This is a genomic window from Micromonospora endolithica, assembly GCF_003626595.1.
Lineage (GTDB): Bacteria > Actinomycetota > Actinomycetes > Mycobacteriales > Micromonosporaceae > Micromonospora > Micromonospora endolithica.
In genome coordinates, this window is the sequence record NZ_RBAK01000023.1 from 1 (window position 1) to 50,552 (window position 50,552).

The 50,552-nt window shown below is 72.4% G+C and carries 45 protein-coding genes and 1 pseudogene; 19 read left to right on the top strand and 27 right to left on the bottom strand.

Going from position 1 to position 50,552, the window contains the following annotated elements:
* The first annotated feature begins 241 nt into the window (after window positions 1-241).
* Entirely contained in the window at window positions 242-1,360 is a 1,119-nt protein-coding gene (locus D7223_RS31505; protein WP_120733197.1) for a hypothetical protein, read from the top strand.
* 10 nt (window positions 1,361-1,370) lie between these two features.
* Here D7223_RS31505 and D7223_RS31510 read toward each other — a convergent pair whose 3' ends face one another.
* On the bottom strand, window positions 1,371-1,880 hold the full coding sequence (locus D7223_RS31510) for a DUF6912 family protein (RefSeq protein ID WP_120733199.1): 510 nt from the start codon (window positions 1,878-1,880) through the stop codon (window positions 1,371-1,373).
* Between the two features lie 195 nt (window positions 1,881-2,075).
* Here D7223_RS31510 and D7223_RS31515 point away from each other — a divergent pair, with 195 nt between their 5' ends.
* Both D7223_RS31515 and D7223_RS31520 read left to right on the top strand, forming a co-directional pair.
* The gene (locus D7223_RS31515; RefSeq protein WP_186832270.1) at window positions 2,076-2,324 is read left to right on the top strand and encodes a helix-turn-helix domain-containing protein; all 249 of its coding nucleotides are present in this window, start codon (window positions 2,076-2,078) and stop codon (window positions 2,322-2,324) included.
* Between the two features lie 106 nt (window positions 2,325-2,430).
* The gene (locus tag D7223_RS31520) at window positions 2,431-3,024 is read left to right on the top strand and encodes an Rv3235 family protein (protein ID WP_120733203.1); all 594 of its coding nucleotides are present in this window, start codon (window positions 2,431-2,433) and stop codon (window positions 3,022-3,024) included.
* Window positions 3,025-3,250: 226 nt separating this feature from the next.
* Here D7223_RS31520 and secA read toward each other — a convergent pair whose 3' ends face one another.
* Window positions 3,251-6,172: a preprotein translocase subunit SecA gene (gene secA / locus D7223_RS31525; RefSeq protein ID WP_120733205.1), complete on the bottom strand. Its 2,922-nt coding sequence runs from the start codon at window positions 6,170-6,172 to the stop codon at window positions 3,251-3,253.
* Between the two features lie 168 nt (window positions 6,173-6,340).
* Here secA and D7223_RS31530 point away from each other — a divergent pair, with 168 nt between their 5' ends.
* Both D7223_RS31530 and D7223_RS31535 read left to right on the top strand, forming a co-directional pair.
* Window positions 6,341-7,483: a GNAT family N-acetyltransferase gene (locus D7223_RS31530; protein ID WP_120733207.1), complete on the top strand. Its 1,143-nt coding sequence runs from the start codon at window positions 6,341-6,343 to the stop codon at window positions 7,481-7,483.
* Window positions 7,480-8,592, top strand: a complete 1,113-nt coding sequence (locus D7223_RS31535; protein ID WP_120733209.1) for a GNAT family N-acetyltransferase — start codon at window positions 7,480-7,482, stop codon at window positions 8,590-8,592. The genes D7223_RS31530 and D7223_RS31535 overlap by 4 nt, the downstream gene beginning before the upstream one ends.
* A 70-nt stretch (window positions 8,593-8,662) precedes the next feature.
* Here D7223_RS31535 and hpf read toward each other — a convergent pair whose 3' ends face one another.
* The 5 genes from hpf to mtrA all read right to left on the bottom strand — a co-directional run bounded on the left by hpf (window position 8,663) and on the right by mtrA (window position 14,504).
* Window positions 8,663-9,301 carry a ribosome hibernation-promoting factor, HPF/YfiA family gene (hpf, locus tag D7223_RS31540; protein ID WP_120733211.1) on the bottom strand — a complete coding sequence of 213 codons (639 nt, stop codon included), beginning with the start codon at window positions 9,299-9,301 and terminating at the stop codon, window positions 8,663-8,665.
* Window positions 9,302-9,550: 249 nt separating this feature from the next.
* Window positions 9,551-10,216, bottom strand: a complete 666-nt coding sequence (locus D7223_RS31545; RefSeq protein ID WP_120733270.1) for a ComF family protein — start codon at window positions 10,214-10,216, stop codon at window positions 9,551-9,553.
* A 46-nt stretch (window positions 10,217-10,262) separates the two neighbouring features.
* Window positions 10,263-12,050: an LpqB family beta-propeller domain-containing protein gene (locus D7223_RS31550; RefSeq protein WP_120733213.1), complete on the bottom strand. Its 1,788-nt coding sequence runs from the start codon at window positions 12,048-12,050 to the stop codon at window positions 10,263-10,265.
* Window positions 12,047-13,801: an MtrAB system histidine kinase MtrB gene (gene mtrB / locus D7223_RS31555; protein ID WP_120733215.1), complete on the bottom strand. Its 1,755-nt coding sequence runs from the start codon at window positions 13,799-13,801 to the stop codon at window positions 12,047-12,049. Before mtrB ends, D7223_RS31550 begins: the two co-directional genes overlap by 4 nt.
* Before the next feature lie 13 nt (window positions 13,802-13,814).
* Window positions 13,815-14,504, bottom strand: coding sequence for an MtrAB system response regulator MtrA (gene mtrA, locus D7223_RS31560; protein WP_120733217.1), 690 nt, complete (start codon window positions 14,502-14,504; stop codon window positions 13,815-13,817).
* Between the two features lie 218 nt (window positions 14,505-14,722).
* Between mtrA and D7223_RS31565 the strand changes: the two genes are divergently transcribed.
* Genes D7223_RS31565 through D7223_RS31585 form a run of 5 tightly spaced genes read left to right on the top strand, consistent with a single transcriptional unit; the run spans window position 14,723 to window position 19,953 of the window.
* Complete coding sequence (locus tag D7223_RS31565) at window positions 14,723-15,565, top strand: hypothetical protein (RefSeq protein ID WP_120733219.1); 843 nt, start codon at window positions 14,723-14,725, stop codon at window positions 15,563-15,565.
* A complete protein-coding gene (locus D7223_RS31570; RefSeq protein WP_120733221.1) occupies window positions 15,562-16,152 on the top strand; it encodes a DUF4129 domain-containing protein in 591 nt (196 codons plus the stop codon). The genes D7223_RS31565 and D7223_RS31570 overlap by 4 nt, the downstream gene beginning before the upstream one ends.
* Complete coding sequence (locus D7223_RS31575) at window positions 16,149-17,591, top strand: DUF4350 domain-containing protein (protein ID WP_120733223.1); 1,443 nt, start codon at window positions 16,149-16,151, stop codon at window positions 17,589-17,591. The genes D7223_RS31570 and D7223_RS31575 overlap by 4 nt, the downstream gene beginning before the upstream one ends.
* Before the next feature lie 11 nt (window positions 17,592-17,602).
* The gene (locus tag D7223_RS31580; protein ID WP_120733272.1) at window positions 17,603-18,595 is read left to right on the top strand and encodes an AAA family ATPase; all 993 of its coding nucleotides are present in this window, start codon (window positions 17,603-17,605) and stop codon (window positions 18,593-18,595) included.
* Complete coding sequence (locus tag D7223_RS31585) at window positions 18,592-19,953, top strand: DUF58 domain-containing protein (RefSeq protein WP_120733225.1); 1,362 nt, start codon at window positions 18,592-18,594, stop codon at window positions 19,951-19,953. The genes D7223_RS31580 and D7223_RS31585 overlap by 4 nt, the downstream gene beginning before the upstream one ends.
* Here D7223_RS31585 and D7223_RS31590 read toward each other — a convergent pair.
* Window positions 19,931-20,923: a stage II sporulation protein M gene (locus D7223_RS31590; RefSeq protein WP_238162310.1), complete on the bottom strand. Its 993-nt coding sequence runs from the start codon at window positions 20,921-20,923 to the stop codon at window positions 19,931-19,933. The genes D7223_RS31585 and D7223_RS31590 overlap by 23 nt on opposite strands.
* A 16-nt stretch (window positions 20,924-20,939) precedes the next feature.
* On the opposite strand from D7223_RS31590, the gene D7223_RS31595 reads away from it, so the two are divergent.
* Window positions 20,940-21,968: an RDD family protein gene (locus D7223_RS31595; protein ID WP_238162311.1), complete on the top strand. Its 1,029-nt coding sequence runs from the start codon at window positions 20,940-20,942 to the stop codon at window positions 21,966-21,968.
* On the top strand, window positions 21,965-22,120 hold the full coding sequence (locus D7223_RS33135) for a hypothetical protein (protein WP_186832271.1): 156 nt from the start codon (window positions 21,965-21,967) through the stop codon (window positions 22,118-22,120). Before D7223_RS31595 ends, D7223_RS33135 begins: the two co-directional genes overlap by 4 nt.
* A gap of 83 nt (window positions 22,121-22,203) precedes the next feature.
* On the opposite strand, the gene ahcY is transcribed toward D7223_RS33135, so the two are convergent.
* The 8 genes from ahcY to D7223_RS31635 all read right to left on the bottom strand — a co-directional run bounded on the left by ahcY (window position 22,204) and on the right by D7223_RS31635 (window position 31,267).
* Window positions 22,204-23,694, bottom strand: coding sequence for an adenosylhomocysteinase (gene ahcY / locus D7223_RS31600; protein WP_120733229.1), 1,491 nt, complete (start codon window positions 23,692-23,694; stop codon window positions 22,204-22,206).
* Window positions 23,695-23,995: 301 nt separating this feature from the next.
* Window positions 23,996-25,153 (bottom strand): mannose-6-phosphate isomerase, class I, encoded by a 1,158-nt coding sequence (gene manA, locus D7223_RS31605; protein WP_120733231.1) that lies wholly within the window; start codon window positions 25,151-25,153, stop codon window positions 23,996-23,998.
* 3 nt (window positions 25,154-25,156) lie between these two features.
* Window positions 25,157-26,152: a cation diffusion facilitator family transporter gene (locus tag D7223_RS31610; RefSeq protein WP_120733233.1), complete on the bottom strand. Its 996-nt coding sequence runs from the start codon at window positions 26,150-26,152 to the stop codon at window positions 25,157-25,159.
* Window positions 26,149-27,345, bottom strand: a complete 1,197-nt coding sequence (locus D7223_RS31615) for an SIS domain-containing protein (protein ID WP_120733235.1) — start codon at window positions 27,343-27,345, stop codon at window positions 26,149-26,151. Before D7223_RS31615 ends, D7223_RS31610 begins: the two co-directional genes overlap by 4 nt.
* Complete coding sequence (locus tag D7223_RS31620; protein WP_120733237.1) at window positions 27,342-27,527, bottom strand: Trm112 family protein; 186 nt, start codon at window positions 27,525-27,527, stop codon at window positions 27,342-27,344. The genes D7223_RS31615 and D7223_RS31620 overlap by 4 nt, the downstream gene beginning before the upstream one ends.
* A gap of 63 nt (window positions 27,528-27,590) precedes the next feature.
* The gene (locus tag D7223_RS31625; RefSeq protein ID WP_120733239.1) at window positions 27,591-28,976 is read right to left on the bottom strand and encodes a phosphomannomutase/phosphoglucomutase; all 1,386 of its coding nucleotides are present in this window, start codon (window positions 28,974-28,976) and stop codon (window positions 27,591-27,593) included.
* A 69-nt stretch (window positions 28,977-29,045) separates the two neighbouring features.
* Window positions 29,046-30,422, bottom strand: a complete 1,377-nt coding sequence (locus D7223_RS31630) for a hypothetical protein (RefSeq protein ID WP_238162312.1) — start codon at window positions 30,420-30,422, stop codon at window positions 29,046-29,048.
* A gap of 182 nt (window positions 30,423-30,604) precedes the next feature.
* Window positions 30,605-31,267, bottom strand: coding sequence for an endonuclease V (locus D7223_RS31635; RefSeq protein WP_202864729.1), 663 nt, complete (start codon window positions 31,265-31,267; stop codon window positions 30,605-30,607).
* 166 nt (window positions 31,268-31,433) lie between these two features.
* On the opposite strand from D7223_RS31635, the gene D7223_RS31640 reads away from it, so the two are divergent.
* Window positions 31,434-32,075, top strand: coding sequence for an HD domain-containing protein (locus tag D7223_RS31640; RefSeq protein WP_238162313.1), 642 nt, complete (start codon window positions 31,434-31,436; stop codon window positions 32,073-32,075).
* 432 nt (window positions 32,076-32,507) lie between these two features.
* Here the strand turns inward: D7223_RS31640 and D7223_RS31645 are convergent, their stop codons facing one another.
* Genes D7223_RS31645 through D7223_RS31660 form a run of 4 tightly spaced genes read right to left on the bottom strand, consistent with a single transcriptional unit; the run spans window position 32,508 to window position 38,114 of the window.
* Window positions 32,508-32,993 (bottom strand): hypothetical protein, encoded by a 486-nt coding sequence (locus D7223_RS31645; protein ID WP_238162314.1) that lies wholly within the window; start codon window positions 32,991-32,993, stop codon window positions 32,508-32,510.
* 1 nt (window position 32,994) lies between these two features.
* Entirely contained in the window at window positions 32,995-37,338 is a 4,344-nt protein-coding gene (locus D7223_RS31650; protein WP_120733243.1) for a toxin glutamine deamidase domain-containing protein, read from the bottom strand.
* A gap of 18 nt (window positions 37,339-37,356) precedes the next feature.
* The gene (locus D7223_RS31655) at window positions 37,357-37,695 is read right to left on the bottom strand and encodes a hypothetical protein (RefSeq protein ID WP_238162315.1); all 339 of its coding nucleotides are present in this window, start codon (window positions 37,693-37,695) and stop codon (window positions 37,357-37,359) included.
* Window positions 37,695-38,114, bottom strand: a complete 420-nt coding sequence (locus tag D7223_RS31660) for a YbaB/EbfC family nucleoid-associated protein (RefSeq protein WP_238162316.1) — start codon at window positions 38,112-38,114, stop codon at window positions 37,695-37,697. The genes D7223_RS31655 and D7223_RS31660 overlap by 1 nt, the downstream gene beginning before the upstream one ends.
* A 73-nt stretch (window positions 38,115-38,187) precedes the next feature.
* On the opposite strand from D7223_RS31660, the gene D7223_RS31665 reads away from it, so the two are divergent.
* Window positions 38,188-39,420 carry an SUKH-3 domain-containing protein gene (locus D7223_RS31665; RefSeq protein WP_120733247.1) on the top strand — a complete coding sequence of 411 codons (1,233 nt, stop codon included), beginning with the start codon at window positions 38,188-38,190 and terminating at the stop codon, window positions 39,418-39,420.
* Window positions 39,421-39,499: 79 nt separating this feature from the next.
* Here the strand turns inward: D7223_RS31665 and D7223_RS31670 are convergent, their stop codons facing one another.
* A complete protein-coding gene (locus D7223_RS31670; protein ID WP_120733249.1) occupies window positions 39,500-40,939 on the bottom strand; it encodes an aldehyde dehydrogenase family protein in 1,440 nt (479 codons plus the stop codon).
* A gap of 143 nt (window positions 40,940-41,082) precedes the next feature.
* Here D7223_RS31670 and D7223_RS31675 point away from each other — a divergent pair, with 143 nt between their 5' ends.
* Together D7223_RS31675 and gabT are read left to right on the top strand one after the other, a co-directional pair.
* Window positions 41,083-42,519, top strand: coding sequence for a gamma-aminobutyraldehyde dehydrogenase (locus tag D7223_RS31675; protein WP_120733251.1), 1,437 nt, complete (start codon window positions 41,083-41,085; stop codon window positions 42,517-42,519).
* 5 nt (window positions 42,520-42,524) lie between these two features.
* On the top strand, window positions 42,525-43,796 hold the full coding sequence (gene gabT / locus D7223_RS31680) for a 4-aminobutyrate--2-oxoglutarate transaminase (RefSeq protein ID WP_120733253.1): 1,272 nt from the start codon (window positions 42,525-42,527) through the stop codon (window positions 43,794-43,796).
* Window positions 43,797-43,864: 68 nt separating this feature from the next.
* Here the strand turns inward: gabT and D7223_RS31685 are convergent, their stop codons facing one another.
* Complete coding sequence (locus tag D7223_RS31685; RefSeq protein WP_120733255.1) at window positions 43,865-44,548, bottom strand: RlpA-like double-psi beta-barrel domain-containing protein; 684 nt, start codon at window positions 44,546-44,548, stop codon at window positions 43,865-43,867.
* Window positions 44,549-44,693: 145 nt separating this feature from the next.
* Window positions 44,694-45,296: a hypothetical protein gene (locus tag D7223_RS31690; protein WP_147252597.1), complete on the bottom strand. Its 603-nt coding sequence runs from the start codon at window positions 45,294-45,296 to the stop codon at window positions 44,694-44,696.
* Window positions 45,297-45,413: 117 nt separating this feature from the next.
* Between D7223_RS31690 and D7223_RS31695 the strand changes: the two are divergent.
* The 3 genes and pseudogenes from D7223_RS31695 to D7223_RS31705 all read left to right on the top strand — a co-directional run.
* Window positions 45,414-45,887, top strand: a pseudogene (locus D7223_RS31695) (transcriptional regulator); the annotation flags it as partial.
* A 5-nt stretch (window positions 45,888-45,892) separates the two neighbouring features.
* The gene (gene adh, locus D7223_RS31700; protein ID WP_120733259.1) at window positions 45,893-47,398 is read left to right on the top strand and encodes an aldehyde dehydrogenase; all 1,506 of its coding nucleotides are present in this window, start codon (window positions 45,893-45,895) and stop codon (window positions 47,396-47,398) included.
* Window positions 47,398-47,745, top strand: coding sequence for a DUF779 domain-containing protein (locus D7223_RS31705; RefSeq protein WP_120733261.1), 348 nt, complete (start codon window positions 47,398-47,400; stop codon window positions 47,743-47,745). The genes adh and D7223_RS31705 overlap by 1 nt, the downstream gene beginning before the upstream one ends.
* A 6-nt stretch (window positions 47,746-47,751) precedes the next feature.
* Here the strand turns inward: D7223_RS31705 and D7223_RS31710 are convergent, their stop codons facing one another.
* From D7223_RS31710 to D7223_RS31725, 4 genes are all read right to left on the bottom strand, one after another.
* Window positions 47,752-48,114 (bottom strand): hypothetical protein, encoded by a 363-nt coding sequence (locus D7223_RS31710; protein WP_120733263.1) that lies wholly within the window; start codon window positions 48,112-48,114, stop codon window positions 47,752-47,754.
* Window positions 48,111-48,473, bottom strand: a complete 363-nt coding sequence (locus D7223_RS31715; protein WP_120733265.1) for a hypothetical protein — start codon at window positions 48,471-48,473, stop codon at window positions 48,111-48,113. Before D7223_RS31715 ends, D7223_RS31710 begins: the two co-directional genes overlap by 4 nt.
* Window positions 48,474-48,522: 49 nt before the next feature.
* Window positions 48,523-49,233 carry a G5 domain-containing protein gene (locus tag D7223_RS31720; protein WP_238162317.1) on the bottom strand — a complete coding sequence of 237 codons (711 nt, stop codon included), beginning with the start codon at window positions 49,231-49,233 and terminating at the stop codon, window positions 48,523-48,525.
* A gap of 154 nt (window positions 49,234-49,387) precedes the next feature.
* Complete coding sequence (locus D7223_RS31725; RefSeq protein ID WP_238162318.1) at window positions 49,388-50,239, bottom strand: hypothetical protein; 852 nt, start codon at window positions 50,237-50,239, stop codon at window positions 49,388-49,390.
* Window positions 50,240-50,552 lie beyond the last annotated feature (313 nt).

Genomic DNA, 50,552 nt, shown 5'->3' on the forward strand with positions numbered 1-50,552 from the left:
CACCCCACCCGGCGGAACGCACCCACCCCATCCCTGATCGATCAAGAGGTTCACGTCAGCTCCGGCGCGATTCCTGACGCAAACCTCTTGATCAACGGCCTGGTCGGGGCGGGTGGGTGGGTGGGTGGGGTGGGGGGTGGGTGGGCGGGGTGGGTGGGGCTCGGGGGGTGGCCGCGTACGCTGGGTGGCTGGTGAAACCGCCGGCCGCGCCGTGCGCCGGGCGTCCGTCGAAGGGGAGACGATGACCAAGCAGCCGGGCGGCTCCGCCGCTGCGGAGTCGGAGCGGTCGGCGGCGACCGACGGCGGCGACGCGGGGACCGACCGGCCCGCGACCGGCGACGCGGGGAACGACGAGGCCGGGACCGACCGGCCCGCGACCGGCGACGCGGGGAACGACCAGGCCGTGACCGGCGACGAGGCGTCGGCGGACCGGCCGGCGGCCGGTGGCCCACCGCTCGCGCCCGGTACGCCGGTGCTCGCGCTGCTGGCGCTCGGCTGGCTGGCCGCGATGCTCTGGTCGACCCGCGAGGCGATCAACTCCGCCGCCGCCGGCATCACCGCCGTGAGTCTCTCCGCCTTCGCGCTGCCCGGTGTGATCTCGGCCGCACTGGTCGCCGGCGGGGCGTTCGCGCTCTTCGGGGTCGACCTGCTCGCCCGGCGGGGAAGCGAGCGGCTCACCCTGCGCTTCGTCGCCGCGATCGGCACCGGGTTGCTGGTCGGGCTCGCCGCCGCCTTCGCGATCAACCTGACCTACGCCGACAACGCCACCACCAATGTGATCGCCGGCACCACCGCCGCTGCCGCGATCATCGGCGGGGCGGTGGCCGGTGCGCGTACCGCTCCGGTCGTCGGCGCCGTGCTGACCGCCGCGCTGGGGACCCTGGTGTTCGTGGTGGCGTTCAGCCGGGCCCGGGACCCGCTGTTCGACCTCTTCGGCGCCGGCGACACCCAGGAGTCGCTGCTGACCGCGGCGAAGTGGGTGTCCCGCACCGAGTCGCTGCTCGCCGGGCTGCTCGCCGGGCTGCTCGCGTTCGGCTACCTCGCCTGGGCCCGCCGCCGGGCCGTCCGCGTCGACGCCGGTACGCCCGCGCCGCGCTGGCCCGCGTACCTGCTCGCCGGCGCCGGGCCCGGCCTGCTCCTGCTGGTGGCCGAGGTGATCCTCCGGGTCGGCGGACGGGACCTGCTCGACCTGGCCAGCACGCTGAGCGAGGCCGACGCGGTCGCGCAGACGGCGCTGGGCACGTCCCGCATCGACAACGGGATCTGGGTGCTGTTCGTCGGCGCGCTGACCGCGATGATCGCCTTCGGCCGGACGCTCGGCCCCGCACCCACCGACGACGAGCCGGCCGAGAAGGTCTGACCGACCGCGCTCAGGAGCCGGGGCGCAGCAGCAGGTCCAGCTCGGTCACGTCGTACCACTCCAGCTCGTGGTCCTCGGCGCTGTCGACGGTGAACTGGGCGTCCGGGTCCCCGGCCAGCGCCTCGGTGACCACGTCGGCGGCGGCCGCCACGTCCTCGGCCGCGTCGGTGCCGTCCACGTGGACCGCGGCCACCGCCGCCAACGGCACCGCCCCGACCACCTCGACCAGGCTGGAACCCAACTCACCGTCGCCCCGGCCGACCGCCGAGGCGGGCAGGTCCACCGACACGACGACCCGCCGGCGGGGAGCGGCCCGATCGGCCCGCAGCAGTTGCAGCGCGTCCTGGGCGGCCCGGGTGAAGGCGACGTACTCCAACTCCTCCTCGTCGCCCTCCGCGTACCACTCACGCAGGTGGGGCGTGACCGCGTGCGCCGACGCCGCGGGCATCCCCTGGTCGCGGAGCAGCGTCAGCATCGGGACGGTCGCCGGTACGTACACCCGGACAAGCTCGTCGGTCACCGGTGGTCTCCCCTGCTCAGTCCCGCCCCGGCGGCCGCCGGTCCCGGGCGCCGATCATGCCGTACGCCGTGACCGTCATACACCCCGCACCTGCGCCACGGAAGTTCCGTGCCGGTGTGTCCGCCCGGCTCCTCGACCTGGGGCGTGCCGGGGACCTGTCCGGTGTCGCCCGGTGGTGGCAAACTCAAGCAAACGATGTCAACCCCGGGAGTTTTCGTGGAACCGAGGTTCCTGCTGCTCTCCGACGTGGCCGCCGAGCTGAACGTGTCGGACTCGCAGGTCTACCACATGGTGCGCAGCGGGGAACTGCCCGCGATCAAGATCGGCGGGCGTGGCCAGTGGCGGGTGGAGCGCGCCCGGCTGGAGGAGTACATCGAACGCAAGTATGCCGAGACCGCCGAGTGGGTGCGGGGCAACCCGCTGAGCGAGCGGGACCCGGAGTGACCGGTCACCCGTCGGAGGCCCATTGACCATCACCGCTTGAATAGCCGAGAATCGAGCTTATCCGAAAGCAAACGTAGGCAAACGCAAGATCATGGAGAGCTCCCGGATGTCCGACTCGCGCCGCCCCGGGCCGACCCGCCCTCCGATCCGGCTCCGCCCCGCGCCCTCGTCCGAGCCGCCGCTGACCGACGACGACGCTTTCCGCTGGCCGACGCCGGGACAGCTCGCCCTCGACCTGTTCGAGGAGGCGCGCAGAGGTGCCGGCCGGCCTCCGGACCGCCGTCAGCGACTCGCCCCGACCCCCGCCGGGCCGGGACGCCACGCCCTCCGCCCCCTTCCGGCCGGCGCCCTGGTCTCCGCGACGCCCGAGGCGACCCGGGCCGCACACCGCTTCGTCGGCACCTGCCTGGAGGTGCTCAACGGCTACCGCCCACCCGGGCAGCTCCGCCCCATGCTCGACCCGACGAGAGCCGCCGACCTGCTCCCGGAGCTGTCCCGGGCCAACGCCCGGTCCGGTCCAACCCGCCGTCGCTCCACCCGCCCGGGAATACACCTGCGCCGGCTACGGGTGTGCGAGCCACGACCGGCGGCCGTCGAGGCCGCCGCGATACTCACCTCCGCCGGTCGCACCTGGGCGATGGCACTGCGCCTGGAACACCGGCGCGGCACCTGGCTCTGCACCGCCCTCCAGGTCCTCTGACACCCCACCGAGGAACCCCGCGGCGGCCACGGCCCGAAGATCGACTCGGGCTCGCTGCCATCGGGGTGTCGCACGGAGAAACACCGATGTCAGTGAAGTCGAGTCGATCAAGACACCGATGCCCTCGGGCGGCGGGACGACGCGACGAGCCGCGGCCCTCCGGGGAGGGCCGCGGCTCGTGTCGTACGCCTGCGGTGTGGCCGGACCTGAAGGGCCGACCGAGGGGTCAGTTGCCGCCGTTGGGCGAGCCGTGGCAGCGCTTGTACTTGCGGCCGGAGCCGCACGGGCACGGGGCGTTGCGGGACGGCCCGTTGCCGGCGTCCGCCTGACCGGGCGACGGGCGACGGGCCGCGTTCCCCGAGACCACCGGGCCACGCACCCCGGCCGCGGGGCGCTGCGGCGCGTTGGGAGCCGTACGGCCCGGGGACGCCGGCGCCGCCGGGGTGGCCTGTCCCAGGCCGAGCGCCGGGGCGGACTCCGCGGGCCGCTCGACGGCCACCGCGCCGGCTCCGGCCTCGCCGTCGATGGTCGGCGCGGAGTATTGCAGGCCCTGCTGCTGCGGCGCCCGGTTGAGCCCCTTGGCCCGGATCTCGACCGGCTTGTCGAGCAGCTGGACCTCCTCGGCCTCCGGCTCGGGCTCCTCGACCTTGACGTCCAGGTTGTAGAGGAACCCGACGGTCTCCTCCTTGATGCCGTCCATCATGGTGGCGAACATGTCGAAGCCCTCGCGCTGGTATTCCACCACCGGGTCACGCTGCGCGTAGGCCCGCAGGCTGATGCCCTCCTGGAGGTAGTCCATCTCGTAGAGGTGCTCACGCCACTTGCGGTCGATGACCTGGAGCAGGACCATCCGCTCCAGCTGCCGGGTGCCCTCCGTGCCGAGCTGCTCCTCGCGCCGGTCGTACGCGGCGTGCGCGTCCTCCTTGAGGCGGGACAGCAGGAAGTCGGCGTCGATGCTGGAGCGGGAGCCGCCGGCCTCCTCCTCCAACTCCTCGATGGTCATGCCGACCGGGTAGAGCTGCTTGAGGCTGGACCAGAGCTGCTCCAGGTCCCAGTCCTCGGCGTAGCCCTCCGAGGTGGCGCCCTGCACGTAGGCGCCGACGGTGTCGTCGATCATGTTGCGGACCTGGTCGGACAGGTCCTCGCCGTTGAGCACCCGCAGCCGCTCGGCGTAGACCACCTGGCGCTGCTTGTTCATGACCTCGTCGTACTTGAGGACGTTCTTCCGGATCTCGGCGTTCTGGCCCTCGATCTGGGCCTGCGCGCTCTTGATCTGCTTGGTGACCATCTTCGACTCGATGGGCACGTCCTCCGGGATGTTGAAGCGCTCCATCACCGCCTCGACCGCGCCGGAGCGGAACCGCTTCATCAGCTCGTCCTGGAGGGAGAGGTAGAACCGGGACTCGCCCGGGTCACCCTGCCGGCCGGACCGACCGCGCAGCTGGTTGTCGATGCGACGCGACTCGTGCCGCTCGGTGCCCAGCACGTAGAGGCCACCGGCGGCGGCCACCTCCTCCGCCTCGACGTCGCAGGCCTGCTTCCACTGGGGCAGGACCTCCTCCATCGCCTTGGCGTACTCCTCCTCGTTCTCGATCGGGTCGAGGCCGCGCTGGCGCAGCTCGCTCGCCGCGAGGAACTCGGGGTTGCCGCCGAGCAGGATGTCGGTGCCGCGGCCGGCCATGTTGGTGGCGACGGTGACCGCGCCCTTGCGGCCGGCCTGCGCCACGATCTCGGCCTCCCGCGCGTGGAACTTGGCGTTGAGCACCGAGTGCGGGATGCCGCGGCGACGCAGCAGCTGGGAGAGGATCTCGGAGTTCTCCACCGAGACGGTGCCGACCAGAACCGGCTGGCCCGCCTGGTGCCGCTCGGCGATGTCCTCGACGACCGCGTTGAACTTGGCCTTCTCGGTCTTGTAGATCACGTCCGGGCGGTCCATCCGGACCATCGGGCGGTGCGTCGGGATGGTCACCACGCCGACCTTGTAGACCTTGTTGAACTCGCCGGCCTCGGTCTGGGCGGTACCGGTCATGCCGGACAGCTTCTCGTAGAGGCGGAAGTAGTTCTGGAGGGTGATCGTGGCCAGGGTCTGGTTCTCCTGCTTGATCTCCACCCCCTCCTTGGCCTCGATCGCCTGGTGCATGCCCTCGTTGTAGCGGCGTCCGTGCAGGATGCGGCCGGTGAACTCGTCGACGATCAGGACCTCGCCGTCGCTGACGATGTAGTCCTTGTCGCGCTTGTAGAGCTCCTTGGCCTTGATCGCGTTGTTGAGGTAGCCGACCAGCGGCGTGTTCACCGACTCGTAGAGGTTGTCGATGCCGAGCCGGTCCTCGACCTTGGCCACGCCGCGCTCGGTGACCGCGATGGTGCGCTTGGAGTAGTCGACCTCGTAGTCGCCCTCGCCGTCCTTGCCGGACTGGAGGCGGGCGACCACCCCGGCGAACTCGCCGTACCAGCGGGCGGAGTGCTCGGCCGGGCCGGAGATGATCAGCGGGGTGCGGGCCTCGTCGATGAGGATCGAGTCGACCTCGTCGACCACGGCGAAGTTGTGACCGCGCTGGACCAGCTCGTCCTTCGACCAGGCCATGTTGTCGCGCAGGTAGTCGAAGCCGAACTCGTTGTTGGTGCCGTAGGTGATGTCGCACTCGTACGCGGCCCGGTGCTCGGTGGACGGCCGGTTGGGCAGCACCACGCCGACGGTCAGGCCGAGGAACTCGTGCACCCGGCCCATCCAGGCCGCGTCACGCTGGGCCAGGTAGTCGTTGACCGTGATCACGTGCACGCCCTTGCCGGACAGCGCGTTGAGGTAGACCGGCATGACCGAGGTCAGCGTCTTGCCCTCACCGGTCTTCATCTCCGCGATGTTGCCGAAGTGCAGCGCCGCGCCACCCATCACCTGGACGTCGTACGGGCGCTGGCCGAGCACCCGGGCGGCCGCCTCGCGGCACACCGCGAACGCCTCCGGCAGCAGGTCGTCGAGGGTCTCCCCGTCGGCGAGCCGCTCCTTGAACTGCTCGGTCATGCCGGCCAACTCGTCATCGGTGAGGTTGACGTAGTCGTCCTCGATCGAGTTGACGGCAGCCGCGATGGCCTTGAGCCGGCGCACCATGCGGCCCTCGCCGGCGCGAAGGACCTTTTCCAGAATCGACACGGATCAACGCTCCCCTAGACAGTCTCGAACCATCGTAGGCGCTCCATCGGCGCGATGGTCACTGGTGGCGGGGGTCCGGCTTAACCAACCCGACATAAAACTCGTTCCGCACGCTGGCGGGCGCAAATCCGGTTACGCCGTCGGCGAACGTTCCGGCACCATGCTCGGATGGAGCCTGTGGAGATCGTCGAGGACGGCCTGCTACTGCGTCGTTGGCGGGCGACCGACGCCGACGCGGTGCACCGGGCCGGCCAGGATCCGGACATCCAGCGCTGGACCAACGTACCGCGCCCGTACCTGCCGGAACACGCCAGGGGCTTCGTCGCCGCCTCCTCCGACCAGCTCCGGGCGGAGGGCGGCGCCGCGCCGTTCGCGGTCTGTGACGCGGCCACCGGCGACGTGCTCGGCTCCTGCGGCCTGGTCACGCTCGACCGGGCCGGCCGTACCGGCGAGATCGGCTACTGGACGGCGCCGTGGGCGCGGGGGCGCGGCGTGGCCGTCCGGGCGACCCGGGCGGTCACCCGCTGGGCGTTCGACGCGCTGGGCCTCCGCCAGGTGATCTGGCGGGCCGAGACCGGTAACCACGCCGCCCGGCTGGTCGCGCTGCGCGCCGGCTTCCGGGTGGAGGGCCGCCTCCGGCTCGGCGACGAGGGCCGGGACGGCTGGATCGGCTCACTGCGCCCCGGTGAGGTCCCCGCGCCGGGCGAGACCGGCCCGGCCGGGCCGGGCACGCTGGACGCCCGCCGCGCCGCGGTCTTCGGCCGCCCGCAGCCCACCCTCTTCGCCACCGTGCAGGCCGGGGAGCTGCGGCTGCGGCCCCTGGAGGAACGGGACCTGGACGACGTGGTGGACGCCTGCCGGGACCCGGAGACCACCCGCTGGACCACCGTGCCGGACCCGTACCAGCGCGCGGACGCCGAGTGGTACCTGGGCTACGGGCGGAGCACCTGGGCCGGCGGCACCAACGCCTGTTTCGCCATCGCGGATCCGGGCGACCGGTTCGCCGGCACGGTGGACCTGCGGCTCTCCCCCACCGACCCGCTCCTGGCCGACGTCGGCTACTTCACCGCCGCGCGGGCACGCGGGCGGGGCTTCATGCCGGCCGCGCTGACCGCGCTGGGCACCTGGGGCTTCGCCACGCTGGGGCTGGCCCGGATCGAGTGGCGCGCCCACGTGGGCAACACCGCCAGCAGGCGGGCCGCCGAGAAGGCCGGCTTCACCGTGGAGGGCACCGTCCGGGGCGGCGTGCCGCACCGGGGCGAGCGGGTCGACGCGTGGATCGGTGGGCTGCTCGCGGAGGACGTCGCATGAGCATGGAGATCATCGAGACGCACGGTGTGCGACTGCGGCCGTACCTGATCACCGACGCCGCGGACGCCGCCGCCGGCTGCGACGATCCGCTGACGTCCCGCTTCCTCCCGGGGCTGCCCTCGCCGTACACCGAGGCGGACGCCCGGTGGTGGATCACCGAGGGCGCGCCGGCCGTCTGGGCCGGCGGCGGCGCCGCGTACGCGATCGCCGACCCGGACACCGACCGGCTGCTCGGCGGTGCGGGGTTGAGCCAGGTCGTGCCGTTCCGGTCGCAGGCCGAGGTCGGCTACTGGGTCGCGCCGTGGGCGCGCGGGCGGGGCGTGGCGACGGCCGCGACCCGGGCGCTCGCCGGGCACGCGTTCGCCACCGGCACCGCCCGGCTGGAGCTGCTCACCCACCCGGAGAACACCGCCAGCCAGCGGGTGGCGCTCGCCGCCGGCTTCCGTCACGAGGGCGTACGGCGGGCGGCGGGCCCGACCCGCACGGGCGAACGGGCCGACCTGATCGCCTGGGTACGGCTGGCCGACGACCCGCCCGGACCGGCCCGGCGGGTGCTGCCCGACCTGCCCGACGGCCGGCTCACCGACGGCGTGGTGACCCTGCGTCCGCTGCGGGGCGACGACGCGGGGACGATGTTCCGGCTGCACACCCGGCCGGAGGTGGTGGCGAACCAGCCGCCCCCGGTGCCGCCGACCAGGGAGGCGATCACGCGGCGGTGCGCGCTGTCCGGCAGCGCGTGGCTGACCGGGAGCATCGCCCGCCTGCTGATCCTGGACACGGCGACCGGCGAGCCGGCCGGAAGCTGTGGACTGTCCGTGACCGAGCCGGCCGCCTTCGGCGAGGGCATGGTCGGTTATGCCCTGTTGCCCGACTGGCGTGGTCGCGGGTACGCGACCCGCGCGCTCCGGCTGCTCGCCGGCTGGGCGTTCGGTCCGGTGGGGATGGCCCGGCTGGTCGCCGGCACCCTGCCCGGCAACGTCGCGTCGCACCGGGTGCTGGAGAACGTCGGCTTCCGCCGGGAGGGGCTGCTGACCGGTCGGCTGCCCGGCCTCGACGGGACCCGGACCGACGACCTGGCCTTCGGGCTCGTCCCCGGTGAGCTGCGCTGACGCGGCAGCACGCGGGAGCACGCGGGAGCGGCCGTGGTGGCGGCGGTGGCCGCCACCACGGCCGGCCGGGTCAGACCGCGAGCGAGATGATGCCGTAGTCGTAGGCGTGGCGGCGGTAGACGACGCTCGGCCGCCCCGACTCCTTGTCCTGGAACAGGTAGAAGTCGTGGCCCACCAGTTCCATCTGGAACAGCGCCTCGTCGATCGTCATCGGTTCGGCGGGGTGCACCTTCTCCCGCGCGATGTGCCACGGCTGATCGTCGTACTCCTCCTCCTCGACCCGGTCCGCGACGGCGGTGGCCGCACGGGCGGACGAGCCGTTGACGGAGGTGACGACGGGGGGAAGGTCGTCGACCGGCAGGCCGGCGGTGGCGGCGGCGACGGAGAGGGGGGCGTGCCGGCCCCGGTGCACGCGGCGGCGGTCGGCGGCCCGGCGGAACCGGGTGTCCAACTTCGCGATGGCAGCGTCGAGCGCGCTGTAGAAGTCGTTCGTGCACGCCTCGGCCCGGATCACCGGACCACGGGACACACAGGTGATCTCCACCCGCTGGCAGTGGTCCGCCTGGCGCGGATTCCGTTCGTGGAACAGTTCGACGTCGACTCGGATGAGCTTGTGATCGTAACGTTCGATCTTGGCGAGCTTCTCCGCCACGTGCACTCGGTAATGGTCCGGCACTTCGACGTTACGGCCCTTGACCACGATGTCCATCTGACCTCCTCGTTCGGGTGGTCGTTCGATCCGGCTTCCCGGTCGCGCGCCCGGCAGGAGGGGCCTGGTCGGCGTCGACCGGTGAGATAACGGCTACGCCTCCTTTCACCGCCGGGGTGGGGGAACGGACCCTCGACCCCGACGAGAAAACGCTAACCCCTGTTCGCCCGGCCGTCACCCCAGGTTGCCGGAACGGCCCAGGAATTTTCACAGGTCATACACCAAGGGGTGAAACGGAAACACGAACGGTTACGAAGGACGACGTTTCCGGGTCGCGGCCAGCACGGCGGCGACCGTCGGTGAGCGGTCGGTGGCCCGCAGTGCGCCGGCCACCGCCGCCAGCGTCGCCCCGGTGGTCACGATGTCGTCCAGGAGCACCACCGCCGCCGACCCGGCCGGCGGTGCGGCACGACGGGGGCGCACCCGGAACGCCGCCTGCGCCGCGGCCGCCCGGCCGGCGCTGTCCAGCGTCACCGAGTCCGCCCGGGGGCGGGCCACCAACGGCCGGTGCACCCGCACCGCCCAACCCGCCGTCCGCAGCCGCCGGGCGCAGTGCCCCGCCAACCGGCCCAGATGGTCGCCGTAACGGGCCCGGGCGGCCGCCGCGGTGTCCGGCACCGGCACCAGCAGCACCGGCCGCGCCGGGTCGACCGCCGCCGCCACGACCTCGGCGAGCAGGGCGCCGAGCGGCCGGGCCAACCCGTGCCGGCCGTGGTCCTTGTACGCGAGCAGCACCTCGCGCAGCGGGCCGGCGTACGGGCCGAGGGCCACGCAGGGCGGCAGGCCGGGCGGAGCCGGATCCGGGCGCACCGGACCCGGCCGCAGGTCGTGGAGGATGGCGACGCACCTCGGGCAGACCCCGTGCCGCAGTCCCGGCCGGCGTTCCCGGCAACCGGCGCACTCCACCGGCAGCACCAGGTCGGTGAGGTCCGCCCAGATCCCGCCGAGGTCCCGCACCGGCTCAGTACACGAAGAAGGGGGCGGTCGGGTTGCCCGGACGCGCGCCGTCCACGTCCTGCACCAGGTCCTGCGGGATCCGGTCGAACGGGCTGGTGCGGTAGGCCACCTCGTTCGCCTCGACCATCGCCAGGCCGAAGGAGCTGAACGGGTTGGCCGGGTAGGAGGTCAGGTGGGTCGCCGGAGCGCCGAGATCCTGTTCCAGTGGAAGCTCCAGCGCCCCGTCCACGCTCATCTCGTACAGGCCAGGACGGCCGGCGGCGGAACCGGCCACGATGAGGTGGTTCTCGCCGTACCAGTCGACGGCGGTGAGCTGGGCCAGCGACACCGGCAGCCGCCGGGCCGGCCCCACCGCGAGCACGCCGCCGTCGAGGTTGACCGCGACGACGTACGGCACGCCGGCGACGACGACGGCCAGCCGGTGACCGTCGAGCGAGGCGGCGACGGCGGTCACCGGACCGGTGAGGCCGAGGGTGACCGGGGCGGGCTGGGCGCCGCCGTCGAAGCGGAGGAGCCTGCCGTCCGCGACGACCAGCCCGACCGGCTCCCGCTGGTCGGCCGAGCGGAGCCAGACCGGCCGGCTCATCGCGGCCCAGCCCCGACCCGTGCTGCGCTTGAGGATGGACACCTGTCCCTGACCGAGGCCGACGGCGAGCTGTCGACGCCCGTTCGGATCTTCGACCACCAGGGCGGCGTGGGTGGCGGTGCCGGCGCGACTCACCGCGGCGGACACGATGTCGCTGTTGGCGCCGGCCCCGACCGGAACATCGCCGGGCGTCTCGTCCGGGTAGGCCAGGGCGTGGATCGCCCCGTCGTAGACGCAGAACCGCCGCGGCGGGTCGTCGACCCGGTAGATCCGGTGCGTCTGCCGTCGTTGCTCCAGGTCGTTGATCACCAGGTCCTGCTGGTTGCGGACCTTCAGGTCCAGCCCGCCGTAGACCCCCCTCAGCGACCACGCCAGCTGGGTGCCGAACTGCTCCACCCGGGTGCGGTCGACGCCGGGCATCTCGATGTTGACCTCCCAGCGGTTGCCCGTCCGGGTGGCGTTGTTGATCAGGTCGGTGCGGTCCGGCAGTGGGCTGGCCGCCCGGCCGAGCCACTCCGAGGGGCCCGCGACGAGCCACTTGACCACCTCGCTGACCTGCCGGTCCTCCGGCACCGCCAGGGGCAGGTAGCGCTGGTCGGGGACCAGCCGCTGACGGTCCGAACTCCAGAAGTAGACCGTCCGGGATTCGTAGTAGGTGGCCAGCGCGTCGACGCTGAGCAGGGGCACGTTGGGCGGGTTCACCACGTACCAGTCGATCTCTTCGCCGGCCTCCAGTGTCGGCCGCAACCGGAACCGGTACGACGTCTCGGAGGCCTCCGGCGGGGCGAGCACCCCGTCCGCCCGCAGCCGACCGACCTGCTGGACGCTGATCGTGACGTCGATGTCGTCCAGGTTGGTGGTGATCTCCGGCTGCTTGGTCAACCGGACCACGGTCAGGACGACCTCACTGCCCTGCTTCTCCTGCAACAGGGAATGGCTGCCCCGGTCGATGTACTGGCGCACCCGGTCGTACGCCCGGTCGGGCTCGCCGGCCGGCGCGGCGAGGAAGTTCCGGACGAACTGCTCGGGGCTGTCGGCGGCGGTGCGGGACGGCGGCTCGACGCGGCCGGCGCTGGTCGCACCGCCGGTCGCCACCGGACCGGTCCCCTCGACCCGGACCTCGGTGCGTTCCGGGATGCCGCAGCCGGCGACGCCGCCGAGGAGGCTGACCGCTCCGAGCAGCCCGGCCAGCAGCCGTCGCGTCACGACGTCACCTGCGCCCGGTCGCCCTGAGGTGCCGGTGCCGGACCGATGGCCAGCGCCCCGCCGGCACCCGGGCCGATGGCGAGCGGCCCGCCGGACCGGGGTCCACCGAACGGCAGCGCGGCGTCTGCGGGTACCAGCCGCAGGGGCGAGGTGGTCAGCCGATCGCCGGCGCGTGCCGGCAGGGTGAGCCGGAACTGGGCGCCCTGCCCGGGCGCGCCCCACGCCTCCAGCCAACCGCCGTGCAGCCGGGCGTCCTCCAGGCTGATCGACAGGCCGAGCCCGGTGCCGCCGGTCTGCCGGGCCCGCGACGGGTCAGCGCGCCAGAACCGGTTGAAGACCAGCTTCTCCTCGCCCGGCTTCAACCCGACGCCGTGGTCCCGTACGGTGATCGCCACCGCCGTGTCGTCCAGCCCGAGGGTGATCAGCACCGGCTTGGCCTCCCCGTGCTCGACCGCGTTGCCGACCAGGTTGCGCAGCACCCGCTCGACCCGGCGCGGGTCGACCTCGGCGATCACCGGCGCGCTCGGCACGTCCAGCTCGATGGCCACCCCGACCCGCTCGGCGAGGCCGGCGAGGCGGTCCACCACCCGGTTCACCACCGGCACCAGGTCGGTCGGCTCGGCGTCGAGCATGGCGAAACCGGCGTCGAACCGGCTGATCTCCAGCAGGTCGGTCAGCAGTTCCTCGAACCGGTCCAGCTCGGCCTGGAGCAGCTCCGCGCTGCGGGCCACCGCCGGGTCGAACTCGTCCCGCTCGGCGAAGATCAGATCGGCCGCCATCCGGACCGTGGTCAGCGGCGTCCGCAGCTCGTGCGAGACGTCCGAGGTGAAGCGCCGTTGCAGGCGGGACATCTCCTCCAGCCGGAGGATCTGCCGTTGCAGGTTGGTCGCCATCTGGTTGAAGGACGCGGCGAGCAGGGCCAGGTCGTCCTCCCCGTTGACCACCATCCGCTGGTCCAGCAGCCCGGCGGAGAGCCGCTGGGCGGTCCGGGCCGCCACCCGCACCGGCGTGACCACCAGCCGGGTGACCAGTGCGGCGAGCAGGCCCAGGAGCAGCACCAGAGCCACCCCGGTGGCGACCACGGTGGCCCGGGCGGTGGCGGCGGCCTCGTCCTGCCGGGTCAGCGGCACCAGGTAGTAGAGCTCCACCTGACCGAAGCGGGTGGGCACCGGCGAGCCGTAGACCAGGTATTTCGTCCGGGTACCGTCGACCGTGCCGGTGCGGATCTGGCTGGCCTTCTTGCCGGTGGCCACCGCGTCGCGCAGCTCGCGGCTGATCAACGGCTGGATCGGGACGGCCGGCGAGGTCTGCGGCTTGATCACTCCGGGGTAGCGGTCGGCGGTCAGCGCCACCACCACGCCGGTCGCCTGCTGCGGGTCGCCGCCGGCCAGATAGTTGACCGTCCCGTCGATGGTGTCCTGGAGCTGCGCCTCCTGGGGCAGGTTGTAGAGCCCGAACTGCTTGGCCGCGTACGCCGCGCCGCTGTCCAGCCGGGTCTCCACGTCCGTCTCGACGTTCTCCAGCAGGATGCTGGTGATCTTGTCAGCGATCAGATAGGCGAAACCGCCCACCAGCAGGCTGGAGGCCACCAGGGTGATGGTCACCACCCGCACCTGGAGCGAGCGCCGCCAGGTGAGGTGCAGCCCGGCAGCCAGGCCCAGGAACCGGCCGATCAGGGCGCGCCAGAGCGCCCGCGCGGCGGGTCGCCAGCCGGCGGCGGTCTCGGGGAGCGGGTTCGGGGCGCTGGTCACGGTGCAGACCAGGCTATCCGGTACCCGCCTTGTAGCCCACGCCCCGCACGGTCAGGATGATTTCCGGCCGCTCCGGATCCGGTTCGATCTTGGCGCGGAGCCGCTGCACGTGCACGTTCACCAGCCGCGTGTCGGCCGCGTGCCGGTAGCCCCAGACCTGCTCCAGCAGCACCTCACGGGTGAAGACCTGACGCGGCTTGCGGGCGAGCGCGACCAGCAGGTCGAACTCCAGCGGCGTCAGCTTCACCTCCTCGCCGTTGCGGCTGACGGTGTGCGCCGGCACGTCGATGGTGATCTGGTTGTCGGGCGGGCCGATGGTCAGCATCTCCGGGGCGACGTCCTCGCCCCGGCGCAGCCGCGCCCGCATCCGGGCCACCAGTTCCTTGGGCTTGAACGGCTTGACCACGTAGTCGTCGGCACCGGACTCCAGGCCGAGGACCACGTCGACGGTGTCGCTCTTCGCGGTCAGCATGACGATGGGCACGCCGGACTCGGTCCGGATCGACCGCGCCACGTCGATGCCGCTCATGCCGGGCAGCATGAGGTCGAGCAGCACGATGTCCGGCCGGTTCTCGCGGAACGCGGCCAGGGCCCGTTCCCCGTCGGCGACGAACGAGGGCAGGAAGCCCTCGCTGCGCAGGACGATGCCGAGCATCTCGGCGAGCGCGGGGTCGTCGTCGACCACCAGTACCCGGGCTCTCATGGGGTTAATTGTCCATCCCCGTTCCGTTGGCGTGGGATCGGCGTCACCCGGCACGGTACTGCCGTCGGCCGCCGTCGCACAGCAGGGCGGCGTAGGACGCCGTCCGGCCGGCGTGCGGTCCACCCGATCGGGACCGCGCGTGTAACCATGATCCCTGCCTGCGGAGCCGCGCGCCACCGCCGCCCGGCACCCGTCCGTCCACCGCCCGAGGAGTACGCGTGCCCGACGCCGGCTCGACCGCCGTGCTCCCGCGGCGCCCCCTCACCGTCGGCGAGGTGCTCGACTCGGCCGTCCTGCTGCTGCGTGACCACGTCGCGGTACTGCTCCCGCTCGGCCTGGTGCTGGCCGTCGGCGAGCAGGTGCTGCTGCACCCGCTGCGCGCGGCGGCCGACACGCGGCCCCCGACGTGGATCCTCGGCTTCCACGACTTCGGCCCGTTCTGGCTGCTGCTGGCCGTCGGCGCCGCCGCCGAGGCGGTGATCATCCTGCTGCTCGGCAATCCCGCCGCCCGCGCCGCCGCGGCCGCCCTGGCCGGCCGCCGGGCCGGCGCCCGCGAGCTGCTGCGTCCGTCCGGTGCCCGCTGGGCGGCCACCGCGCTGACCGCGGGACCGGTCGCCCTGGTGATGGTCGCCGCGGCGCTGCTCGGGCCGTTCTGGCTGATCGGCTTCGCCCTGCTCGGCGGCGTCGCGTCGGCCCTGGTGGTGGACCGGGTCACCGGCTACCGGGCGCTGCCCCGCTCGGCCACCCTGGCGCTGCGCGGCGGCGGCCGGGCCGGCGGGCTCCGGCTCCTCGGCTATCTGGTCTGGTGGATCGTCCGGGTCGGCCTCGGCACCGGCGCGTACCTCGGGCTCGAATCGGTGGGTCTGCTCGACGATGACTGGGCCGTCCGGCTGTCGCTGGCGCTCTGGGCGGCCGTGAACGCCGTCGCGTACCCGGCACTGGCCTGCCTGGACGCGGTTCTGCACCTGGAGACGCGGATGCGCGGCGAGGGGCTGGACATCCGGCTGTCCCGGGCCCGTCCGGGCATCCCGGAGCACGCGGTGCTGGGGGTCGACCGGTGAGCTTCAGCCGGTGGTGGACCGAGACGACGGCCAGCCTGGGCGACCGGCTGCCGCTTCCGCTGGCGACGCTGCTGCTGGTGCTCGGGGCGGTGCTCGTCGCCGCCGGCTGGTACACGTTCCCGGCCTGGGTGCCGCGCCGGCTGCCCCGACTGCGGCTGCCCCGACTGCGGCGGCCCCGACTGCGACGGCCGCGCCGATCCCGACGGCCCGCCCGGACCGGCGACGCCGCGGTCGTACCGTCGCCCCGGGAGCCCGAGGCGGAGCCCGCGATGACCGCGGACGTCTCCCTCGCGGACCGGCTCGCCGGGCAGGGTCGCTACGCCGAGGCGGTCCGGGAACGGCTCCGGGCGATGGTGCGCGAGCTGGTCGCCCGCCGGGTGGTGACCCACGAACCGGGCATGACGGTGGTCGAACTGGTCGCCGCCGCCGCCCGGAGCCGCCCGCCGGTGGAGCCGCCCCTGGGCGCCGCCGGCGCGATCTTCTCCGAGCTGTGGTACGCCCACCGCACGGCCACCGCCGAGCACGACCGGCGGATGCGGGAGCACGCCGAGGACCTGCGCCGGCTGCTGGACGGGGAGGGACCGTGACCGCCACCGCATCCGCTCCCGGTACCGCAGCCCGTCCCCGGCGGCGCCGCCACCGGATCCTGCTGCCGCTCGGCCTGGCCGCGCTGCTCCTCGTCACCACCCTGGTCACCCACGCCGTCGACCAACCCGATCCCGACGGCGGGTTCCTCTCCCCGGTGTCGGACGGCCCGGACGGGGGCAGCCGGCTGGCCGAGGCGCTGCGCGCACGCGGCGTCACCGTGCAACGGGAGACGGACACCCAGCGGGCGGTCGCGGCCACCCGGAGCGGGCCGGTGACGCTGTTCGTGCCGGCCCCGGACCTGCTGCACCCCCGCACGGTGCCGGCGTTGCGCGCCCTGCCCGACCGGACCCGGCTGGTGCTGGTCGACCCGCCCCGGCGGGTGCTGCTCTCCGCCGGGCTGTCCGTCGCCCCGGCCGAGCGTCGCTGGGCCGCCCGGGCCGTCCGGCCCGAGGCCCGCGGCCTGCCCTGCCCCCTGCCCGAGCTGGCCGGGGTCGGACAGGTCGCCGTCGGCCTCCAGCGGTGGGCCCTGACAGCCGAGCGGTGGGGGGACGCCGACTTCTGCTTCGCCGACCACCTGGTACGCCTGGGCAGCACCCGGGACACCGTGCTGGCGGGCGGCAGCGACCCGTTCCGGAACGCCCGGATCGACGAGTGGGACAACCGCGCGTTCGCCACGGCTCTGCTCGGCGGTACCGGCCGGGTGGTGTGGCTGGACCTGGACGGGCCGGCACCGGCACCGACATACCCGGCCCGCCCGCCGAGGGGCGACGGCCCGGCGGACCGGCCCGCCCCACCCGGAGACGACCAGCCCGGCGACGGCCCACCGGGCGACGGCTACGGGGACGGCTACGGGGACGGGAATGGCCCGGGCGGCCGGCCCGGCGACGGGCAACCCGGGGACGGCTCCGGCGACGGAGACGGCTCCGGGCGGGACGACGGCTCCGCCGACGGTGGCGACCCACCGAATCCGCTGTGGAACGCGTTCCCCGGCTGGTTCTGGGCGCTGCTGCTCCAGCTCCTCCTGGCCGCGCTGCTCGCCGCCGTCTGGCGGGCCCGCCGCCTCGGCCCGCCCTCGGTCGAACCGCTGCCGGTCAGCGTCCCGGCGGCGGAGACGGTGCTCGGCCGGGCCCACCTCTACCAGCGGGCCGGCGCCCGGGACACCGCCGCCCGTACGCTGCGCGCCGCCACCCTGACCCGGCTGCTCCCCCGGCTCAACCTGCCGGCGGACGCGCACCGGAACGAGGTCGTCGTGGCGGTCGCCGCCCGTACCGGCGACGGCCCGCAGCGGACCGACGACCTGCTGTACGGTCCCCCGCCCGAATCCGACCAGAGGCTGCTGGAGCTGGCCCGCTCCCTGGACCGGACCGCCCGTACGGTGGCCCCGCACCCCGGCGGGCCGTTCCCGCCGTCCGACGCCGCGCACCCGCACCGACCGTGAAGGAGACCCCGGTGACTCGACCCGCCGGAACCGCCGAGCCGACGGCTCTCGCCCCGGACGACCCCCGCGCCGCCCTCGAGCGCCTGCGCGCGGAGGTGGCCAAGGCGGTCGTCGGGCAGGACGGCGTCGTCACCGGCCTGCTGATCGCCCTGCTCTGCCGGGGGCACGTGCTGCTGGAGGGCGTGCCGGGCGTGGCGAAGACGCTACTGATCCGCACCGTGGCCACCGCGCTGGACCTGGGCTCCAAGCGGATCCAGTTCACCCCGGACCTGATGCCCGGCGACGTCACCGGTTCGCTGATCTTCGACCCGCACACCGCCGCGTTCACCTTCCGCGAGGGCCCGGTCTTCACCAACCTGCTGCTCGCCGACGAGATCAACCGCACCCCGCCGAAGACCCAGTCGGCGCTGCTGGAGGTGATGGAGGAACGGCAGGTCTCGGTGGAGGGCGAGCGGCGACCGCTGCCCGAGGTGTTCATCGTGGCCGCCACCCAGAACCCGATCGAGTACGAGGGCACCTACCCGCTGCCCGAGGCGCAGCTCGACCGGTTCCTGCTCAAGCTGACCGTGCCGATGCCGACCCGGGAGGAGGAGCTGGGCGTACTCCGGGCGCACCACGCCGGCTTCGACCCCCGGGACCTGGCCGCGGCCGGCGTACGGCCGGTGGCGGACGCCGCGGACCTGGCCGCGGCGCGGGACGCGGTCGGCCGCGTCTACCTGGCCGAGCCGCTCCTCGGTTACATCGTGGACCTGTGCCGGGCGACCCGGGAAACCCCCGCCCTGGAGCTGGGCGCGTCACCCCGGGGCGCCACGGCGCTGCTCGGCACGGCCAAGGCGTGGGCCTGGCTGGCGGGCCGCGACCACGTGCTGCCGGACGACGTCAAGGCGGTGGCCCGGCCGACGCTGCGGCACCGCCTGCGCCTGCGCCCGGAGATGGAACTGGAGGGCGTCACCGTCGACGCGGTGCTGGACACGGTGCTGGCCACCGTGCCGACCCCGCGATGACCTGGCGGGCGGCGGCGCTGCTGCTGGCCGGCGGGGTCACCCTGCCGCTCTGGCCGTCGCCGTTCGCCGGCCTGCTGGTGATGGCCGGCGCGGTGCTGTTGCTCGCCGCGCTCGACCGGGCGCTGGCCGTGCCGCCGGGCGCGCTCACCGCCGTCCGCGAGGGGGACCGCGCGGTCCGGCTCGGCGACTCGGCCACCGTCGCGCTGCTGCTGCACAACCCCACCGGCCGTACGCTGCGCGCCCGGGTCCGGGACGCCTGGGTGCCCTCGGCCGGCGCCCGACCCGACGTGCCGCCGTCCCGCCTGGTCCGGATCGAGCCGGGCGGAACGGTGTCGCTGACCACCCGCCTGACGCCGCTGCGTCGGGGCGACCGCCCGGCGACCACGCTGACGGTTCGCTCCGTCGGCCCGCTGGGGCTGGCGTTCCGGCAGCGCTCCGGCCGGCCGGCGACACCGCCGTGGACGCTGCGGGTGCTGCCCCGGTTCGACTCCCGCCGGCACCTGCCGGAGAAGCTGTCCCGGTTGCGCGTCATCGACGGCACCCAGGTGACCCGTGGACGCGGCCAGGGCACCGAGTTCGACGCGTTGCGCGAGTACGTGGTCGGCGACGACGTACGTTCGATCGACTGGCGGGCCAGCGCCCGCCGCGCCGACGTGCTGGTGCGGACGTGGCGGCCGGAGCGGGACCGGCGGCTGGTGTGCGTGCTGGACACCGGCCGCACCTCCGCGGTACGCGTCGGCGACGAGCCCCGGCTGGACACCGCGATCGACGCCGCGCTCCTGCTGACCGCCCTCGCCGCCCGCGCCGGGGACCGGGTCGACCTGCTCGCCGCCGACACCGCCGTCCGGGCCTCGGTCACCTCACGACAACTCCAGCTCGGCGCGTCTGCCGCCGCGCCACGACCTGGAGCCGGCGCCGGGCGGCCTGGGCTGCTCGCCCGGCTCGCGCACGCCCTCGCCCCGCTGCAACCGTCGCTGGTGGAGACCGACTTCGACCTGATCGCCGCCGAGTTGCTGCGCCGCCGGCAGCACCGCAGCCTGGTGGTGCTGTTCACCGCGCTGGAGGCGGGCGCGCTGGGCGAGGGACTGCTCCCGGTGCTGCCCCGGCTCGCCGCCCGGCACACGGTGGTGGTCGCGGCCAGCCACGACCCGGTGCTCGCCGCCCTCACCACGGCCACTCCGGAACACCCGCGGGACGCGTACGCGGCGGCGGCGGCGTGGCGGGCGCTGGCCGAACGGGACCGGGTGCGGGCGGCGCTGGCCCGGCACGGCGTGACGGTCGTCGACGCCCCCGCCGGTCACCTCGCCCCCGCCGTCGCCGACACCTACCTCCGGCTCAAGTCCCAGGGCCGCCTCTGACCGGCGGAACGTGGGTGGCACGGCGGCCCAGGACCACCACGTACGCCCCGAAGGCGAGCCACACGGCGGCACCGACGGCCACCCGGAGCGGGACCGGGACGGGCGCCGGGGTGACGAACGCCTCGATGCCGGCGGCGACGGCGAACAGCCCGACCAGGCCCACCGCGACCAGGACGCCCTCGCGTCCCGCCCGGGCCACCGCCTGGCCCCGGCTCAGGTCCGGAGGCGGCGCGATCCACGCCCAGCCGGTCCGCAGGCCGACCCCGGCGGCCACGAAGACCCCGGTCAGCTCCAACAGGCCGTGCGGGGTGATCAGGCCGAAGAACACGTCGGCCCGGCCGTAGGCCACCATCACCCCGCCCACCACGCCGATGTTGAGCGCGTTCTGCCACAGCAGGTAGAGCACCGGCACGATCAGGACCCCGGCGGCCAGGCACTGGGCGGCCAGCCAGGCGTTGTGCGTCCAGAGGTGGAAGGCGAACGTCGGCGCCGCGAACTCGGTGTAGTAGCCGGCGAAGCCGGACTCCACCAGTTCCGCCGCCGCCTGCTCGCCGATCAGCGCGGACGCGGTGTCCGGGTTGCCGGCCACATAGCCGATGAGGAAGAAGCTGAGCAGGGTGAACGCGGTCGCCACGCCGCACCACCACGGCCAGGCCCGGTAGACGGCCCCGGGGAACCCGGCGGTGACGAACCGCCCGAGGGCCGACCAGGACGGGCGCGGACGACCGGTGAGCCGGGCCCGGGCCCGCAGCACCATCTGGGAGAGCTGGCCGAGCAGGGCCGGGTCAGGGTGCCGGCTGCGCAACACCGAGAGCTGGGTGGTGGCCCGCTGGTAGAGGGCGACCAGCTCGTCGACCTCGTCGGCGTCGAGCCGGGAGCGGCCGGTCAGCTCCTCCAGCCGTCGCCACTCCCCGCCGTGCTCCGCGACGTACGCGTCGAGATCCACCGCCACCCCCGTCCGGAGGATCATAGTGTTCACTGTCCGGGTGAGCACACCACCGCGTCCGCCCGCCCGTCCCGCCGCGTGGGGCGACGCCGGGCTGGTCAGCGGGGAGGCCGTCGAACTCGACGTGCGGTCCGCCCGGATCGGGTCCCGGGTCCTCGCGCTGCTCGTCGACGTCCCGGTGCAGGTGCTGATCGCCGTCGCACTGGCCACGCTGGTCGGCGGGGTGTTCGCGGTGCTGCCCGCCGGCGCCGTCGACGGCGCGCTGGCCGGCGGGTTGGGCACCGTGGGCCTGGTGGCGGTGCTGGTCGGCTACCCGGTGCTCTGCGAGCGGTTCAACGACGGCCGGACGGTGGGCAAGATGGCCGTCGGGCTGCGGGTGGTCAGCGCGGACGGCGCGCCGGTCGGCGTACGGCAGTCGTTGACCCGGGCCCTGGTCGGGGTCGCGGTGGAGTGGCCGGGACTGGTGCTGCCGTTGCTGAGTTGGGCCGCCGGGGTGACCGTCATGCTCAGCGACCGGCGGGGCCGGCGCCTCGGTGACCTGGTGGCGGGCACCCTCGTGGTGCACACCCGGACCGCGACGCCGTGGCGACCGATCCCCACCGCCGTGCCGGCGCTGGCCCGTTGGGCGTACACCGCCGATCTGACCCGGCTGGACGACGGCCTGGCGCTGGCCGCGCGGCAGTACCTGGCCCGGGTTCACCATTTCGCGGAACCCGCGCGGAGCCGGCTGGCGTACGGCCTCTGGGCCGAGGTCGCGGCGGTGGTCGCGCCGCCGCCCCCGGCCGGCATGTCCGAGACGGTCTACCTGGCCGCGGTCCTCGGTGAACGCCATCGCCGGGACCGGCACCGGCTGGGCCGCGGACGCGCGGTCGCCGCCGCCCTCTGGCCGGAGCTGACCCCCGGCCCGACCGCTCCCGCCGGTCCGGCCACGACCGTCGCGGCGTCCGCCGACCGGCCGACAGCACCCGCCGGGACAACCCCGACCGCCGGAACGAAACTGGCCGCGCCACCGGCGGCGCGCGGTGCGGCACCGGACCTCCCGCCGTTGCGTCCCGGGCGGCCCGGATGAGGGGATTCGGGCCCTGGCTGGCCGTGCTCGCCGTGGTGCTGCTGCTCAGCGCGCTGCGCCTGCGCACGCTGGCCACGGCGGTCTCGCTGGCCTGGCTCGCCTGGTGCGTCTGGACCTGGATCCGGCCCCGCCGCCGCCGCGACCCGAACTGACCGCCGCGCCCGGGAGCGACCGGTTCCGGAGACGTGTCGGGCCGCCGCTGTCACCAGCGACGGCCCGACACGTGTCGTACGGATCAGTAGCGGTAGTGCTCCGGCTTGAACGGACCCTGCACGTCGACGCCGAGGTAGGCGGCCTGCTCCTTGGTCAGTTCGGTCAGCTTGGCACCGAGGGCGCCCAGGTGCAGCCGGGCGACCTTCTCGTCCAGGTGCTTGGGCAGCACGTAGACGCCGGTCGGGTACTCGTCGGTCTTGGTGTAAAGCTCGATCTGCGCGATCGTCTGGTTGGCGAAGCTGTTGGACATCACGAAGCTGGGGTGGCCGGTGGCGTTGCCCAGGTTCAGCAGACGGCCCTCGGAGAGCACGATGATGGCGTGGCCGTCGTCGAACTTCCACAGGTCGACCTGCGGCTTGATGTTCTCCCGGGTCACGTCCGACCGCTTGGCCAGGCCGGCCATGTCGATCTCGTTGTCGAAGTGGCCGATGTTGCCCACGATGGCCTGGTGCTTCATCTTGGCCATGTGCTCGTTGGTGATGACGTCGAAGCAGCCGGTCGCGGTGATGAAGATGTCGGCCGTGGAGACCACGTCGTCCAGGGTGGCGACCTGGTAGCCGTCCATCGCCGCCTGGAGCGCGCAGATCGGGTCGACCTCGGTCACCACCACCCGGGCACCCTGGCCGCGCAGTGACTCCGCGCAGCCCTTGCCCACGTCGCCGTAGCCGAGCACGACGGCCATCTTGCCGCCGATCAGCACGTCGGTGGCCCGGTTGATGCCGTCGATCAGCGAGTGCCGGCAGCCGTACTTGTTGTCGAACTTGCTCTTCGTCACCGAGTCGTTGACATTGATGGCCGGGAAGAGCAGGGTGCCGGCACGGTGCATCTCGTAGAGCCGGTGCACGCCGGTGGTGGTCTCCTCGGTCACCCCCTTGATGGTCGAGGCGATCCGGGTCCAGCGCTGGCCGTCCTCGGCCAGGGAGCGCTGCAGGACGCCCAGGATGACCGCGTACTCCTCGGAGTCGGCGGACTCGACCGGGGGCACCACGCCGGCCTTCTCGAACTCGACGCCCTTGTGCACGAGCAGGGTGGCGTCACCGCCGTCGTCGAGGATCATGTTCGGGCCCTGCCCGTCGGGCCAGTCGAGCACCCGCTCGGTGCACCACCAGTATTCCGCGAGGCTCTCGCCCTTCCAGGCGTAGACCGGCACACCGGACGGGGCGTCGGGGGTGCCGTCCGGGCCGACCACGACCGCCGCGGCGGCGTGGTCCTGGGTGGAGAAGATGTTGCAGGACGCCCACCGCACCTGCGCGCCCAGCGCGACCAGGGTCTCGATCAGCACGGCGGTCTGGATGGTCATGTGCAGTGAACCGGTGATCCGCGCACCGGCGAGGGGCTGGGCTTCGGCGAACTCACGTCGGATCGCCATCAGTCCGGGCATCTCGTGCTCGGCGAGCCGGATCTCCTTGCGGCCGAACTCGGCGAGCGACAGATCCGCCACCTTGTAGTCGCCCTCGGCGAGGGTGCTCGGCCGGGTGCCGCCGCCGGCGGACGCCGGGAGGGTGCTGGTCATGGAAGCTCCTGTCGGACGATGTGCTGCGCGACCATTCACCATACGCTCGCGCGCCGACGGACGGATGTCCGGTGCGCGGACAGCGCACGGGGCGGTCGGTGCCGGACGGAATCCCCGTCCACCAGCCGCCGCCCCGTGCATCCCCCCGGTTTGGTTCCCCGCGCGTTCTCGGACCATCGTCGCGATAACGCTGCGCACTCACAGACTCACACTGCGTCAACCCCGCGTCAAGCCGTTTCGGGAAAGTCCGACTTGCCACAGACGTCCCGGTCCGGCGAGTCCCGGTGCCGGGGGCCGTCGACTAGCCGCAGGTGGCTACGTACGCCTCACCGGCGCCGGTGACGCGCAGCGTTCCGCCGGCGGCGGCACCGACCGCGGCGTGCCCGGGAACCAGTGCCACCGCGCCGGCACCGTCGTCGACGGTGACGGCACCGGTGCAGCAGAGCACCACCCGGGGGCCGGGCAGCGACAGCGCCACCTCGGGCCGGTCGGCGTCGACGGTCACCCGGTGCAGCGCGAAGTCGTCCACCGGCACCGGCCAGCAGACCACCCCCGGCGCCACCGGACGGGACCGCACCACCGGGTCGTGGAGCACCTCGAAACGCAGCACCCGCAGCAGCTCGTCCACGTCGACCCGTTTGGGTGTCAGCCCACCGCGCAGCACGTTGTCACTGGCCGCCATGATCTCCACACCGGTGCCCCGCAGGTAGGCGTGCAGGTTGCCGGCGGGCATCCAGATCGCCTCTCCCCGGGCCAGCCGCACCCGGTTGAGCAGCAACGCCACCAGCACACCCGGATCGGCGGGGTAGCCGGCGGCCAGCTCCCGCGCCAGCTCCGCGTCCGGCCCGGCGACCGGCGCCGACGCGACGGCCCGCACCAGCCCGGCGCGCTCCGCGGCGGGCCAGCTCAGCAGCAGGCGTACGGCGTCACGCAGGCCCGCCGGCCCGGCACGCAACGCGGCCAGCACCGGTTCCAACGCCGGTACGCCGAACGCGGCGAGCACCTCCGCCGACCGCCGCGGGTCACGGAAGCCGCAGAGCGCCTCCATCGACTCCAGCGCCACCAGCAGTTCCGGCTTGTGGTGCGGGTCGACGTAGTTGCGTTCGGCGTGCGGCCGGTCGGAGTCGGCGGCGTGCCCGGCGCGGGCCTGCTCCGCGTCCGGATGGGCCTGAAGGCTCAACGGCGCGTCGGCCGCGAGCACCTTGAGCAGGAACGGCAGCCGGATGCCGAACCGGCCGACGAGCTGCTCGCCGAGCCAGTGTCCCGGCTCGGCGAGCAGCAGGTCGGTCAGCGTCACCCGGCCGCCGTCACGGTCGACGGTGGCCGGGGCGCCCGGGTGGGCGCCCAGCCACAGTTCGGCCTCCGGCTCGTCACTGGGCACCGGGCGGCCCTGCAACTCGGCGATGGCCGAGCGGGACCCCCAGGCGTAGTTCCGGACCGGTCCGTACAACGGTTCCACGAATCAGCTCCCGGGCCGCCCGGCCACCTCGTCCGGGGTGGGCTGACCGGTCGCGGCGCTTCCGTTGCCACCCCGCTCGGCGGCGTCGGCGCGATAGATGTCCGGCTCCAGGTAAATCACCCGGGCAGCCGGCACGGCGGCGCGGATGCGGGCCTCGACGGCGTTGATGCCCTGCGCCAGTTCCTCGGCGCTCTCACACCTCGGCACGCCGATCTTCGCGGCCACCATCAGCTCCTCGGGGCCGAGGTAGAGCGTCTTCATGTGGATGATCCGCTCGACCTCAGGGCCGTTCGTGACGGCCTTCTCGATCTCCGCCACGTCGTGCGTCTCGGCACCCTCGCCCAGCAGCAGGCTCTTGGTCTCGATGGCGAGGACGATCGCGATGACGACCAGCAGGACACCGATCATCGCGGTGCCGGCGGCGTCCCACCGGCCGTTGCCGGTGATCAGCGTCATGGTGACCCCGAAGAGCGCGAAGACCAGACCGAGCAGCGCCCCGATGTCCTCCAGCAGCACCACCGGCAGCTCGGGCGCCTTGGCCCGGCGCACGAACCTCACCCACGACTGGTTGCCCCGGACGAGGTTCGACTCCTTCACCGCCGTGCGCAACGAGAACGACTCCATGACGATGGCCACCACCAGCACGGTGACCGGCACCCACTGCCACTCGGTGATGCCCTCCTTGTGCGACCACTTGTGGTACGCCTCGTAGAGCGCGAACAGGCCACCGACGGTGAACAGCACGATGGATACGATGAACGCGTAGATGTACCGCTCCCGGCCGTAGCCGAAGGGGTGCTGCGGCGTCGCCGCCCGCTTGGCCCGCTTGCCACCGAGCAGTAGCAGGCCCTGGTTGCCGGAGTCGGCCACCGAGTGGATCGACTCGGCCAGCATCGACGAAGAGCCCGTCAGCAGGTACGCGATGAACTTCGTGATGGCGATGCCGACGTTGGCCAGCAGGGCGGCGATGATCGCCTTGGTCCCGCCGTTAGCGCTCACTGGTTTGCCAGCTCCTTCATCTCCGTGATCGCCGGGACCGCCATCGGGTCCAGGCCGTGTGCGAGCGCGAGGTAGATCGAGGCGAAGTCCGGTACGGCGATCAGGGAGGCCAGCCGCTCCAGGGCCGACCCGCCCTCGGCGGTCACCACGTCGCACCGCACCCCGCGCCGCTCGGCGAGGGTCTGCACCGCGTCCGCGCGGCGCTCCTCGACGGCGAGCGGCTCGTCGGTGTCGTCCTCCGCGTTCAGACCGCCGTCACGCAGCAGCACCAGCCGCAGCCGGGTGCCGGTGGGCCGCTCCTCGTCGGGGTCGGCGAAGATGTCCCGCTCCCCCTCGACCAGGCCACCGAATACGCCGTCGAGCAGACCGACGCGTCCCCGGCCGGCCTCGCCGAGCGCCCCGGACACCACCGGGTAGCGGGAGTTGGCCGACAGGGTGTCGCCGAAACGGCGGGCCGCGACGGTGGCCAGCGGGGACGAACCCCAGACGATCGGCACCGAGCCCGCCAGGCCGATCGCGAGCGACTTCGCCGGGTTGACGAAGGACTCGGCGGTGGGACGGCAGCGGTCGGCGTCCGCGTCGAGACGCGCCGCCGTCTCCGCCAGATCCGCCTCGTTCACCTTCACCAGGCCGAGCGTACGGGCGGCGAGCAGAACCGGCACGGTGAGCGCCCACAGGCTGGCCCGGGCCGGTGCGCGCCGGGGAACCGGGACGAACGGCGCCCTGGCCCGTTCGGCCGCCGCCTGTAACTGTGAGTCGGGGGCACCGACGGCGACCAGCCGTGCTCCCCGGCGGTGCGCGGCCTCGGCGGCGCCGAGCGCCTCGGGGCTACGGCCGGACGCGCTGACCGCGATGACCACGTCGGCGGCACCGACCCAGCCGGGAACGCCGGCGCTGCGGTGCGGGATGACCGGCACCGGGCAGCGCGGGCCGGCCACCGTGGCCAGTACGTCACCGGTGCGCCCGGCAGTGCCGATCCCGGCGATGACGACCGCACGGGGTCGCCCGTCGTCGGCCAGCACCCCCAGGTTCGCCTCGGCGGCCAGCGCGGCCGACTCACGGACCTGCGCCCCGGCCGAGGCGGTGTGCCGCAGCATCCCGCCCGGGTCGTGCTCGGCCAGCGCGTCCGGGTTGTCCAGCAGCGCCTCGTCGGGGTCGCGGCGACCGCTCACACCGGCCGTACCGTCGATCACGACCGCTCCGCCGGGCCCGGACGGGCCTCGTCCAGCAGCAGCACCGGCACGTCGTCACGGACCTCGAAGACACGACCGCACTCGGTGCAGGTCAGCGTCTGCGCCGGTGCGTCGTAGTCCAGTGGGGCGTGGTGCGTGTCCGGGCAGGCGAGGATCTCCAGCAACTGCGGGTCCAGGGCCACGGCGCGGCTCCTTCCACGTTTGCGGTATCACCGGCCGGCGGTGCCGACCGGGCGCAGGCGATCTTATCGGCGAACCCGTTCCAGCACCTCGCCGCGGAGCGAGATCATCCGCTCCCGGGTCGGCGCCTCCACGTTCAGCCGCAGCAGCGGCTCGGTGTTGGAGGCGCGGAGGTTGAACCACGCGCCATCGGAGAAGCGCAGGGTCAGCCCGTCCATCTCGTCCACCTCGGCCTCCGGGTACGCGGCGCGCACCTCGGCGACCTTCGCGGCCTGGTCGGCCACCGTCGAGTTGATTTCACCGGAGGCGACGTACCGCTCGTACTCGGCGGCCAACACGGACAGCGGCAGCGACTGCTCACCCAGCGCGGCCAGGGTGTGCATCGCGGCGAGCATGCCGGTGTCGGCGAACCAGAAGTCCCGGAAGTAGTAGTGGGCGGAGTGCTCGCCGCCGAAGATGGCGTTCGTACGGGCCATTTCGGCCTTGATGAACGAGTGCCCGACCCGGGCCACCACCGGGTTCCCGCCGCGCTCCTGGATGATCTCCGGGACCGCACGGGAGGTGATCAGCCCGTGGATGACCGTCGAGCCGGGGTGCTTGGCCAACTCGCGGGCGGCCACCAGGGCGGTGATCGCCGACGGGGACACCGGCTCGCCCCGCTCGTCCACCACGAAGCACCGGTCGGCGTCGCCGTCGAAGGCGAGCCCGATCTCCGCGCCGTGTTCGAGTACCGCACGCTGGAGGTCGACCAGGTTCTTCGGGTCCAGCGGGTTGGCCTCGTGGTTGGGGAAGGTGCCGTCCAGCTCGAAGTAGAGCGGGACGATCTCCAGTGGCAGGGCCGCCAGGGCGGCGTCACCCAGCACGGTCGGCACCGTGTAGCCGCCCATGCCGTTGCCGGCGTCGACCACCACCTTCAGCGGACGGATGCCGGAGAGGTCGACCAGCTTGCGCAGGTAGCCCGCGTAGTCGGCGCGCAGGTCACGCCGCTCGGCCGGGGCGCCGGGCTCGCCGGCCGGGCGGGCCGCGCCCGAGTCCAGCAGCGCCTGTGCCCGTTCGCGGATCTCGGCCAGGCCACTGTCCTGCCCGATCGGGCGGGCACCGGAGCGGCACATCTTGATGCCGTTGTACTGCGCCGGGTTGTGGCTGGCGGTGAACATCGCGCCGGGCAGGTCGAGCGACCCGGAGGCGTAGTAGAGCATGTCGGTCGAGGCCAGGCCCAGCTCGATGACCGTACGGCCCTCGGCGCGCACCCCGGCGGCGAAGGCGGCGGCCAGCGCGGGACCGGTGGCGCGCATGTCGTGCGCGATCAGCACCGCCTCGCCGGGCTCACCGGAGTCGTTCAGCACCTGGGTGAACGCGACCCCGAGTGCCTCGGCCACCCGCTCGTCCCACTGGTCCGGCACCGTCCCACGGACGTCGTAAGCCTTCACGATCTGGGACAGATCAGACACCGGTTTCGCTCCTTGCGCCGCAGGTCGTCAACGACCTGAGCGTATCGGAGCGGGACCGGCCCTCCCGGCTCAGCCGGGAGGCCGGGGCATGAAGACGGTGTGATCGCTCTCGCCGGTCGACTCCGGCGGCGCTGCGGGCCGCCCCGGGCCGGGCGGTGCCGCCCCCGGATCGGGCCGCGCGGACCCGTCCACCGGCGGCGCCGAGACCGGTGAGCCGTACTGACCGGGCACCGGCGGCCGGCCGGACGCCGGGGGCGCCGACACGGGTGAGCCGTACTGGCCGGACGCCGGGGGCGCGGACACCGGGGAGCCGTACTGGCCGGGCACCGGGGGTGGACCGGACGCCGGGGGCACCGGCACCCCGTACCGGCCCGGTGCCGGGGGCCGACCGGAGGCCGGCGGCGCCGACACCGGGGAGCCGTACTGGCCGGGCACCGGAGGCACGGCCGGTGGGGTGCCGTACGTGCGCGGCGGGGGCGTGCCGGCGCCGGGACGGGGCATCGCCTGGGTGGGCTCGGCCGGGGCGTCCGCACGCGCACCGTAGACCCCGCCCGCCGGGCGTGCGCCCCCGTACACGGCGGGTCGGGCGGGTGGCTGCGGCCCGCCGTACACCCCGCCGGGCTGGACCGGTCCGCCGGCCGGGCCCGGCGCGGACCCCCAGCCGTCGACGCCGGGGTCGCCGGCCGCCCCGGCGCTCCCCTTGCGGTCCTCCCGGAAGCGGCGTACGAGCAGCACGATGAGCACGATCCCGACGGCGACCATGGCGAGGCCGAAGAACAGGATCGGCGAGCCGCCGGACGACTCCTGGGCGACGTTCCGGGTGGCTCCGCCCGCCGGCTCGGCCAGGGCGGCCACCGGCGTCTCCTGGTCGGCGGTCGCCGGTCCGGCGGTCACCGCACTCGGCGTGGGCGACGGCTTCTTCGACGGTGTCGGGGAGGCCGACGGTCGGGTGCCCCGGACGCGCGAGGCGTCGCTGCCCCGGCCCAGCGTCTGCCCGGCGGCGCTGGTGGCCTCGCCCCCGACGGCCAGCCGGCCGTCGGGGGCGGTGGCCGCGAAGGCGAGCCGGTAACGGATGGTGACGCCCTTGCCCTTGCACAGGCGCGGGTTCGACGGCGAGGTGGCCGCCGTGGCGGCACCGCCACCGCCACCGGACACCGGCACCGGGAACCAGCGACCACCGTAGTTGACCTGCACGTCGACCTGATCGGCACGGAGGCCGTCCAGCCGCAGAGACAGGGCGGTACGCAGCAGCACGCACCCGTCGGTGCGCTTGCGGACCTCCACCGAGACACCCTGCGGGGAGCCACCGGCGGTGAAGCTGCCGGCCGCGCGTACCCGGACGGAGTCGTCGGCGGCGAGCGCCGGGGACGCGCCGAAGGCGACCGAGCCACCCAGCAACGCGCAGACCGCCGCGAATCGCGCCGCGTGCCGCCGTACCATGATCACCTCACCGTTCTCCCCCGTCGGGGGTCCGCCGGTCAGGCTACTACCACCGCGCGTAGTGCCCTGGTCATCGAACGCTCCGGATGTGCCGGGGATTACCCCGACCGCACCCCCGCCACCCCTCTCGCCGGCCTCCGTAGCCAGCTCCCCCACGCGGGGGCGCACCGGCCGCGGGTCCGCCGGCCTCAGCTCCGCGACGTGCCGGCGGCGAGCGCGTCGCGGCAGAGCCGATCGGCGGTACGGGTGGTCTCCGGCAACCGGAACCGCGGCGTCAACGCCAACACCTGGGCGGTCGCGTTCGCCAGGCTCACCCGGTGACCGACGCTGACGAAGACCGGCTTGACCCCGTCGCGGGTGCGCAGCACCCGACCCACGACCTCACCACCGTCCGACAGCGGCGACCACGCGCCGCGCTCCCGCCCCGGCGATGCCCAATCACCCACCAGCGGCGTCTTACCCACCCCGATCGCCGGCAGCCCGGTCACCACGCCCAGGTGACACGCCAGCCCGAACCGCCGCGGGTGGGCCAGACCGTGACCGTCGCACACCAGCAACTCCGGCAGCGTCCGCAACCCGCCCAGCGCGTCGAGCAGGGCGGGCAGTTCCCGGAAGGCGAACAGGCCCGGCACGTACCCGAACGCCGGCCGGCCCACCACGACCGCCGAATCGACCACCGCGAGGGTCCGGGTGTCGAGCACGGTCACGGCCGCGGCCAGCCGGTCACCCTCCTCGGCGTACGCGACGTCGAGGCCGGCCACCGTCGCCGGCGCGTCCGGTCCCGGACCAACCAGGTCCACCAGCGGTCGTAGCTGCTCCTGCACGGCCAACGCCTCGGCGACGGTACGCACCGACGCGCTCACCCACTCCGGCCGTCGTCCGCCACCCGCCCGGCCGCACCGGTCCTGCCCGTCCGGCTCCACCACCCGGCGATGGTACGACTCGGCGCGCGTTTCGAGCGGTCGCGCGTTTAGAGTGGCGATCGCCCAGCCCCGGTCGACACCCGCAGGGGAGGCCGTGTCCGTTCACCCGCCGCGCCCCGCCCTACCGGTCGAGCGTCTCGACGGCATCCCGACCGACGGTGAGATACGCACCCTGCACGAGACGTACGCACCCAGTCAGGACGCCTTCGATCTCGTCCACACTCACTGTCAGATCGTCTGGAGAATCGCCGAACAGCTTCTCCACGAACGGGATCACGACCTCGACACCGACCTCGTCCGGGCCGGCTGCCTCCTGCACGACATCGGCGTCTACCTCCTGTACGGCCCGTCTGGTGTGCTCGACCACGGCAACTATGTCCAGCACGGCGTGCTCGGCCACCAGTTGCTGATCGAGCAGGGTGTGCCCGAGCGGATCCGACGGTTCTGCTCCCACCACACGGGGATGGGATTGAGCCGCGAGGACGTGCTGCGGCAGGGCCTGCCGATACCGGTCGACGACTACCTCGCCGAAACCGACGAGGAGCGTCTCGTCATGTACGCCGACAAGTTCCACAGCAAGACGAACCCACCGGTGTTCCTGACGGCTACCACGTACCGGGGTCGGGTAAGGCGCTTCGGGGAGGACAAGGTGACCAGGTTCGACGCGCTGGTGGAGAAGTTCGGCGAGCCACGCCTCGACCCGCTGGCCGCCGAATACGGTCAGCGGGTGTCCTGAGGACCAGGCCACGCCAGAGTTCGACCGTCGCGGTCCCGCCATCGACCTCACGACGTCGCTCTCCGAAGAGTTCGTCCCAGCCGTCCGTCAATCGTCCTGAGCCGCTCAATCCCAGGGCACGCCGCAGTTCGTTCAGGACCGGCCCCACTTCGCCGGTCAACCTGATCGGGAGTCCGCCCGCTCCCAGTCAGTTACCGTGCCCGTCGGAAGTGCTGGCCCGCTTCGAACCAACCAGACGCGAATGCGTTATGTCAGCGAGAAATAATTATGTCAGAGAGACATGTTGCGTCGGCGAATCGTGCCGCCCGAGTATCCGGTGAGTCGGCGCCGGCCGGGCGGTGCGGGACCCAGCCAGGTGGGGTTGCCAGAACGAGCCCGTACCGATGCAGTTCGTCGTACGCGCGTCTGGGAATCAGGCGCGCAATGTTCGTCTCATGGTCCCCTATGTCCCGCTCCACGCTGCTCAGGCCCGTCTCCGGGGACGTCTCGGCCGAGGGACGGATCCGCGGCGGTGTCACCGGCGGCCAGCAGCGCTTCCTCGAACATGACGAATGTCTTCCGTCTCAGCCCGACGACGAGCGCCTGCTCCATCGAGGTCAATCCCCGGCGCTGCCCCTCCGCCACGTCCAGGATGGCCCCGATCGTCTCGTAGAGTGCGAAGACCGATCCTTCGCCTTGGACGTGCTCTGCGCGGTCATGCTCCACCCACTGGACGAAATCCTCACGGCTTAGCGAACTAACCTCGCCGCCCACGGCGAGCAGGATCTCGTCGATGAGATCATCGGCCGACTCCCAACCTCCGGTTGTGCGGCACAGGCGCCAAGCCCTGATTTCGCCACCTGCGGCGGAAACCAGCTTGACAGGATTTTTGTAGTAGCTGAAGAACTTCGGCAGCGTCAGAGCCCGATCGTCGCTCACCTTATCGTTCCTCATGCGTCGAAGCGGCCAGCGCTCGCCGGAACTGATTTCGTTGTTGTACGAGAATGCCGTAGTAGATAGCCTCCTCCATGGAGGTCATACTACGGCGCTGATCCCTCGTGAACGACTTCAGGTCCCTTCGCACCTGATAGAGCGCGTGCTCCCAGTGAGCCACTTCGTCCACGGCAGCCAAGTGGAGCCTGAGTTCGGCGATGTGACCATTGCTAGCCCGCACCATCATCAGAATGTCACAGTACCCACTCTCTTGGGGGATGACGAAACGGTCTTCAACTTCTACGACTTCCACGTTGGGATCTGCGGCGATGGAACCCAGCACGCTGTACACGTCTGGGATGCTGGTCAGGACAACTGCGGCAGCAGCTAGGTCAGTTAATTGCGAAACATCACCGCCGTACTTGTCTACCTTGTCCTCGGCGCGCTTCCTAACCTTGGGCCCAGGACGGCTTACCGCGGTCGCTACAAGACCGGACTCCTGCGCTATGCGTTGAGCAAGAGCAGTAACTTCGACTTGAGCCCGCGCAGCAGAAACATACAGCCCGTCAAGATAAGCCTTCCGGTACATTGCGTCACCCTTGCGAGTTCTGTCAAAACCCGGCTGTTTCGCACGTCGCCCGGTCGTCCCGAACCGGCGATGGACGCCCCTCTGCGTTTCGGTAAGGGGAGTGCGCGTGGCGGCCGCCTTGCCTTCAGTTGTCACGGCCCCTCCTCCCCGTTCAGCAAGGTCGTCGAGAACATCACCGAGCGCGCCGACAGCCCTGTCGTCCCCCGCTAGTCGATGCAGGGTGACCGGACGTGTGCTTAGTGACTCGGCGAGTTCGGGGGACCTTAAGAGGACACGCACAAGTTTCGGTTGCCGCAGAAGATCACGCACCAATTCCTTCCCCAGGCTGCCACCCCGGGGGGAATCGGTTTGCCACGTGCTTTCCAACATCCGTTCGACACGTGCGTCGGAGAGGAGGCGACTGGCCGCTTCGGCGGATTCGTCGTCAAGTTGCGTAGCCAGTCGACAAAGCGTCGGCTGGGTGAGCACTGTTGCCGCCTCGACCCAGTCCCTCGAGTCTGCCAGCAGCGCCTCCAAGCTGGTGTGATCGGACGTCTGGTGCCTAGCCGTCGGGGTGGGCTCCGGAGCGGCCGACGAGGGGGAACTAGAGAGCGGCTCGCTGTCGTCAGATGATCCCGATGGCGAGTCTGTTGCGCCAACGGAGCCCGGGTCGCCCAGCAGGTGTATCCGGTTCAGGTACGGGTCGCCGTACCCCTGGTGTTCGGTAGCCGGTGGGTAGTCCGGCAGGTCCGGCCGCTGGCTGAACAGCCCGCGTCGCAGACCCGCAAGTGGCATCGGCCGCGCGTCGGCGCCCACGATCAGGACGTCGGCGTCGATCGCGTTCTCCTTGTCCGGGTAGCCCCGGTGCCGGCCCAACGGCCGGTCGGAGATCTCACCGGACTGCGGGTCGAGGTAGAGCACCGTGCCGTTCTGGTTGAGGGCGACCCAGATGTGCGAACCGCCGCCCTCCCACTGGTTGATGACGAACGCGAAGCTGCCATGACCGCCGAGCTTCAACTGGTCGTGCAGGTTCCGGTAGCCGGCGTCCAGTGCCCGCCGCGGATCGGCCTGCGACGACCGGTCGTACGGGGCGCAGAGGCGCTGGAACCGTCCTCCCGTGACGTCCTCGATCCGGCCCGGACCGTCCGCCTCCCCGTCCAGCGGGCGGGTGACGTTACCGTTCTCGTACGCGTCGAAGGTCCGGGGAGCAGCCACCCGGGGACGGCCGTGAACCCAGGTGTCGAACATCGACAGCGTGCAGTCGAGACAGTTGATGCCCCGGGTCGGATCGGCGGCCGGCCCGCCGTCGTTCATCAGCCGGAACCAGCCGCCCCGGCGCGGATCGGCGGTCCGGACGACGGTCCCGTCCGCGTGGCGTGGCATCCGCCGCTCCACGTCGGTCTGGTGCAGTGCCAACGGCGGCCGGAGACCACCCCGCACCCCGTACCGACGAGACCGGTCGATCGGCGGTGGCACATCGTCACCGGTCAGCGCAGAGCGGTCGCCGGTCTCCACCGCGCCGAGCGTCAGGTCACCGACATCCGTGTTGATCGGCCGGAAGTCATCCTCCGCCACATCGACGACAGTGGGAGCTGATGCCCCAGCCAGGATGGCGTGGGCGAGGTCCTGCTTGGCGTAGCACTGCTGTTCCCGGACGCGTCCCTCATGGAGAAACCGGTGGGCGAGAGCATGGTGCCCGGCGTGCACCAACCGGCGGCTCTCCGTGATCAACCACCGGGCCTCGTCGTAGCCCCGGTCCGCGGCCCTACGCAGACTCGCCGCCTTGTCGTGGCGCCGGTTTTCCTCGTAGTTCGCCCGCTGGAGCTCGTAATGGCCCCGGTAGCGACGCCTCTCGAAAGCATCCCGGTCGGCGGCCCACTGGGCGGCGTACCACTCGGGGGTGCGCGGCCGGGGTACTCCGGGCCCGTTCCGCCCGGAGGCGGGGGTGGCCCCGAAGCCGGTACCGCCGCCGAGGTCATCCACGACGGGACTCCGATGTGACGGCGGGCCGCCGTGCGGCGTGACCGTCTCCGCCGGGTATCGCGGGTGGGAGGAACCAACAGCTTCCGTCGGTGCGATGCCGGCGGTCGTCGGCAGCGTCGGGACGGTCGTCGCGGTCGGCCCGACAGTCGGCGGCAGGGTCGTCGGGCCCGCGGTCGCGGTGATCGGGTACGAGGTGCCGCCCGCCACCGTATGACCCGTCGTTCCGCTGGTGCCGAGGGTCGTGGGTGTCCCGTCGACCAGCGCCGGGACGGATGGGACAGGCGGGCCGATCAGCGTCGTCGTAGCGGATGCGACAGAGGTCAGGGTGGGATCGGCGGCAAGGTGCGGCTGGTCCGGGAGACTCGGCTGAACGTGCGAGGACGTTATCGGAGACTCGTCGGTGGTGGTCGGCGGGCCGGCTTGGGCGGGCACGGAGTGGCCGGCCGCTTCGGATCGGGCACCGGTTTCCGCCGGAGCGTCGGCACCGTGCCGGCCGGCCTGGCCGAGTTGGGAGGTGCCGGAACCGTCGACCTGGGGCGTGGGCTGTGGGCCCGCAGCGGATGATCCGTCGAACGGCCCGGGCGCTTGGGATGGGGCATCGGGCGACCGAGTCGCGGCGGTCAGTTCTGGGCTCGGCAGTGCGGTCGACGGGGCGGTAGCGGCCACCGGGCCAGGGCCAGCATCCACCAGGTCGGTGCGCGGTGCCGCGGCTCCGACCGACGGCGAGAAGTCCGGAACTGGAGCGCTGTGCAGGGTGGCCGGTGTGGTGGGGAAGCCGGCCAGGGCGCTCATCCGGCCGTCCAGCTTGGCCTGCAACGCGGCATCGGCCTGCGTCGTGGCGGAGCCCCGCACTCCCGACGCGGCGGCTCGCGCGGCGTCCTCCAACGACGTCGGTCCCTGACCGGTCGCCAGGCTCGCGGCCTGCTCGGCGAGGACCTCGCCGGTCATCTCCCGACCGACGTGCTCTCCGATCCGGGCGCCTCGGCCCGTCGCGTGCCGGCCGAGACCGGCCAGCGGGGCGACCGCACCTCCGGCCAGGCCGCCGACCGCCGAGGTGCTGATCTCGGTGAGGTCGAGGCCGTGCCGCCGGCCGGTGGAGTTCTGGTACGCCTGGGTGGCGAGATTGACCCCCGCCTCCTCGCTCGCCTCGTAGAGGCCACCGAGGGCCGCCCGACGGGCCAGCCCGCGCGCGCCTCCCTTGGCAGCTTCCTTGGCGGCCCGCTCGCCGGCCTCCTTGAGTCCCTGCTTGAGCGCCTTCCGCGCCAGTTGGGCCATGAGTCGCTTGAAGATCTGCTGCACGATGGCCCGGGTGGCGGCGATGGCGGCTGCGGCGGCGGGCGAGGCGGCACCGGCGGTGAGCACTGTCGCGACGGCCAGTCCGAGCAGCTCCACGACCAGGATCCCCAGCTCGATCCAGACCTCGAGCTTGGCACCCTCGATGTCGCAGCCGCACTCCTCGACCAGCCGCCCGAGATCGGTGCTGATGCCGGAGAGCAGGGGCAGCGGCGCCTCGTCGCCCTCGGCGACCCGCCGCCATGCCTCGTCGAAGGCGGCCGCGACCGTACCGACACCGCCGTAGCCGCTCCTGACCTCGGTGGCGGCGGCGACGGCGTCGGCGTGCGGTCCGGCGAGCGCGGCGGCCACCCCGTACCAACGGTCGGCCAGTTCCCAGACGGCCCGCTCGTTGCCCTCCGGCCATTCCACCCCGACCACCCAGTCGAGTGCCTCGTAGATCCAACCCGGAAGGTCCCAGGGTGAGAAGTCGAGGGGGTGCGGGATCGGGCTGGGCAGCACGGTCATCGCGGGCTCCTCAGCTGGTCAGGACTCGGCACGCCGATCGGCCACCCGACCGAAGCGGCCGGCGTTGGCGACGTCGGTCTCGACGGTGGCCTCGACGGAGCGCACGACGTCTGCGCCGAGGCCGGTCAGGTGCTTTCCCACGCCCTCCCACGCGCGGAGCACGGTCTCCTCGAAGCCGCGGTACCGCTGCTCGAAGGCGGTGCCGATCTCGTCCCTACCCCAGGGCCGTTGGGCGCTGGCCGCCGCGATCTCGCCGCCCTCCTGACGGCGTACCGCACCGATCACCTCGCCCGCCGCCGAGAGGTCCGCGCCGCCACGCCGCGCGCGCTGCGGGTCCAACCACAGCTGCCCGTCCATCACTCCCCCCGGCGCAGCGCCGCGTCGGCCCGCCCGAGCAGGGCACCGAAATCACCGGTACGAAGGAAGTCCACCGGCCCCGATCCGCCCGGCAGGTAGGTAGCGACCAGTTCCTGCGTGGTCGCCGCCGCCGTGGCGCTGGCTCGGTGCACCGTCTCGGTGATGGTGCGGCTCAGGCCCTTGGCGTCCTGTTTCTGGAAGGCCGCAGGTGCCACCTCCACGCTGATCAGCTCACCCCGGGCCCCGACCACGGCGGTCACGTGGCCGTCATCCGAGCGTTCGGTCACCCGCAACTCGGCCAACCGCGCCTGCAACTCGTCCAAACCAGACCGAAGCCGCTGGTACTGCCCGTAGACGTCATCGAACCGCGCGCGCAGCGCACGGTTGGCGTCCCGGTCCACACTCTCGGCCAACGCCACCCTCCCCGGTCACCGTCGGTAGGGCGAACCATACCGGGCGCCACGATCCCGTGGGGTCCGGTAGTTTCAGGGCGTGATCGACCGCCAGCAGGCCGAGCAGCTCGCCGCCGTGTGGGCCCGCCGGGATTCACAGCGCCTGGGTCATGAGTGCCGCGCGTCGGTCGACGAGTTCGACCTGGGCTATGTCATCTCCTCCACGGTGTCCCCGGACGTCCGCACCGTGCCCGGTGATCTGCCGACGACCGTGGTCGACAAGTGGACCGGCGAGGTGAGCACCTGGCCCCGGGTCTCCCTGGAACAGGTCGAACGGATGTACCGCCGGAGCCGCCCCGCGGGGCAGCCGGCACCGCGCACCGTGGACCCGGCAAGTCAACTGCTGCGCGAGATCCGCCGGCTCCCGACGCCGACCACCGCCGCCCACCTCAACCTCGACGGCCGGCTGCACCGCGCCCAGGGGGCCAAGGGCGACATCGAGCTGCACCATCACCCGTTGGTCCGTCGCTACCTCGACGACCTCCCGCCCGGCCACCTCGTCCGGGGCGGGGACCGGCACGCCGAGCTGATCGTCGTCTCCGACGTCCTGCACGAGTACGACCACCGCCGCGCCGCCGAGGGCATCGAACCGATGAGCATGGCGGACGCCGAATCGTTACTCGGCAAAGCGCGCTTCGAGGTCTTCCACGTGCGCGAGGCCGGTGATCGATACGGCGGCAGAATCGAACGAGGCTGCGACTCCTGCGTGAACTTCCTTGTGCACTTCAACCTCCTGCCGTGGGCCGAATTGGCGTTCACGGCGGAGAGGCGAATTGGTCCTCAGCCGCCGATCCAGCCTGGTCGGTTCCCATCTGAGGTTGCTGATTCGTTGGTAGAGGGAGGCTGGGAGGACACGATGTTCAATGCGGCCCTCGCCGCCGGGGCGATCAGGGAGACGTGCGAACACGTAAGCCAGGTCAACCGCCACGAACCCTTCCCCGCTGCTGAGCAGGCACTCACTGCCTTTCCTGCCATCGTGAGCGAACGCCGAGGAGCCGGCGAGCAGGTCTGGATCAGTGGCTTCACCACCAATCCGCTCCACAGCGCCCAAACGGCTGACACCCTTGCGGACTTCGCTGAGGTCCTCGGCCACCGGCTGTTCCCGTTCGGCTCCGAATTCGGCGAGAGCATCATCGCCGTGGATGAGCGGGGGCGGATCTTCGCGTTGGACCAGGCCGGCGAGTGGTTCCTCGGCGCGGACGTCGACGCCGCCCTCATCACCCTCCTGCTGGGCCGGGCCCCGGCCCGGGTACGCGACGACGGCACCTGGTGACGTGTCCCGCCCACCCTTACCCCCCGCTTGTTAATAAGGGGCCCTTCCTCTACACCAGGCGTTAAAAGGGTGCCCTTCCTTACAACTCAAGGGCGGTGAGGACGAGGACTCTCGGATCGGTGTAGTCGTCCATCGCGCTGCGCAGGCCCTCGCGGCCGACACCGCTGCCCTTGAATCCGCCGTACGGCATCTGGTCGGCCCGGTACGACGGGACGTCGCCGACGATCACCCCGCCCACCTCCAGTGCCCGGTGCGCGGCGAAGGCGACGTCCACCCGGTGCGTGAAGACACCCGCCTGCAACCCGTACGCCGAGTCGTTGACCGCCGCGAACGCGGCCCGGTCGTTCTCCACCCGGGCGACGACCAGCACCGGCCCGAAGACCTCCTCGGCGCAGACCTTGGCGTCGGCGGGTACTCCGGTGAGGACGGTCGGCGGGTAGGTGGCGCCCTCGCGCCGGCCGCCCACCTCGATGGTGGCACCGGCGGTGACCGCCTCGTCGACCCACGACTCGACCCGCCGTGCCGCGTCCTCCGACACCATCGGCCCGACGTCGGTCGACGGGTCGGACGGGTCGCCGGTGCGCAACTCCTGGACGGCGGCGACCAGCCGGGGCAGGAACGCGTCGTAGAGCCACTCGTGCACGAAGACCCGCTGCACCGCGATGCACGACTGGCCGGCCTGGTAGTTGGAGAACAGCGCGATGCGGTGCGCGGCGAAGGTGAGGTCTTCGCCGGTGTTCCAGTCCTCGCAGATCACCGCCGCCGCGTTGCCGCCCAGTTCCAGGGTGACGTGTTTCTCCGGTACCGCGCGGCGGATGGCCGCGCCGACCGGGCCGGAGCCGGTGAACGACACCACCGGCAGGCGTGGGTCGGCGACGAGGCCGGCGGCGCGTTCGTTGGGCAGCGGCAGCACCGAGAACATGCCCTCGGGCAGGTCGGTCTCGGCGAGCAGGTCGCCGAGCAGCAGCGCGGACAGCGGGGTGGCCGGCGCCGGCTTGACGATGATCGGCGCACCGACGGCGATGGCCGGGGCGACCTTGTGCGCGACCAGGTTGAGCGGGAAGTTGAACGGCGTGATCCCCAGGACGGGACCCCTCGGTACCCGCCGGACCAGGGCGATCCGGCCGGTGGCCGCCGGGTCGGTGTCGAGGCGTTGTAGCTCGCCGGAGAAGCGGCGGGCCTCCTCGGCTGCCCAGCGGAAGGTGGAGACGGCCCGGCCGACCTCGGCCCGGGCCCACTTGACCGGTTTGCCGTTCTCGGCGGTGATCAGCGCCGCGATCTCGTCGGCCCGCTCGGCCAGGCGGCGGGAGACGTGGTCCAGGGCCGCCGCGCGGGCGTGCGCGGGCAGGGCCGCGGCCTCCGCGGCCACTCCGGCGGCTGCCGCGACGGCGGCTTCGACCTGGTCGGCCGTGGCCACGGTGGTACGACCGACAGCCCGCCCGTCGTACGGGTGGTGGACGGTCGACTCCCCCTCGCCGTGCACCGGACGGGAGGCGACGTAGAAGGCGGTGGGCTCCACAGGGAGCAGCGTAGACGACGGACTGGCCGACGGAAACAGTCGCCTCAGGCCTTGTCTGCCGCGAATTCAGTAGCGAAGATGGCAGACATAGTGCGAGAACCGCCGACGACCGCGCCCCCGGAACCCCTCGGAGTGATCCCGTCATGAGCGACCAGCAGCAGCTGCGCAACTTCGTCAACGGCGCGTACGTCGAGCCGGCCGACGGCGGCTACGCCGACCTGATCGACCCGTGCACCGGGGAGGTGTTCGCGCGGGCCCCGGTGTCCGGCGCCGCCGACGTCGACGCGGCGATGCGGGCCGCCGCGACCGCCTTCGAGAGCTGGCGGGACACCACGCCCGGGGAGCGGCAGAAGGCGCTGCTCAAGCTGGCGGACGCGGTCGAGTCCCGGGCGGCCGAGCTGGTCGACGCGGAGGTCCGCAACACCGGCAAGCCGCGCCAGCTCACCGCCGAGGAGGAGCTGCCGCCGGCGGTGGACCAGTTCCGGTTCTTCGCCGGCGCCGCGCGGCTGCTGGAGGGCCGCTCGGCGGGTGAGTACATGGCCGGGCACACCTCCTACGTGCGGCGTGAGCCGATCGGTGTCTGCGCCCAGGTCACCCCGTGGAACTACCCGCTGATGATGGCGGTCTGGAAGATCGCCCCGGCGCTGGCCGCCGGTAACACGGTGGTGCTGAAGCCGTCGGACACCACGCCGGTGTCGACCCTGCTGCTGGCCGAGATCGCGGCGGAGTTCTTCCCGCCGGGCGTCTTCAACGTGGTCTGCGGCGACCGGGACACCGGTCGTACGCTCGTCTCGCACCCGACCCCGCAGCTGGTGTCGATCACCGGCTCGACCCGCGCGGGCATGGAGGTCGCCGCCGCGGCGGCGCCGGACCTGAAGCGGACGCACCTGGAGCTGGGCGGCAAGGCCCCCGTGGTCATCTTCGACGACGCCGACATCGAGGCGGTGGCCGAGGCGATCGCGACGGGCGGCTACTTCAACGCCGGGCAGGACTGCACCGCGGCGACCCGGGTGCTGGCCGGCCCCGGGATCCACGACGACTTCGTGGCGGCCCTGGCCGAGCAGGCCCGCAACACGAAGACCGGCGCGCCGGACGACGAGGACGTGCTGTACGGGCCGCTGAACAACGCCAACCAGCTCGCCCGGGTCAGCGGTTTCGTGGACCGCCTGCCGGACCACGCGGACGTGCGGACCGGCGGATCCCGGCTCGGCGAACGCGGCTACTTCTACGCCCCCACGGTGGTCTCCGGCGTCCGCCAGGACGACGAGATCATCCGCGACGAGGTGTTCGGCCCGGTCATCACCGTGCAGCGCTTCTCCGACGAGGACGAGGCGGTGCGCTGGGCGAACGGCGTCGAGTACGGCCTGTCGGCCTCGGTGTGGACGAAGGACCACGGGCGGGCGATGCGGATGACCCGCCGGCTCGACTTCGGCTGCGTCTGGGTGAACACCCACATCCCGTTCGTCTCCGAGATGCCGCACGGCGGCTTCAAGCACTCCGGGCACGGCAAGGACCTGTCGGTCTACAGCCTGGAGGACTACACCCGGATCAAGCACGTCATGCACCACATCGAGGGCTGAACCAGATGTCTTCCTCCGAGGAACTGCACAAGCGGCGTGGTTCGGCGGTCGCGCGCGGCGTCGGGAGCGTGATCGCGTCCTACGTGGACCGCGCGTCCGGCGGCACCATCACCGACGTCGAGGGCCGGGAGTGGATCGACTTCGCCGCCGGCATCGCGGTCACCACCGTCGGCAACTCCGCGCCGCGGGTGGTCGAGGCGGTGAAGGCGCAGGTGGAACGCTTCACGCACACCTGCTTCATGGTCGCGCCGTACGAGTCGTACGTGGCGGTGTGCGAGCAGCTCAACGCGCTGACGCCGGGCACGTTCGAGAAGCGGTCGGCGCTGTTCAACTCCGGTGCCGAGGCGGTGGAGAACGCCGTGAAGATCGCCCGCCATGCGACCGGGCGACCGGCGGTGGTGGTGTTCGACCACGCGTACCACGGCCGAACCAACCTGACCATGGCGCTGACCGCGAAGAACATGCCGTACAAGCACCGGTTCGGGCCGTTCGCCGGTGAGGTCTACCGGGTGCCCATGTCGTACCCGCTACGCGACGGTGGACTGGACGGCGCGACGGCGGCGGCGCGGGCGATCGAGACGGTGGAGAAGCAGGTCGGCGCGGAGAACGTGGCGGCGCTGCTGATCGAGCCGATCCAGGGCGAGGGCGGCTTCGTCGTACCGGCGGCGGGTTTTCTCCCGGCGCTGCGCGAGTGGGCGACGGCGGCCGGGGTGGTCTTCGTCGCCGACGAGATCCAGACCGGGTTCTGCCGGACCGGGGACTGGTTCGCCTGCCAGCACGAGGGCGTCGAACCGGACCTGGTCACCCTGGCCAAGGGCATCGCCGGCGGCCTGCCGCTGGCGGCGGTGACCGGCCGGGCCGAGCTGATGGACGCGGTGCACGTCGGCGGCCTCGGCGGCACCTACGGCGGCAACCCGCTGGCCTGCGCGGCGGCCCTGGCGAGCATCGAGACCATGCACGAGCTGGACCTGACCGCCGCCGCCCGGCGGATCGAGGCGACGATGGTTCCCCGGCTCCGGGCGATCGCCGCGCGCACCGGCGTGGTCGCCGAGGTACGCGGCCGGGGCGCGATGCTCGCCGTGGAGCTGGTCGCACCGGGAACCCTGACCCCGGACCCGGCCCGCACCACGGCGGTGTCGGCCGCCTGTCACGCCGCCGGCCTGCTCACCCTGACCTGCGGGACGTACGGCAACGTACTGCGCTTCCTGCCCCCGCTGGTGATCTCCGACGCGGAGCTGTCCCGCGCCCTCGACATCCTCGACGCCGCCTTCGGCTGAGGCGGTGCAAGGAAGGGCCCCTTGTTAACGCCTCGTGTAGAGGAAGGGCCCCTTCCTAACAACCAAGCTCAGCGCAGCACCTCGACGGTGTTGCGCCGGACCAGGTTCTTGCCCGGCTCGCGGATCGCCTCCATCGCGGCGGAGTTGAGCAGCACGCAACTGCCGGACGGGCCGGTGATCGTCACGGTCACCGCCTTTCGGTTGTCCAGGTTCGTCACCCGCAGCCGGGTGCCGACCGGGAACTGCCCGCTGGTCGCGGCCGGCGCGCCGGCCCCGGCGAAGAAGGTGATCGCCCCGGCGCAGGCCGAGGAGGGCACCGGCCTGGCGGCCGGCGGCGAGGCCGAGCCCGGCCGGGTGGAGGTCGGGTCCGGCGGTGTCGGCTCCGGGGCGGGCCGTTGGCCGGCGTCGAGCACCTTCACCGTGTTGCGGCGGACCACGTTCTTCCCCGGCTCCCGCACCAGGTCCATCGCGGCGGAGTTGAGCAGCACGCAACTGCCGGACGGGCCGGTGATCGTCACGGTCACCGCCTTTCGGTTGTCCAGGTTGGTCACCCGCAGCCGGGTGCCGACCGGGAACCGGTCGCTCGTCGCCGCCGGTGCGCCACCCTCGGCGGAGAAGGTCACCGGGCCGGCGCAGGCCGAGGCCGGCGCGGGGCCGGTGTCGGCGAAGCCCAGTCCGGTTCCCACCGCCACCGCTGCCGCGGCGACCGCCACCACACCCGCCGCCAGTACGTGCTTGCGCCGCACCTTCACCTGTCACTCCCGTCGTCCGACGACCGCGTCCGTCGCGTGATACGGCGCGGGAGCGCTACGGGTTCAGCGACACCGGCAGGAAGGTTGCCGATTACCGCAGTAGGGGTCCACTGCTCACCGGCCGGAGCCGCCGCAAACCGGGCCGTCAGGGCACGTCGCGCCGGACGTACCGGACGGCACCGGCTCCGGCGACGAGCAGGGCGAAGGCCACGAAGACGGCTAGCCCGACGCCCGGCGGCAGGTCGGAGCCAGCCAGCGAATCGGTTACCCCCCGTGTGGGCGTCATCGCCGCTCGCGAGGAGGCGAACGGTAGCCAGTCCCGCACCCCCTCCAGCGGAGCTACCAACTCCAGGAGAGCGCCGAAGAGTCGTTCGACGAACAACGGCCAGAGGATCATGAACAGTGCGGTAAGCACCCTGCCGCGGGTCAGCGAGGACACGCCGATCGCCACCACCGGCCAGCAGGCCAGGACGACCAGATAGTTGAGGCACGGCTGCCAGAAGGCCCAGGTGAGCAGGTCAGCCGGCACAGCGAGGAGCCTGCCACCGTTCAACACCGCCACCGTGAGGACGGCCAGCAGAGCGGTGAACGCACCGACGGCGGCGACCGCCACGGCAGACACGAGAAGCTTGGCCAGGTAGGCCAGTCCCCTGCTGGGCAGCGTCAGCAGCGTCGTGCGGGCGACGGCATACCGCCGTTCCGCGGCGAGCGCTCCCCAGCCGAGATTGAACAGGAGCGCACCAACCAACGGCAAGTTACATCAGAAGGAAGGCTCATGTTCCGGTGGATGGCTGGCCGACCGGCGGCTACCCGCCCTTGGCGATTGGGGGTGAGCTGCGTCACGATGGGGCCGAGGAGGTCGCCGATGGCTGACCCGTGGCTCGCCCTGGAGTTCGGCGCCGATCCGGTGGAGCGGATCGCGCAGGTCGGCGCCGCCCACGAGGCGTTCCTCGCCGCCGGCACGGCGCCGCAGCGGGTCCGCGAGGTGGTCCGCCGCTCGTGGGAGCGGTCGGTGCTGCTGGACCCGGAGGGCACGCCTCCGGTGGACCTGGCCGACGACGCGCTGGAGAGCTACCGCGCCGCTCACCCGCTCGCCCGGGTGCTGCCGCTGTTCCGGGACCTGCTCGGTGGGATCGCCCAGGACGGTGCGCACCTGATGGCGGTCTGCGACGCGTACGGGCGGCTGCTCTGGGTGGAGGGGCACCCGGGGGTGCTGCGGCACGCCGAGCGGATGAACTTCGTGCCCGGCGCGCGGTGGGACGAGGCGCACGCCGGCACGAACGCCCCGGGCACCGCGCTGGCCGTCGACCACAGCGTGCAGATCTTCGCCACCGAGCACTCACCATGACGCGCTACGACGCGCCCACCCACTGGCAGTCCCGCTACGACCACTTCATCGGCGGCGAGTACGTGGCACCGCACGGTGGCCGGTATTTCGAGAACCCCACACCGGTGACCGGGCAGACCTTCTGCGAGGTGGCCCGGGGCACCGCCGAGGACGTCGAGAAGGCCCTCGACGCGGCGCACGGCGCGGCCGACGCGTGGGGCCGCACCCCGGTCGCCGAACGGGCGCTGATCCTCAACCGGATCGCCGACCGGATGCAGGAGAACCTGGAGCCCCTGGCGGTCGCCGAGACCTGGGAGAACGGCAAGCCGGTACGCGAGACGCTCGCCGCCGACATCCCGCTCGCGATCGACCACTTCCGCTACTTCGCCGGGGCGATCCGGGCCCAGGAGGGTTCGCTCGGCGAGCTGGACGACGGCACCGTCGCCTACCACTTCCACGAGCCGCTCGGCGTGGTCGGTCAGATCATCCCGTGGAACTTCCCGATCCTGATGGCCACCTGGAAGCTCGCCCCGGCGCTGGCCGCCGGGAACGCGGTGGTGCTCAAGCCCGCCGAGCAGACCCCGGCGTCGATCCACTACTGGCTGTCCCTGGTGGCCGACCTGCTGCCGCCGGGCGTGCTCAACATCGTCAACGGCTTCGGCGTGGAAGCGGGCAAACCGCTGGCGTCCTCGCCCCGGGTGGCGAAGGTGGCGTTCACCGGTGAGACCACCACCGGGCGGCTGATCATGCAGTACGCCAGCGAGAACATCAAGCCGGTCACCCTGGAACTGGGCGGCAAGAGCCCGAACATCTTCTTCGACGACGTCAGTGCCGCCTCCGACGACTTCCTGGACAAGGCGCTGGAAGGCTTCACCATGTTCGCCCTCAACCAGGGCGAGGTCTGCACCTGCCCGTCGCGGGCGCTGATCCAGCAGGGCCACTACGCGGACTTCCTGGCCGCCGCCGTCGACCGCACCCGGGCGATCGTCGCCGGGCACCCGCTGGACACCGACACGATGATCGGCGCCCAGGCGTCCAACGACCAGCTCGAGAAGATCCTGTCCTACCTGGACATCGGCCGACAGGAGGGCGCCCGGGTGTTGACCGGAGGGTCACGTGCCGATCTGGGTGGCGACTTGTCGGGCGGCTACTACGTTGAGCCAACCATCTTCGAGGGCGACAACTCGATGCGGATCTTCCAGGAGGAGATCTTCGGCCCGGTCGTCTCGGTGACCTCGTTCGCCAACCTGGACGACGCGGTGAAGATTGCCAACGACACGCTGTACGGGCTCGGCGCGGGCGTCTGGAGCCGGGACATGAACACCGCGTACCGGGCCGGACGGGCGATCCAGGCCGGCCGGGTGTGGACGAACTGCTACCACGCCTACCCGGCGCACGCCGCGTTCGGCGGCTACAAGCAGTCCGGCATCGGCCGGGAGAACCACAAGATGATGCTGGAGCACTACCAGCAGACCAAGAACCTGCTGGTCAGCTACTCCACGAAGAAGCTCGGCTTCTTCTGATGAGCGATCTCGTGACGGTGACCCCCGCGGCGGCCGAGCTGTTCCGGTCGCTGCGGGGGCAGCACGGCCCACTGATGTTCCACCAGTCCGGCGGCTGCTGCGACGGCAGCGCCCCGATGTGCTTCCCGGCCGGCGAGTTCCGTACCGGCGCGTCGGACGTGCTGCTGGCGGCGCTGGCGGTGGACGGGGTGGCCGAGCCGGTCGAGTTCTGGATGTCGACGGCGCAGTGGGAACTGTGGCGGCACACCCGGTTGACCGTCGACGTGGTCCCCGGCCGGGGCAGCGGCTTCTCCCTGGAAGCCCCGGAGGGCGTCCGTTTCCTCATCCGGTCCCGCCTGGCCGCCTGACGGTGGTCACCCCGCGTACTGGGCCGCCACGCACATCGCGAGCACGGCGGCGACGAACGCCGGGATCGCGGCCGTCGTGCCGGCGGACACCGCGGGTGGCCTCGGGTCACGTGTCGTCGTGCCGACGAGCAGGAGGCCGCTGACCAGGAACGCGGGTACGCCCATCACCACTCCGACCAACGCGGCCCCCTGCCGGTCGGAGAGGCAGAAGCCGGTGCAGTCGTCGGGCGTCACATCGGACAGTCCGTAGCTGACGGCCGCGAAGGCGGCGGCGACGGCGGCGTACCAGCCGAGCAGCACCAGCGTCGCCAGGACGGGGCTGGTCCGCCACCGGGGGTACTCCGGCTCCTCGGATGACCGGCCCGTCATCGCGTCCCCCCGATCACAATTGCGGCGACAGCCAGCAGGACGAAGGCGGGTGTCGCGGCGACGAGCCCCACCCGCGCGGCCCGACGACCCGGGTGGCGGCTGCTGACGACGCCGAGCGTCACCAGGCTGACCACCATCGCCACCAGAAGGGCTGGGGCGCCGAAGACCAGACCGGCGACGAGCACCCCGTCCCGTGGTGAGAGGCAGAACGTGTCCTGGCAATCCGCCGGGCGCTCATCCGACACGGTGAGGGTCATCGCGAAGTAGGCGACCACGACGACGATGTGCCAGACGAGCAGGTGGAGGGCGGCCAGGCCGGGGTTCGTCCTCCAGGGCCCCTTGGGCGTGAACGCCGGCATGGTCTCAGTGTGCGGTCCCCGACCGGATGCCGCCGCCCCGCCACCGGTGTCAGTCGTCGCAACCGTACCCGTTGTTGTCCCGGTCGAGGTCGTAGATGTCACTGCCGATGACCTTGACCGGGCCGGAGACGTACGCGGGGCCGTTGCCACTGCCGCCCGCGCAGTCGACGTCGCTGGCGATCGGTACGCACGGGCTGTAGTTCGGGTCGCAGTTGGACCTCGCCTTCGTGCCGACGGCGACGACCTGGGTCACCGCCTTTCTGGTCACCACCGAGCTGACCAGCTTCTTGCCGGTCTGCACCCCGTCCGTCACCGTCACCTGGTAGGTCAGGGTCCGTGCGCCGTCCACACCCCGGGTGCGGATCACCCGCTTGCCCATGGTCAGGTTCGCGTCGTTCACCGTCCGGATGGTGTACCTGACCCGTGCCGTCTCGGTGACCGTACGCACCCGCACGACGGGCGACGGCGCGGCGGTCGGGCTGGGCGGCACGGTGGACGCGGCCGCGGTAGGGCTTGCCGGCGTGGCCACGGCGGTGTCCCCGGCCACCTCGTCGGCGTCAGCCGGACCGGCGAGGACCGGCTGTGGAGACTGGTCGGCAGCGGTGTCGGTGCGCTTCGGCTCGGGCTCGCCCACCAGGGCACCCAGGACACCGGTGCCCGCGCAGCAGAGCAGCAGCAGCGACAGCGCCACGCCGAGGATCAGCGCGACCCCACGGCCAGGACCGAGTCGGGAGAGCCGGGACAGTGCAGGTGCGGTCACCCCATCGAGTCTCGTCAACAGGACTCGTCCCGTCATCCCCCCTCTCGCCCCTCACCCCTCACCCTCTGCCGCGATCTTGCACTTTGTGTCGAGCCGATGTCCCCTTCCGTGCCATCCTTCCCAACAGAAAGTGCATGATCGCCGAGACCGCCGGTCAGGTCAGGTTGAGGGCGGCGCGGACGGTTGCCGCGATGTGGGCTGGGCGGCGGTAAAGGTCGCGGTCGGTGAAGTAGCGCATCCGCCAGCCGTGCGCGTCAAGCCAGTTCAGCCGGTCACGGTCGTAGCGGAGCCGGTCGCGGTCCAGATGGGACTCGCCGTCGTACTCGATCCCGACTCGGCGTTCCTCGTACCCGAGGTCGAGCCGGAAGCGGGGGAAGCCCTGGTCGTCGTACACCCAGAGCTGCGGCTCCGGAACAGGGAGCCGCCCGTCGACCAGGATCAGCCGGAGCTGGCTCTCCTGCCGGCACTCGGCCCGGCCGTCCGCCAGCGGAGCCAGTTCCCGCGCCTGCCGTACGCCCGGCAGCCCCCGGTGGCCGGCGATCTCGGCCAGCAACTCGTCCCGGGTCACCGCGCCGGACCTGAGCGCGCAGTCGAGGACGGGGAGGGCGTCGAGCCGCCGGACCGTACGCGCCAGGTCCACCGCACACCGGGCGGCCGGCACGCAGGGAACGCCGCCCAGGAGGACGGGACGTACGGGGAGCACGGAATGATGGACAACCAGGCCGGGCAGCCGGGGCTTGGGCACCGACGGCGGAAGTTGGACGTGCACCTCCGTTTCCCGGAGCACCCCGAAGCCGTGGCGACGTGCCGCACTCTGCCGGGCCAGCATCGCCCCCTCGGGCAGACACAGCAGAAGAGCGTGCAACTCGCCCTCGTCGTCGACGGGCCGATCGGCGTACACGCCCCGCCGCACCCGAAGCAACTCGTCCCGGCCGACCTGGGTCCGGAGACGCGCGACGGTCAACGTGCGCAGCAGTCTTCGCACCCGCAGCAGTTGTGCGGTCATGGCCGGCACGATGCAGCCCTCTGCGGTCCCCCACCGCCCCCCACCACCAACCTGTGGACAACAACGCCCCCTGTGGACAACCCCCAAAAACTCCCGCCCTGTGCTACCCACCTTTCAAACCGCCGCGATTTTGCACTTTCGGTTACCAATTAGTCCGCATTGCATCATTCGCGACGACACAAAGTGCAAGATCGGCGTAGGGCAAAAGCGTACGGCCTGGGGTATTCCTCTGGGATCGCCGTATCATCAAAACAACAAGTACGTAAAAACTCGCCACGTCTGTAGATAATAGTATCATCAACTGTCACATACA

What these genes read in the sequence shown, in the direction of transcription:
- D7223_RS31505 (WP_120733197.1), top strand. Translation starts at nt 242, where the DNA reads ATGACCAAGCAGCCGGGCGGCTCCGCCGCTGCGGAGTCGGAGCGGTCG.
- D7223_RS31515 (WP_186832270.1), top strand. Translation starts at nt 2,076, where the DNA reads ATGTCAACCCCGGGAGTTTTCGTGGAACCGAGGTTCCTGCTGCTCTCC.
- D7223_RS31520 (WP_120733203.1), top strand. Translation starts at nt 2,431, where the DNA reads ATGTCCGACTCGCGCCGCCCCGGGCCGACCCGCCCTCCGATCCGGCTC.
- D7223_RS31530 (WP_120733207.1), top strand. Translation starts at nt 6,341, where the DNA reads ATGGAGCCTGTGGAGATCGTCGAGGACGGCCTGCTACTGCGTCGTTGG.
- D7223_RS31535 (WP_120733209.1), top strand. Translation starts at nt 7,480, where the DNA reads ATGAGCATGGAGATCATCGAGACGCACGGTGTGCGACTGCGGCCGTAC.
- hpf (WP_120733211.1), bottom strand. Translation starts at nt 9,301, where the DNA reads ATGGACATCGTGGTCAAGGGCCGTAACGTCGAAGTGCCGGACCATTAC.
- mtrA (WP_120733217.1), bottom strand. Translation starts at nt 14,504, where the DNA reads ATGAGAGCCCGGGTACTGGTGGTCGACGACGACCCCGCGCTCGCCGAG.
- D7223_RS31585 (WP_120733225.1), top strand. Translation starts at nt 18,592, where the DNA reads ATGACCTGGCGGGCGGCGGCGCTGCTGCTGGCCGGCGGGGTCACCCTG.
- D7223_RS31590 (WP_238162310.1), bottom strand. Translation starts at nt 20,923, where the DNA reads ATGATCCTCCGGACGGGGGTGGCGGTGGATCTCGACGCGTACGTCGCG.
- D7223_RS33135 (WP_186832271.1), top strand. Translation starts at nt 21,965, where the DNA reads ATGAGGGGATTCGGGCCCTGGCTGGCCGTGCTCGCCGTGGTGCTGCTG.
- ahcY (WP_120733229.1), bottom strand. Translation starts at nt 23,694, where the DNA reads ATGACCAGCACCCTCCCGGCGTCCGCCGGCGGCGGCACCCGGCCGAGC.
- D7223_RS31650 (WP_120733243.1), bottom strand. Translation starts at nt 37,338, where the DNA reads ATGACCGTGCTGCCCAGCCCGATCCCGCACCCCCTCGACTTCTCACCC.
- D7223_RS31655 (WP_238162315.1), bottom strand. Translation starts at nt 37,695, where the DNA reads ATGGACGGGCAGCTGTGGTTGGACCCGCAGCGCGCGCGGCGTGGCGGC.
- D7223_RS31675 (WP_120733251.1), top strand. Translation starts at nt 41,083, where the DNA reads ATGAGCGACCAGCAGCAGCTGCGCAACTTCGTCAACGGCGCGTACGTC.
- gabT (WP_120733253.1), top strand. Translation starts at nt 42,525, where the DNA reads ATGTCTTCCTCCGAGGAACTGCACAAGCGGCGTGGTTCGGCGGTCGCG.
- adh (WP_120733259.1), top strand. Translation starts at nt 45,893, where the DNA reads ATGACGCGCTACGACGCGCCCACCCACTGGCAGTCCCGCTACGACCAC.
- D7223_RS31705 (WP_120733261.1), top strand. Translation starts at nt 47,398, where the DNA reads ATGAGCGATCTCGTGACGGTGACCCCCGCGGCGGCCGAGCTGTTCCGG.
- D7223_RS31710 (WP_120733263.1), bottom strand. Translation starts at nt 48,114, where the DNA reads ATGACGGGCCGGTCATCCGAGGAGCCGGAGTACCCCCGGTGGCGGACC.
- D7223_RS31715 (WP_120733265.1), bottom strand. Translation starts at nt 48,473, where the DNA reads ATGCCGGCGTTCACGCCCAAGGGGCCCTGGAGGACGAACCCCGGCCTG.
- D7223_RS31725 (WP_238162318.1), bottom strand. Translation starts at nt 50,239, where the DNA reads ATGACCGCACAACTGCTGCGGGTGCGAAGACTGCTGCGCACGTTGACC.